Here is a 54,088-nt window from a genome sequence, read left to right on the forward strand (position 1 = left end):
TTCAGGGGCAAGGAACAACCGTTACGAAGGATGAAGAAACAACGGTTGGAGGGAATACACAAGCACACACGGCGATTCAAGCAGAAGGCGAAGCGGTTTCCCAGATTGCGAATGCTTTAACGACGGCAAGTACGGACTTGCAAAGCGTCGCGGAGGCCTTTGCATCGAAAGATGCGGAGATAGGAGCCAGCCTTTCATCAATTGGAGGCCCAACACCATGAAGACGTGGACCGAGTGGCAGCAAGAAGAACGGCGTTTAATGGGGAAAGTGGACGAAAATCAACAAAAAAAGGCGTGCTGTTCAGCAACTTCAAGAGGCTTACGAGAACCATTTTCGACAAGGACTCCGATTTGTGGAAGAGGTGAGTTGGCAGTTTCGGAAAAATGATCGGGCTTTTTTGCGCGAACAAATGCAAGAACGGGTTTTCTCTCTTTCACGATCGACGCAAGAGCATTTTGAAGAGATGGAAGAAGCCTTACAACAAGAAAAAAGAAATTTGGAAGACCAAGCCAATGAAGTCGCCTATAGAAAAAGAAAAGCCAGCCTAGACGAACGGGAGGAGAAAGCATGAGCATTGATATGTATGTGTCAAAGTCGAAAGCCCAAGCGACCAGTACGAGTCAAGTTTGCCAGAAACACATAAAAGGGTACCAAGCGCTTCAAAAAGCAATTAGTCAGTTTACCTTAGAGCCTTTTTTTAAAAGGAAAGGCCTATGATTCGGCTAAAGCCTATTATAGTGCCGTCCTTTATCCTTTAGTTCAAGGAGGCATTTTATTAACAGAAGCGACAGAAGAAGCGGTCAAGAAATTTCCAGAGCGTTATCAAAGTGAAGTCGATAGTGGAGACTTAAAGGAATCTGAGCTGGAAGAACAAATACGGCAAGCAAACGAACTTATTAATCAAGCCAATGCGCTTCAAACAAAAATCACACAATCTCAATTATCCGAAACGAATCAGCGAACGCAACTCAATCTCAATCAAGCTTTGATCAATTCTTATCAAACCAATAAGGAAGAACTGGAAGACAAACTTAGAAAGTTACGGGCTTTCCATGCGAGTTCACCGAGTATTTTTTCAGAAATTGCGAGCTTGAAGCAGGCCATTGATCAAGGGATTGCGCAAACGAAGACAGCTTGGAACCCAACAACAGGGACATTTATGGTACCCAGTCAGGAAAAACTAGCGTGGGTAACTACGATTCGAAATTTTCAAAAGAAAAAAGAGGAACAAGAAGAGCCAGATACAACGGGACGAACCCATACACGAATAGATTTAGGAGATGGGACGTATGTTTGGGCGTGGTCAAAAGATGGCCGTACGCTTACACAGGAAGATATTCAATTCACCTTAAAGCATGATAAGTGGGCAGGAAAAGATGGTGGATTAGGGAAAATATTAGAGAAAGCGGAATCAATGAAAGAGAAAGCTAAAGATTTTGATCCTGTGAAAATGTTTAAAGAAATTGCCGATCTCTTTACACCAATTGGAGACGGTGCTAGAGTTGTTACTGGGAAAGACCCGATAACTGGAGGAAAGCTATCAGGTGGTGATCGACTACTTTCTTTATTATTTATCATTCCACTTGCTAAAGTAGGAAAGTATGGGGGCAAAGGGTTTAAATTTGTTTCTGAAGGCATGGAAGACCTCAATAAGATCAATAAAAAAGCAGACAAAGTGAAAGATGCAGAAAAGAGTGTCGAAAAAAACTAGTAAAGCTATATATTCAAAAAAAAATTAGTGACTTACCTAAAAATGTGGAAGATTCATATCGTAAATACGATAAAAATGGGTGGAAAGGAAATGTAGAAGGGCAAACTGCAGGAACGAAAGCGGGAAAAACCTATAGGAATGGTGACGAAAAGCTACCTAGCATAGATAAGAACGGAGAAAAAATAAAGTATAAAGAATTTGATGTTAATGATAAATTACCTGATAGTAACAGGGATTCAGAACGATTTGTCAAAGGTAGTGATGGTTCGATATATTACACAGATGATCACTATAAAAATTTTGTAAAAGTTAAGTAAGGAGGAAAAATAAAATGTTAAAGAACAAAATTTTCCATATAAGTAAATCTGGACTTTTAAAAAATAAAAGAAGAAAGAAAAAAAAAGCGCATGCTTTAATGTTACTATTGAGGGTGAAGATATTAAGACCAAAGAGGAATTTTTCTCAATTATGGCTGATAAATTTAAATTACCAGATAGTAACGGATGGGATTCATTCATAGATTGGATGACTGATTTGAGCTGGATCAATGAACAATGTATTTGCTTTATAATTGAAGATTATTCACAATTCTTAAAGGAAGATCCCCAATCAAAAGAGATGGTGACTGAAATTTTTGAAGAAGACATTTTGCCCTTTTGGGAAAACGAGGTAACTGAAGTTGTAGTGGATGGCAAACCTCGGAAATTTAATGTGTATTTAATTGATTAAAATAAAGCGTATCTTAATTTGGATGTAGGATAGAAGTTGAGACAGATTTTGAGAGAGGGGATAATTACTTGGAAGACTATATAGACGAAAGTACATTAAATAAAATAATTGAATCCATTAAAATTGATTATTTGTCTAAACCTAATCTACCAAAGTTAATCATAGGTTCAGGGTCATCAATAACATTTGACTATCCAAGTATGGATGATCTCGCAAACGAATTAAATAAAGAATTACGAAATGATGAAACATTTAAAAAAATATATCCTGAAATCAAAGAAAAAGGATTGGAACGTGGGCTAAGTTCATTAAAGAAAGAAGATATAATTTTAAAAGATATAAGAAAAAACATAGCTGGTACTATCCTAAGGCATGAAATAAAAAATGAACAAAAAAATTTATACTTCAAACTGCGGGCTTAAAAAATTAATTAGTTATTTGAGTAATTCTGTAGATGTTAACCGTCCTATTGTAGATATAATGACGCCTAATTATGATCGGGTAATAGAAATTCTGTGTGATTCACTAGAAATACAAGTCATAAATGGTTACTTGGGTGGAGCTGTTGGAGCCTTTAAGTCTGACTTATTAAAAAATCCTAGAGCATACTATAGGATGAAAAGACCGCCAAATAGATATATACGCCTATTCAAACCACATGGATCTATAAATTGGATACGGAGTAACGAACAAATTTTTCAGATTCATGACAATAAAAGGTTGCTAGAAGACATAGAGAACATAGAAATAATAGCTCCAGGTGGTGCTAAATATGAAGAGGGATTCAGTAATATTCAATATGTCAATCACAGAGATGGATTTACACAATCTTTAGAAGAGGAGCTAGATGCTTCATTATTATTCTTTGGATATGGATTTAATGATCCACATTTTGATGTTGTGACAAGTGATTATTTCGATAAAAAAAAACATTTTTAATTATCTCTAAGTCTGTAAAAGATGAGAAAATTCAACAGGCGCTTGATAATAGGAATATAACAGTGTTGTGTAGTGATGAAAATGGGAATAATATCATTATACATAATAGGGAAAGATATATTACGTATGAAAAATTGTGGAGCATTGAAACGTTTGCAGAAATTTTTTTTATAAAGGAGTTTTTTATGGATACTAAAAAAAAGTAACATCAATGAGTATATAAAGGTTAGTATCGGTACAGTTTATAACGTAGATACACGAAAAGTACTAGTACATATAGAAGACGAAAGCCAAATAAATAAATTAAAGATACATGATTTGGTTATTTTCGAAGGAGTAAATTTCAATCAAAAATTAATAGGAATGATAACAAAAATATCAAAAAAAGTCATTGAATTAGATGATGAAAGTGAAATGGATGAATTATCTAGCGAAAACATTGCATCAATAGTATTGGTCGGAACTTATAAAGTGGGAGTTGGAAAGAGTCAAAAAAAACAGCTTCACACGTTCTGTGGATACTTATCCAGAGATAAATAGCAGCGTTTATCTTGCTGAAAATGAAGCACTGTCTATTATAATGAATTCTCTCTCTGATTCCAAATCTAATGACAAGCCATTTAAAATAGGTTCATTTGCTAATAAGATGGATGTTGACGCAATATTGGACGGAAACAAATTTTTTTCAACGGCATGCAGCTATTGTGGGAAGTACTGGAAGTGGGAAGTCCTATACAACTGCTAGGATCCTAGAAAAAATAAATGAATTAAATTATTCAAATGTAATCGTTTTTGATTTGCATGGAGAATACAACGAATTGAGTTATGCAAAGCAAATTAAAATTGGTGGTGGCTGTAACCAGTTAAAAATGCCATTATGGTTTTTTAAATATGAAGAAATACATTCACTGTTTATTGAATCAGCATCTGGTACAAGTAGTAATCAAAGGGCGGTAGTAGTTGAACATATTTTAGAGAAGAAAAAAGAATATATAAAGGAAAACCTTGCAAATTTATTTAATAAGAATGTTGTAACTGCAGATACTCCTATTCCTTTTAGTGCTATAAATTTATTGAATTACTTGAAGGGAAAGGATGTTGAAATGATTGAAGGTGAGACAGCAAAAGGAAGACCAACAAGTAAGCAAGGGCATCATTATGGAAAACTAACAAACCTTATTAGTCGATTACAAACGAAAGTTGATGATAAAAAATATCATTTTGTTTTTAATGAAGAGGATACCTTAGATTTTAAGTATTTAAATAAATTTATTAGTACAATACTCAATTTTAAGGATGAAAGAATTAAAATTATTGATGTTTCTGAAGTTCCAGCTGATATACTACCTATAATTATAGGAGTGATTACTCGTATTATCTATGACATACAGTTTTGGACGACTCCTGATAAAGAAGAAAATCGGCATCCTGTATTATTTGTTTGTGATGAAGCACATATTTACATGCCTCATAATACAATAAATCTTCCTAGTGTTACGATTAAATCTTTAAATGTTTTTGAACGTATCGCAAAAGAAGGGAGAAAATATGGTGTAGGTTTATTGATGGTTTCTCAGCGCCCTTCTGAGCTTAATACGACTATAGTTTCTCAATGTAATAACCTTATAAGTCTTCGTATTTCAAATGATAGAGATAAAACAGCAGTTGCATCTTTATTAACCGATTCAATGGTGGGTTTAATAGAAAATCTTCCTAACTTAGAAATTGGACAATGTATGGTTATCGGAGATGCTATAATGTTACCGTCTAAAATTATCTTAGATGAGCCTTGGGAAAAACCAAAAAGTGCTACTATTCCTTTTTGGGATAAATGGAGCACTAAGGAAAATTCTAAGTTTGATATTGATGAGGCTTTGAACAATATGATCAAACAATACAGGAGTTCAAGAGATAACATAGATCAGGGAGTCTAGAATTTATAAATTCTAGACTTTTTAATAGTATTGAAAGAATTGAAATTTCAAGTGTCTTTTGAGATAGCTCACACAATTTATAATTATGGAATACCTCATTGACAAAAGAAACAAGAGAAAATTAAATTTAAGTCAATCGAACGGAAAACCTTGAGATGGGTTTTGCTGGTTTTCTTGCCTTTTTTATCCATATTTCTTTTTCTTCAAGAATCTCTTTAGCTTTTACGCTAAAATACTCTTCGTGCTATTTGAGATTCAAGTTTTCGTTTTTATTATCACTATTACTACTAGATGAAAAATCCAATAAACTTAAAAACTGAAATTGCAACAATTATAGCACTTTGTTTCATTTGTATGTGCTACGCTGTGGTGAAGCTCAATTAGCTTTATGCATGGAGAAGTATAAAAGAAAGCAACCGATTTTAAAACATAATAACCATGGGGAAGATGGTTAATTAGTATTTTGATCATACAAAATTAATAAAGAAAGAAGTCGTTTCTGATTGTGAACAAAGGATGCATTATAGATCTTTTTGCGAATAAAAGTACTAATTGTTCACAAAATGTCTACATACTTTGAGTAATAAGCATGCTAATATACAATTATATCAACTCAAAAAGGAGAGAATTTATGAAAAAGTGGACAGGTTGGTTAGTTGTGTTGGGAGTTTTGTTACTTGTAGGTTGTGGTCAAAACGATTCTGGAGGAACCAAGACTAATAAAGCTAAAAGTTCAAATGCTTCAGCTGAACTCAAAGTGAAAAAAGGGGAATATGCGGTTTTACCAAAAGTGTCAGAAGAAGGTCAAGATACTTTAGTGCTAAATGTTCAAGTGAAAAATAAAGGAAAGAAAAAAAATATATACCACGAGTGAAAATTTTTTCATTATATGAAAAAGGAAAGGACGAAAAAAATTAAGGCAGAAAATGTCTATAGTTCAGAACTAGATTTAAGTCCTTTTGATTATGGAACACTTAGCGCGGGCAAAAGTATGTCTGGAGATGTTATCTTTAATATTGATCCTAAGAAAGAGTATGAATTATCGTTTTCTACTATGACCTCTGATGGAGAAGATCAAGACGTACAAGTAGCTATTGATAAGGATAAGTTTAAAAAAGTCAAAAAGCGCTCTTAATGATGCTGAAAAAGCAGGACAGGCTTTTATCGATGTTCTATTTTTAGGAAAAGATAATGTGAATTATGATAAGTTTGTGGCTAATCAAAAGGGACAAACACAAGAAGAAATCAGTAAAATATACAAAGATGTAAATGAAGATGGCTTGTTTTATAACACTGATCTGAATGATGAAGGTTATAAAACAGCTTTGGATCTGTTTATTAAGGCACAAGGGAAACGTAGCAAGATTACTATCGAAACAGAAGAACAGGTTGGAGATAATGCGGAATTAGCAGTAGATATTGATGAGGGGCTAAAGAATGATGAACTTAGTGAACTGTTCAGGGAGTATTCTAAAGCATATTTAGAAAGTACAGATGATTATGATTCGGAAAAAGCTAATCAATATGCATTTTCTAAATTCAAAGACATCCTTAACCAAGTAGATTTGAAAAGTAGTCGAGCAGAGTTGAAGCTTAAATTAGTGAAAGAAGACGGAAAATGGAAAATAGATCCGAAAGAAGAGGAGAATGAGCAAACGATCAAAGCATTGCTTGGGAATTTTTACTAAGAAAGTATTTTGAGTTACAAAAAGAAGAAAAGGGTGCTAGCGCACTCTTTTCTTTTAAGGAGGCAATCTTTTGAAGAAAAAAGGGTATGTTATAGGAGGATTTTTATTAATTCTTTTTGTCGCACTTTTTTTTTATTATTGGTGGAGTGACTCATTCAAAAACAAATTTTTATAAAAAACTTGAAAACGCTTTGAATGAGAAAAATGCAACAAAATTACAGCCATTACTACTGGCAAAGGAAAGTACTCTTAAAATTGATAAACAAGGTACAAAAGCATTTATTACGTATATGAATCATAATCAGGCAGATAAAAAACAGTTCTTAGAACAAGTGAAAAAAAAGTAGTGAAAATGAGCAAAATGAAGATGCTGACTATCAGATAACAGAAAAAGGGAAATCATTTTTATTTTTCCCAAAATATGTTTTAACAGTAAAACCCATGTATTTTACAGTGACAACAGATGCCAAACAAGTCAGCCTAACTACTTTTGGCGAGACCATTTCATATAATAAAAAGAAAGACCTTTATGGCCCTTTAATGCCAGGAACTTATAATATCAAGGCTTCTGTTTCAGATACGATAGATGTTCCTATTGTGTCTTTGAATGAACAATCTATTTATCATGAGAATAAGAATTTAAATCTTAATGTAGATGATATAATGTCAAAAGATAAAAAGTTTCAAAAAGAGATTTCACAATTAGCTGATCAAAGCATGATAGAATATCAACAATTTTGGGGAACGGGAATGGACAGGAACAAACTGGTTCACTTTACGGATTCGTATAAGGGTAGTGATTCAGAAAGCATAAAAGAGTATATTTCTAAAATAAGAATACTCTATAAAGGAATTCAAGTGAATAAGGATAGTCTAGAGATAGATAAAAAGCTAGACGATTGGATTCTAACACTTGATGCCGATATTCAAATGGATGGGCAAATGGATACTATTGTTGAGGGGTATTCGCCTAAGTTACAATTTAATGGCGTTTGTAAAATAACGTTTAAGTATGACCAACAAAAGAAATCTTGGTTGATAAATGGTATTGAAAATTCATTTAGCGATGCAGGAGATTGGGATAATATCGAAAAAATTGAGCATAAAAATGCAAAGGCACTTGAATGGACAAATAAAAAGAGTGCTGAAAGTGAGCTGTAAGATAGGAGAAATTAAAATAAGTTTAGAAAAACTTTTATTGATTAAAAAGGAACTATAGTTTCTTTGTTATAAAAAGCGAGACTTATTTATCAACTAATGATTTCCCTGCACTGCGAAACAAATGAATATTAAGGTAAACACGAAGCCTTATCTACAGAGAAGGTAGAAGAAAAAATAAAAAAAGACCAAAAAGGACTTATTGCTTTTTGGTCTTTTTTATGGATTAGAAACTTAAGCTATCATCATTTGACATGTGCTGATACGATAGCAGGAACTTATTATATTCCCTAATTCCCATTCTAGTAATTGGAACAGTAACAGGATCAATAAGATACGATTTAGTTAATGGGATTTCGAGCGCACTTTACAAGTGGCTTGATCGTGGATAATGAATCTTAAAATAATTGTTGATTATTACAGTGTTTATTTTTTCGAGTAATAGTAGAATTATCAGTGCAAGTGAGATGTGGAATTAAATAGAAAAGTTGAAATTGGAGTGCTAGGAAAAGCCTTTTATATGACTTGTTTGTGAACTTTTGACATTTACTCAAAAGAATAAAAGTAAGCAAATTTAAAGGAAGGATTACAAAATCTAGAAAAAGGGGAAAGGCTCTATATGCGAGGGAATAAAAGGCCTTTCGCCACTAAAAAGCTTTTGCGCTAAACAAGGAAATAATTTTTCAAAAAAGATTACTCATCTTTTAGGCATAACTTGTTGACAAATAACGTCTACAGTTGTAGACTTTAATTATAGTTTACAAATGTAGACGATAGAGACGGACTCAATGACAATTACGCCAATTAAGGTTAGTGCTTCATAATGGGAAGTTATGCGTGTGATTTGATCGCAAGAAATGACAACTGTACAAGAGATAATAGATACTCTTGAACAAACGATATGGATGTAGTCGTCACCATAAATAAAACACAGGTTATTTTGTAGATTAGCGAAAAAAGCGAGTTTTGATGAATGATAAGTTGGCGGGTCAATCGTATCTCGGTAGATAGTAATCTTTTTACTAGTCTACTCTGAGCAAGAAAAAAACTTCTGAAACACTTATTGGACTGGGCACGACGGATTTTATAGTACAGCAATTTTTATTACATTCATTCAGTTTGGATCAGCAAAAAATGTAGGAGGAGTTTGTAATGAAACAAGAAATAGAAAAGGAAGAAACCATGGAAATGGATCATTCAGGGTACGATCAACACAAGATGAACCATTCTGGAAAGGGACATGGCGGCGATCAGCACGATATGGATAGTGGGGGAATGGATCATTCGATGCATATGGGGAATTTTAAACAAAAATTTTGGATTTCGCTTATTTTAGCTATCCCCATCATTGTTTTTTCACCAATGATGGGGATGCAGTTGCCTTTCCAATTCACTTTCCCGGGTTCTGATTGGGTGGTCTTGATTTTAGCAACGATACTTTTCGTTTATGGAGGGCAATCCTTCTTAAGTGGCGCTAAAATGGAACTGAAAATGAAAAGTCCAGCGATGATGACTTTGATCGCAATGGGGATCTCGGTTGCATATGTTTATAGTTTATACTCATTTATCGCCAACAAAGTAAATCCTAATGATCATGTGATGGACTTTTTCTGGGAGCTTGCAACATTGATTGTAATCATGCTTTTGGGTCACTGGGTAGAAATGAATGCCATTTCTAATGCTGGCAATGCTTTGAAAAAGCTAGCTGAATTATTACCGGATGAGGTTAATAAAATCGAAGCAGATGGTTCTACAAAGAAAGTGAAGTTGCAAGAAGTTCGTCATGGAGATATTTTACTCGTTCGTGCAGGAGATAAAATGCCAACAGATGGAGTAATTACGAATGGTTCGACTATCGTGGATGAATCGGCTGTGACTGGAGAATCGAAAGGCGTTCAGAAAAACGTCGGTGAAACGGTCATCGGGGGTTCTGTTAATGGCGACGGAACCATTCAGTTAAAAGTAACCGGAACGGGTGAAGATGGTTACTTGGCCAAGGTTATGACGATGGTTAAACAAGCTCAACAAGAAAAATCTAAATTAGAGTCGGTTTCTGATAAAGTAGCAAAGTGGCTGTTTTATGTGGCACTAGTCGCGGGTATTTTGGCTTTCGTTATTTGGCTCATTGCGGCGGATCTGCCACAAGCTTTGGACCGAATGGTAACGGTTTTTGTTATTGCTTGTCCTCACGCACTAGGACTGGCTATTCCGCTTGTTATTGCTCGCTCAACTTCCATTGCGGCTAAAAATGGCTTGCTCCTAAAAAGTCGCCAAGCTTTAGAGCAAGGAAATCAACTAGATTATGTTTTTCTTGATAAAACGGGGACTTTAACAGAAGGTAAATTCACAGTGACTGGTATCGAATCTTTGTCTGATATGAATAAAGAAGAAGCACTGAAATATATTGGTGCCTTAGAATCCCAAACCAACCATCCTTTAGCGGTTGGAGTGATGAATTATTTGAAAGCTGAACAAATTGAAGCTTATCAAGCTCAAGATGTTTCTACGCTGAAAGGTATTGGGGTAGAAGGTTTCATAGAAGGACGCCAAGTTATTTTAGCTAATCAAAAAGAAGTTGAACGGCGTCAGTTAAACTTTGACCGAGAAAAATTGAAAGAATACCAAGCACAAGGAAATACGATTTCGTTTCTATTGATTGATGACGAACTCATAGCGTTTTTTGCAATGGGTGACACTTTGAAAGATCAAGCTCAAAACTTTATTAAAAGCTTGCGTGATGTAGGCATCGAACCAGTGATGCTAACAGGAGATAATAAGAGTGCTGCGGAAGCGGTGGCTCATTATCTAGGTATTAAAGAGTTCTATAGTGAATTGTTGCCAGATGATAAGGAAAAAATTGTTAAACGTTATACAGATGAGGGCAAGAAAGTAATGATGGTTGGAGACGGAATCAATGACGCGCCAGCTTTAGCAAGAGCTTCTATCGGCATGGCTATTGGCGCAGGAACAGATATTGCTATTGATTCGGCTGAAGTCGTTTTAACAAATAGCAATTTGCAAGATATTTTGAAATTTGTTCGTTTAGCTAAACGAACACACAGTAAGATGATTCAAAACCTCTGGTGGGGAGCTGGTTATAATATTTTAGCTATTCCACTAGCAGTCGGCATCTTAGCGCCGATTGGCATTCTTTTGAGTCCAGCTGTTGGTGCGATTTTGATGTCGCTAAGTACGATTATCGTGGCAATAAATGCCATGACTTTAGACGCCTGAGTAATCAGGCGTCTTTGGTTTGTGCTAGCTTACTTCTTGGGTGTTTCTTTTTCAAACTTTCAAGATTAGTAAAAACGTGAAATTTTACGGAAAAATGACTATAATGAAAAAGGATTATAAAAACAAGCAAGAAAAACTTAAAAAGAAAAACTGATTGTAAGGAGAAGAGTCATGACAGATCTTACACAAGAAAACGGTCCATTAGATTATCTGAATGTCAAAGACTTTCAAAAACTGTCATAGCAAGAGAATCAGGATAATTGAACACCTCTTTTTATCATCGCATTTCAACAAAAATCAAATGAATGGCATTCACTTTGGCATTCAAAAAATTAGATTCTGTGGGGCATATAGGAAAGGATAGTCTAAACCTAATATTCTGACTGATTTAGAAATGTATGTATCTCTCATATAATTTCTACGCTAATTGTTTCTGAAGTGATATCTAGCATCTTAAATACTGAATAATTACTAAAAAAGCTTCCAATCTCCTTATTTTTGCTTTATCAACCAGTAGTTGTTTGATTAAAATAGATAGAAATAGTACTCTGATAGTGAAAAAAGAAAGGAAGGGATCAAAAATGCTATTACAAGATATTTTAAAAACTTTAAGAAATAGGAATGGTTTTACCCAAGAAAAGATCGCACAGAAACTATTTATTTCCACACAAGCTGTTTCCAAATGGGAAAATGGATCATCTGTTCCATCAATTGATAATTTGTTGGCTCTTTCAGATTTATATGGAATTTCATTAGACGAGCTAGTCCAAGGTAGCCCTTTTTTTCAAAAAAGCCTTACCTCGTTGGAAGTAAATACAATCTAAAAAAAGGATTTTTGTTTATAGTTACATGGCTATTTATTAGCCTTCTATTCACGGGCTTCGGTTATCAACCATTTTGGTTTGTTTTTACTTATTTTTATTATCGGTATACTCGTCGTATTTCCAACAACTTTTAATGATTATTGGATAATAGAAAATGATGGTATACGTATCAAAAATTTTTTCAAAAAAAGGATTTTCCTAAACTTTTACAATTATTAAGCAACAATCGAGCTACCGTAAAAATTGAGTATTCAGATATTATTTCAGCAAAAATTGTTTACAAAACTAAGCAAAGGTTCTCGCCTTTTGATTTTAGTTTTGATATGTTTTATTTACAAATCTGTAGTAAGGATAAAATTTATAATCTTAATTTTGATTCTTCAGTAAAAAATTTTTTTACCTCAGTTTGTAACATTTTTAAAAAGACGCGACATTAATGTAATCGATGATAACAATATAGTCGAATTATTAATTTCTGATAAATCATTATACGAACATTTCAATAAGAGTGAATGATCGTATTTTACACTTTAAAACCGTTTCAATTAATTTTTTATAATTAATTGAGACGGTCTTAAAGTTTTTTAAAAAAGTAACTGGAATAATTTATTATTTATTGTTTTATCGACATTTACTATTTTCTGTCCAAGTAGGGTCTCCACCAAACTGAGTAGTAGCATTACTTATTCCAATTATAGACCAGATAACTGTACTTACTACACTTGTTGATCTTGGTTCTATATTTGTTGCACTGGCATTTTGTTCTTGAGTGATATTTAAATCAAAATCTTTTAATTCTTCCAATTTGATCATCCTTTCACTATTATAATTAGCAAGCCTTTAATTCATACAATATATTCCATTTTATCACGGAACAAAAGCTGATCTTCAGATTGGTGATTATTTAAGTCCAGGATTTCACTCGAATTATCGACCGAGTGTCGTGATGGACCATATTTATTTTACGGCTCTAAAAGATGGAGCAGGTCTTGCTGCTGCTTTAGCACGTGGAGAAGGTGCGGAGCGTGTATACCAAGTTGAGCCAACCGGTGATTTTGAGGATGATCCAAATGTGACGGATAAAAAATTCCCTGGGAACCCAACAAGATCTTATCGTAGTGCATTTCCGCTAAAGATTGTTGCAGAAATCACTGATTACAAGCGACTTACAGATGAAGAGCGAGAAATGTGGAAAAAGAACTTAGAAGCTGGCACAAAGCGTGATGAGGATATTATCAACTAAATTTTAAGTTAGGCGTTTCAAGGCAGAAAGCGAGAGCTTTTTGTCTTGGAGCGCCTTGTTTTGTTAAAAAAAAAGAAAAATTAAGTTGCCAAGAAGGCTTTTGCCCGATAAAATGAAAAGGTATTCAAAGCAGAAAGAAGGGACACGAAGTTGATTATTTTCTATGTAATGGCTGGGGTTCTTGCGGGAATGATGCTCCCCGTACAAACCTCTGTGAACAATCGTTTAAAAGGTTACACGCAGTCGCCGTTTATTGCTTCTTTTATTTCATTTGCAGTTGGAAGTACGGTGCTTTTGCTACTTACACTGCTAACTTTTCACAATTTTGGGATCATTCCTGAAGCGATTGCCGCTAATCCGTGGTGGATTTGGTTTGGTGGCGGGGCACTCGGAATTGTTTTTCTAACCAACAATATTTTACTTTTGCCGCGACTTGGTTCTGCGCTTACTGTGATGGTGACAGTTTGCGGGCAAATGGTAATGGCAATCTTGATCGACCAGTTTGGTTGGTTTAACTTGCCTGTGCACGAATTAAATCTAGAACGGCTGCTTGGAATGGCGCTGATGTTTTTTGGCGTTTTTCTCATGCAGCGCTTTTAAGGGAGGCGAAGCTAAGTGGAGAGACAAGCACCAAAAACGATGCTTCTTTTTATGTTGATGGGTTTTATTGCTGGAATGCTTTCGCCGATACAAACCTCGATTAACGGGAAACTACGGATGGCAGTTGGTTCGCCATTTCTTGCTTCTTTCATCTCATTTTTAGTGGGTACCATTTTGTTATTCCTTATTTGTTTGCTCATCGAAAAGCGCGTCACTTTCAAAGTGCGTGGTGTCGGGAAAATCCCTTTTTGGGTATTCACTGGAGGCATCATGGGTGTCGTTTTTGTTACATCGAATATTTTGCTTTTGCCACTTTTAGGCTCCGCGATGACGGTTGTTTTGGCCATTTGTGGGCAGATGGTGATCGCGCTGATTATTGATCACTTCGGCTTTTTTGGTGTGATTAAACATCCGATTAATCGCTACCGCATTATTGGGGTTTTGGCAATGATTGCGGGTATTCTTTTGATTCAAAACTTCTAAGCAGAAAAATTGTTTCTTTCCGTATTTTAAGTTATAAATGATTATATACTTACTTTAAATAAGTTATAACGGAGGAGAAATGATGAAAATTGAAGTTTGGTCGGATTTTGTATGTCCGTTTTGTTATATTGGCAAGAAAAATTTAGAAAAAGCGATTCAAAAAACAGGACGCGAAGATATTGATGTAGTGTTTCGTAGCTTTGAGCTTGATCCGGATGCTCCTGTTCAAACGGATCGATCCATCCATGAAGCAATTGCTGTTAAATACGGAAAGTCACTTGATGAAGCTAAACAAATGAATATGCAAATTGGAGAAATGGCTAAGGTGGCGGGTTTGAATTATGATTTTGATCAAATGAAACCTACGAATACTTTTCTTGTGCATCGCATTGCTCAATATGCGAGGACGGTTGGGAAAGAAAATGAGTTTGTCGAGCTTGGAATGGATGCTTACTTTACTAAGGGGGCCTTTTTAAATGACGAGGAGACTTTGGTAGAGCTTGCCGGTAAAGCAGGACTTGACGAAACGAAAGTACGGGAAATCATTCATTCGAAAGAACATCTCGCACAAGTCCGCGTCGATGAAACAGAGGCGGTTGAGTACGGTGTCACGGGCGTCCCATTTTTCTTGATTGATGAAAAATATGCAGTTTCTGGTGCGCAACCTGTTGAAAGTTTTGTAAGTGTGCTTGAGCGCGCGGGAGGAACAAAGGCGGAAATTAAAGAAACGCAAGGACCGGGCTGTAATGACGGAAGCTGTTCGATTTAACTATTTAGCTGACTTTTGATGAAGTCAGCTTTTTTTTATGACGTTTTAAGTGGGCTTTTTTTTAGGTATAGAATAATGAACGATAAATATGAACGAGTGGGGGAGATTGATATGGCTAGTTATAAACGAATTTTAGTGGCGATAGACGGATCTGAACAAGCGGAAAAAGCATTTGCTGATGCGCTGAAACTTGCAAAAGATACTGGGGCTTCTCTTGCGATGGCGGCAGTTATTGATACGCGTTCTTTTCCAAGTTTTACGGTAGAGGGAACAACTTGGGAAGAGGAACTTCGTGAGGAAATGGAGACGGTGCTTCGCGGCTTTCAAGAAAAAGCGGAAGCGGAAGGACTTCAATCTGTGGGTACTTTTCTTGAAAGAGGAAATCCAAAGAAAATGCTTGCAGAAGAAATTCCAGAGTTGTTTGGCGCGGACTTGCTCGTTTGTGGGGCAACTGGGCTGAATCGTGTAGAAAAAATGATGATGGGAAGCGTTTCTTCTTATTTGGTACAACATGCGAAATGCAGCGTCTTAATTGCACGCTAAGTGAATGTGGCGAGTCTTTATGGCTCGCCTTTTTGTATGAACGAAATTCACAAAGTTTTTTTTTGTGAAAAGTGGTCGGTTTTGGTGTACATAACATACGATGTCAGTTATAATGTTTTTAGAGAAAGCGCTTACTTCGAGTCTGTTCAACAGATTTTTATGAAGAGGAAGTGATGGCGACAGAAAAAAGATTGTGAGTTTTTTTTGAAGAGGAGGAATTAGGTTCACAATTTTACTTTGGTGACTGAGCGTTAGTCCAAAAGGAAAGAGGAGCGATCAATGTTTTCTGTAAAAGAAGCGGAGAGTCTTAGCCCGTTTGAGTTAGGGCTATTTTTAGAAAAAAAGTGCAAAGAAAGCCGTGAAAAATAGCGTGCCGCTCAATGCGGGAAGGGGAAACCCGAATTGGACAGCGGCCGCACCGCGTGAGGCATTTTTTTTTACTGGGGTTGTTTGCTGTTTCGGAAATGGAGCGGGTCCGACAAGGAGAACTTTCGGGGATGCCTGCTCGAATAGAAATGCTTGGTCGATTTGAGGTGTTTCTTGAGGCGCAAAGTGAAACACCGGGAAAGAATCTACTTACAGGAATTTGGAGAAAAGGGGAACAGATTCTCGGAGTAGATAAGCACGACTGGTTATTTGAATTTGTGGATGCTATTACGGGGGATAATTATCCAAATCCAGATCGGGTCTTAAATTATGTGGAAAAAGCGATTAAAGCGTATTTGAAAAAGGAGATTTTTGAAGGGCTTAAAAAGCCATTCGATATTTTTGCCGTTGAAGGGGGCACGGCAGGAATTTGTTACTTATTTGATTCTCTGGTCAATAATTTCTTGCTTCAACCAGGGGACAAAATTGCACTGATGATTCCAACTTTCACGCCGTATTTAGAAATACCACAGCTATCGCGCTACCGATTTGATGTGGTTCAAATTCGTTCGATGCCTGAACTAATCGATGATAGACTCACGTATCAATTCAGTTCGCGGGAAATTGAAAAATTACGAGACTCTTCGATTAAAGCTGTTTTTATGGTAAATCCAAGCAATCCGAGTTCTTCGGCGCTTAAGGAAGAAACGATTTCCAAGCTTGTGGACATTGTTGAAAACGATAATCCGGAATTGATGATTTTAACAGACGATGTTTACGGGACATTTGTTCCGAAATTTCAATCCGTTTTTAGTGTTTTGCCATTTAATACGGCTTGTATTTATTCATTTTCTAAATATTTTGGGGCGACAGGTTGGCGTCTTGGGACAATTGCATTAGCTGATGAAAACGTTTTTGATGCTAAATTAAGGAATTTGCCGCAAGCGTTTATTAGGGAGCTTGAAATAAGGTATGAAGTGATTACAAAAGAAACGACAAATTTTAAGTTTATCGATCGACTTGTCGCTGATAGCAGAGAAGTTGCGCTTAATCATGCAGCAGGTCTTTCAACGCCACAACAAGTTCAAATGGCTCTGTTTTCCCTTTTTTCTTTGTTGGATGAGGAAGAGTCTTATAAGAAAAAAGCGCAGTCCATTTGCCGTTACAGGCAGAAGTTGTTATATGAAGAACTAGATCTTGTGATGCCATTTGACCATTATGATTCGGCGTATTATTGTGAATTTGATTTACTTGAATGGATGAAAACACATTTTGGCGAGCAGTTTGGTTTAGATTTTCAAAGAGAAACGAGCATTACGAATTTTTTAATGCGTCTTGCATTGGAACATGGCTTAGTGCTACTAAAAGGGAGCGGCTTTGGGGGTAGCGAATGGTCGGTTCGAATCTCACTTGCTAATCTTGAAACAAACGATTATAAAGAAATCGGGCGGCGAATTAAAAAAAATGGTTTCCGATGAGTTTTTAAAATGGCAATTTGAACGTGGACAAGTGAAATAGGGAAAAACGGTTTCCATTTTTGGAAACCGTTTTTTAGCTTAAAAACAAATAACTTAAATATAAGATTTTTGGTGGAACGTTCACAAATTAGTCACAAATACACATAGAAAAATATGCTATATTATAATTGTAAGAAAACAATACATATATAGGAGATGAATTTCATGTCTGGACAAATTAGAATGACTCCCGCAGAGTTGCGCGACCGTGCGAAAACTTACGGAACAAGCGCACGCGACATCGAGCAAATGTTGCAACGCTTATCCCAATTGCAAGAACAACTTCGAAGCGAATGGGAAGGACAAGCCTTCGCACGCTTTGACGATCAGTTCAACCAGTTAAAACCTAAAGTAACAGAGTTTGCGAATTTGATGGATCAAATTGAGCAACAACTTCAAAAAACGGCAACAGCAGTGGAAGAGCAAGACCAACAATTGTCCCAAAACTTCGGATTTTAATTTTAAAAGGGTGCCTCTTATTGTATACTATAAGAGGCATTTCTTATATATAGAAAGAAAAGGGGCGTGGAGATGAAATATAAAAGAGTTGTATTTCTGGCTGTGTGTTTGACTTTATTGTTAGGAGGTTGTTCGACTATGAACGATTCAAAAGAGAAAGATAAGAAAGCTGATGACGGGACTACACCTGTAGCGGAGTATAAGGGACAAGGGTTTATTTTTGTCGATGGTGACAAGTCTAAACCAATAGTCGAAAAAAAAACGAAGCTGAAATTAAGAAACGTGCGATCGCGTACATGAAAAATAAGTATAAAACAGATGTAAAAGTTAATAATGTTGTACCTGCAAGAAGTGCCGCAGTTGTGATGGTAGAAGCAGAAAAGCCGATTCAGTTTCATACGTCTGTTATTGTGGGATTTGATATGCGCAAAAAAGAATTAGACCCGTCGCCCAATGTTTGGTCTGAGGAAGGGAATGTCGAAGGGGCAATCGTTAGCGGATTATATGCAAAAGCTTACAAACAAGAATTTGAAAAATTAAATTCAGTTTCAAAACAGTTAGCAAGTGAATATAGTTTTAATGGAATCAACCAGATTGCAATAGAAAAGACGCACGCCTCTGGTTATGAACAAAAATATTTCTTTGTTTCTGTATCCTCTTTGGATTTTCCTAAAGTTTATCAAGCATATATCGAAAATACAGCCATTGACCCTGCGACGCTTCAAAAACTTTTTACAGAGGTTGAGGATTTTAGAAATAAAATAGATATACCTTTGACTTACTTTAATAATAAAAAAGGACTTCCAGAACAAAACATAGTGGATGATATGGGGGAGGAATTGAAAAAAATTTCTGGTTTACCGAAAGGGACTTACTCAATATCGGTTTACAAAAATTTTATAGTCGACCGAGTAGGGCTTCCGAACGGTGATTCGACCGATTCAGAGGAAATCCAGAAATAAAGAGAAGGGAGATACAGCGATGTCTATTGACACAAAAAGAAGAACTTCGGACTTAGATATAATAGAAATGAGCGGGAAATGGGTGTACACTGACCCACCAGAGAAAAGAAAGCTAGATATAAATGGCACAGTGTATAAGGTTAAAGAAGGAAAATACAACACAAAATCTGGGCTGGATTATATGGTTGTAGAAAATACCAAAACCCACGAAGTGGGCATGATATTCCAAGGAACGCAAGGACAAAAAAATGGCGGTAAAGACATCGTTACAGACGCAACCTTGCCCGGAAATATCCCCGATGCACAATTGAAAGCGGCAGATAAAGCCTATAAAAAAATGAGTAAGAGATATAAAATTAGTTATGTCGGAGGCAACTCTCTAGGCGGAGGACTTGGCAACTATGTAGCATCTAACAATGATGTTCCGAGCGTCACATATAACCCCGCGATTTTGCCAGATTGTGAGTACTCTAATAAGAATCCCGACATAACAAACTACATGAGCGAATATGACCCGTTGACATTAGGGGAACGCAGTGCGGGTTATACGGAACGTTTACCTGGTAAAAATGTGATTCTTAAGAACAACATACCTTTATTTGCCACCATCGCTTCTAATCACACGGGATATGACGACCCTATTAAGATAGACGGCGAGGAAGTTCTAATCGATGCCGATGCCTATTTACCTGTAGGTGTCTGGAGTGGGGCAATCCTTACAGGTGGAAAAGGGCATAAAATAGATGTGAACCCTGAAAACATGAAAATCTTAGCAAATTCGATGGTTTCGCGAATGAAGGGGCAAATTACTACAGCACAATCACATGTTGATCATGCGGTGGACATCGTCGAACGCGAAGGCAACAAGCTAGACGACCGAACAACGAAATTAAAAGATGGTTTTGACGATTTAATAGGGCAGGGAGTCTTCGGAAAGGCGCTTACAACTATGAGTGGTTATGAATTTCTTAGGGATATAATCGAATCAGGCAATCCCGCCATTTCAAAAGCAACAGAAGCCATTAATAGAATAAAAAACTCTTCTGCGTTTTCCGACTTTCTTTTGAGCTTTTTGGGGAATTTTAACGGTATGGTGGGCGTTGGGATAAAGTTGCCAATTCTTATCATTGACACCGTTACACGATTAGATGACATTGTTACCCAAGTGAACGCCCTGAAAAAAGGAGCTATCCCGATGTTATTTCAGGGAATAGACAACGAATTTTTTAAATGATGGGATGGTGGCAGAACTCAAAGCCCATTATAAAATCATTGACGAAAATAAAGATGTTGTGACTAATCAAATTATTACTTTTGGTTCACAAGTCAAATATGTATCCGACGAGCTAGAGAAAGCGGATAAGCTGTTAACTGCTACTGAAAAAATTGAACGTGCATCAGCACCGCCCGCAACTTCTGATTTTTCGTTAAAAGAATCGAAAGCACTAAAAGACGGCATGGGTAAAAAGCAGAAATTACTGGACAACAACTTCAAACGATTCAGAGAAGCGACGCTTTCAAGTCTTGACCCTGTTATCGATAACTTTTCGAGCACGCTAAATCTACTAGACGAAACGGTGGACGACTTTATCCAAGGTCTGAAAAATGCGCGGGGAACTTTTGAACATATTGATATTCCCTTTACCAATTTAGATACCGCAATCCCGATTTTAATAACAGAGGCTATCAATTCGCTAAAACCTTATCAGACGGCCCTAGAATCTGTTAAAACGGCAGTCCGCTCTTTACGTGGTGGCGGATTGAATGACGTTCTAGAAGCATACCGCCCCTATATTGATACCGCATTATTTGAGGGAACGCAATTCCAAAATGTGATCGTGTTAAATAAAGCATCAGTCAATATTTATGAAAGTTCCAAAGCTGTTTTTAAAGATATTCAATATCAGTTGAGCGATAATAAAGCTGCGGCAGTGGAGGCATTGGACAAACAAGCGGACAAAGTTGTGAAGAACTTAGCGGCGCTGATTGGACAACTCAAGCGCGGTAGTATTGACGTGTAAGGGGTGGACACGATACAAAATGAGACAGAACAAAAGATGAAAAACGCCCCCAAAAAATAGTTTAGAATACGAAAAAGTTATACAAAAAATTAAAAAGTGAATCAGCTCGGGCAACATATGACACAAGAAGCGCTTGAGGAGAATAAAAAGATTTTAACCACTCTCGAAGAAGCTAAACAAGACATAGAGCAAGCAAAAATGGACATGTTGACGTTGGACGATGGCGACTCTTTCGAAAACCTGTTTGACTATTTCCATGAAGATGAAAAAATGGCGAGCTATTACTTAGAGGAGTGCATTCAAGACGCACGCGAAACTATAAAGGATTATGAAGAGACTTGGAAAAGGCAGAAGGCGAAAGAAGACGAATTGTTGGATTTGCTGGTTGACATGCTTGTAGAGGAAAAGGGTCACATCCAAAGAAAAAAACTAGAAAAGGCTGTGAACGAGTTTGAAACCATTTCATGCGTTAGCGATAAGTTAGCGCTTTTTTTTGTCTATATCCCTATTGAAGAAACAGAACGTTCATTCTTGTAATAGTTTTATTGCGATTGAAGGGATGATGTTATGGGGCAGATTGGTAGCAAAGCGATTTTTGATTTATGATGTGGTTTATTGTGAAATTGAAACGGCGACACAAGAGGACTTATAAGTAAATAAAAACAGGCTGCTTTTATGTTTATTCAGTATCCTGTGATTTTTATTCTTTCTGTGCCCCGAGGGTTTGCCCTCGCTCTGCCCTTGTTATTTGTTTTTAAATAAATAGTTACATAGTGTTATTATGCTGTAAATATTGATGTAATGTGTTTTTTGGTTTTGAATATTTTTAATAATAAAGCGGCTATTTTTTTATGGAAAAGTCAAATTTTTGAAGCTTTTTTTAGTAAGGCATGCTAAACTTAAAGTAGACAAAATGAAAATTAAAACTTGCCAAGTGAACCTTTGTAGATTTGAAAGCCACATCAAATGAATAGGGATGCTACTGGCATAAAAGAAATTTGTTATGACTGCTTGCCAAGCAAGTTGCATGTATAGTTTTTACGTGGAAAGGGGAAATGGATTAGGCATGGGTATACTTTTTTTTTAGCATCGGACTTCTGTTTGTTAGTTTAATTTCACTTGCAGCGCGTGCTGTTCTCGCGATTTGGATTTATAAGGACGCTGAGCGCCGGGGGATGAATCCCATTTTATGGTGTCTTTTGGTCATTTTTACAAGTGCAATCATTGTGCTACTTGTCTATCTATTTGCGAAAAAGCCGTCACTTGAACCTAAAAAGGGATTAGGGCTTCTTATTACGGGTTGCATTTTAACAGGATTGAGCTTTATTCTTAGCATTTTTATGCTTTTTGGTTTATTTGGATCCTTCCTTTATGAAATTCAACATAATCCAGATGTTTATGATAATAACTACGAACTTTATGATGATGGATTTGACGGTGACGACAGCGGATATGAATTTTAAACGAGTGCCCCTGCCTTAAAAAAGTAGGGGCTTTTGTTTTTTTGCGAAATTGGGTATAGAGTGTAAGAGAGAACTTTTGGGTGAGGAGAATGTCGGATGGATACGATCATTTTAATCACAATTTTAATTGTGATTGTTGGACTCGCGTTTGATTTTATCAATGGCTTTCATGATATTGCTAATGCAGTGGCTACTTGTATTTCAACACGAGCTCTAAAACCACGTGTAGCTATTATGATGGCTGCTGTGATGAACTTTTTAGGGGCCATTTCTTTTACGGGGGTTGCTGAAGGACTGACCAAAAATATTGTAGACCCTTTTTCTTTACATAATGGTGAATTTGTTGTTCTTTGCGGTTTAGTGGCCGCGGTTATCTGGAACTTACTTACTTGGGTCATTGGCATGCCAAGCAGCTCTTCACATGCTTTGATTGGATCCATTGCGGGTGCGGCGATTGCTTCTGCCGGATTTACTTCACTTAATTATGCTGGCTTTGGAACGATCATTATCGCATTGATTATCTCGCCTATTCTTGGATTTACTATCGGTTATCTCATTTACTCAGCCTTTAAATGGATTTTCCGAAATCGCAAGCGCGCTAAAACCAATCGTCATTTTAAGGTGGCGCAAATCTTTACAGCGGCCATTCAAGCTTATGCGCACGGAACAAATGATGCCCAAAAAACGATGGGGATGATCACTCTAGCCCTTGTTGCAAGTGGATTGCTAAAAGAAAGCGCGGGTGTCCCGTTCTGGGTACAATTCCTCTGTGCCGCTTCGATGGCGATCGGGTCTTCTGTTGGTGGATTTCGGATCATTAAGACCGTTGGAACAAAAATCATGCGGATTGAGCCAGTTACAGGAGTTGCGGCAGACGTAAGTTCCCTTTCTGTTATCATGACAGCAACGCTTACGCATCTTCCAGTCAGCACAACGCAAGTTATTGATAGCTCGATCATGGGCGTTGGAACGGCGAATCACAAGAAAGAAGTCAACTGGCGCACTGGGAAAAATATGCTTGTGACATGGATTATCACACTGCCGATTTCTGCAGGTTTAGCAGCTATTGTGTACTGGCTTGCGGCTGCGATCTTTTTGTGAAAATCGGTGGGAGTGGTTTTTCACATTTTGTGGGACTTAAAACTTACAAATGGGCGAGCAAAATTTGAAAAGCGCTCGTAAAACCGATATGATGAGTGTATGGATTAGAAAATGAAATGTTTTTTTGAAATGGAGGACGAAAGATTTGGAATTTCGAGTCAATCAAATTATCGTAGAACAATTTAATTTTGAAACGCTACAAACACAACCTGAAAATGCGGAAAATAGCATCCAAGTTCAACTCAATGAAGTGGAGCCTACAGGGGACGATAAGTCAATTTTAGATGATGGTAAAATCTTCAAGGTAGACATGCCGTTTTTACTTGTGCTAGACAGGTTTAAAGTTAGCGGTCATATCAGCCGAATCGTGCAAGTAGTTGACTTTTTCGGCGAAGCAGAAGAACTGGGTGCGGAGCGTGCAGAGGAAATGTCTAAGCCGCTCATTAGCTATATTAAGCGTTTGACTTATGAGGTGACTGAAATTGCTTTTGATGAGCCCGGCTATGAGCTCGATTTCGAAAGTCATTTATAGGCGGAAAAGTAGTGTTTTTTGTGATTGAATCTTGCTGGGTTTTTCGCTATGATGAGGAAAAGAGGAATGGAGGGACAAGTTATGACAAGAAACGATGAAGAACCGAAAATGTTCGACAAAGAAAAAGTCAAAGAAGTTTCTGAAAAGATAGAAGAAAAAGCAGGTGATGCAGCAGGAAAAGCGGGGGAAGTTCTCGGCGATACTGCGAAGCTTGCCTTCTATGGTTCACTTGAAGCAGCCAAAGTGATCGGAAAAACTGGCGGCGCCTTTTTTAAAGGCTTAAAACGCGGGTTTGATGGAGATCAAGATAAAGAATAAGATTTTGAGACATGCAAATGGAGTTCAAAACGCTCAGAGGGGTTGCTTTTTTTGTTAGAATATTTTTCGAGTTTGAATCCAGTCTTGCTCGCTTTGCTTGCCGGACTATTCACCTGGGGCTGCACAGCTGTAGGGGCAGCGCTTGTTTTCTTTTTTAAAGATTTAAATCAAAAATGGACCAATGTGATGCTCGGGTTTGCTGCAGGGGTTATGATTGCTGCAAGTTTTTGGTCGTTATTAAGTCCAGCAATTGAGCGAAGTGAAGGAATGGGTATCTTTTCATTTGTTCCTGCGCTTGTAGGGTTTACACTTGGCGGCGTATTTTTACGCCTCGTAGACAGGTTAATTCCCCATCTCCATCTCGGGTTTCCTGAAAAAGAAAAAGAAGGTCCAAAAACGAAACTACATAAAAGTATCCTACTGGTTCTTTCGATTACAATCCATAATATTCCAGAAGGAGCAGCTGTTGGGGTTGCATTCGGTGCAGTTCTTGTCGGAGATACGGAAACATTTGTGACGGCAGCTGTGCTTGCGCTTGGAATCGGAATCCAAAATTTTCCAGAAGGAGCCGCAGTATCGATCCCGCTTCGTGGGGAAGGACTTAGCCGGGCGAAAAGCTTTTGGTATGGACAGCTTTCGGCTATTGTTGAGCCGATTTTCGCAGTTATTGGCGCACTACTTGTCGTATTTGTAACGCCGATTTTACCTTATGCGCTGGCTTTTGCAGCAGGAGCAATGATTTTTGTTGTGATTGAGGAACTAATTCCTGAATCACAAGTTGAAGGTTCAACCGACCTCGCGACGGCCGCTACGATGGCTGGTTTTGCGGTCATGATGGTGCTCGATGTGGCACTTGGCTAAAATGCCGAATTTGAGAATAAAGTAAAACGCGAAAAAGACTCTTTTTCGCGTTTTTTTTTTATGGAAATAGGGTACCTGAAATGGCGCTTAATTTTGATTTGGATTCAATATTGTGAATGAATAAAAAGCTACAAATGAAATTCAGGAAAATGGCTGGAATTTTGTTTGAAAGTCTGTATAATATGGTACGGGATTAAGGGGAACCTATTGAGTTAAAGAGGTGTTATTATCCATGAATCATAAAATACTTTGGACTAGTCTTGTGGCGATTGTCGTTGTTATTGCTGCTGTTTTTGGATTTTTTGCTTATCAAAATCATGAACTTGGAAAAGCTCGTGATAAGGTGGCGAAGGATGTTGAACGTGGAATGGATCAAAAAAATGGTCGGGGAAATTTCCACAAAATTGAACAAAAAAACAAACAAAAATTCAGTTATTACGGCGTTTATTCCGGTCTTAAAAGATAAATCAGATAATAAAATTCTGAAACAAAAAAATTCTTGATGCAGCTAAAAAAGAGCAAAATGATCGGGATAATCTAGTATTTTTCACTTTTGATAAACAAAAAAAACGGAAACAGTGTGGAAGGCTATCGCTTGAAGAAAGTTAGATACGACCGAGTTAGGCATCACTATAAGCAAGCTTCAGAGAGGCAATTTGATCAGCAGCTTGTGGATGCGGATACTGGTAATGTGCTAACACTTGGCGAGGTGCTTAACTCGGATCCGGATGCACTTCTTGAGCTTAAGCTTGCCATGCAGAAGGCTGTGATGGCAGAGAAAAAATGGCCGATTGAGAAAATGGCGGCTCTCGGAAAAGCGAAATATCCGGATCGGCTTTCGGAAACGAGTATTAATCTCACGGATAAGACACTTACGGTACCGATTTCGATTCCAAATTATCCGGAAATGAAACATGTGGCTGTACCACTTTCGTATTTAGCTGGGCATATAAAACCGAAATATTTAGCTTCCGAAACGGCGAAGAAAAAACCACTGAGCCTCCAAATCGAGGGAAGAAAATTGCGCTAACGTTTGATGATGGACCAAGCAGGAAAGTCACACCGCGGGTTCTTGCTTTACTCAAAAAATATCATGCAAAAGCCACTTTTTTCGTATTGGGCTCTGAGGTGATGGAAAATCCGGGGCTTGTTAAGCAGGAGCTTTTGGAAGGACACGAGGTGGGCAATCATTCTTGGAGTCATCCGGCGCTTACGAAGCTTTCCAGTGCGGGTGTTTCGGAGCAAATTTTGAAGACGCAATTTGCGGTGTATGAACAAACGGGCTATTTTCCAGAGCTTGTAAGACCTCCTTACGGGGCGGTTCATCATGATACGGCGCTTGCGATCGGTCTTCCGCTTGCGCAGTGGACGGTTGATACGGAAGATTGGAAATATAAAAGCGGGCGACTTGTCACAAATAAAGTGCTGAAAAATGCGAGTGACGGGGGTATTATTTTGATGCACGATATTCATGAAACAACGGCGGATAGTCTTGAGGAAACGCTGAAACAATTGAAAAAGCAAGGTTATCAGTTTGTGACAGTGAGTGAACTTTTGAATCGAAAATTAGAAATTGGTCATGAATATTTTGATGCTACTCAGGAAAAGGCGGTATAAATAATTAGAAGCAGAAACTTTTTGAGGTTTCTGCTTTTTTTTTGCATGCGCTTGTGCTTGATACAATGCGAGATCATGGGAAGATTTTCAAGAAAAATGAAAATTGCTTTGACAGATAGAGTAATACATGTTAAACTTTTTTATGTTATCAACTCTATCTGATAGAGTAATGTGTGGCAGAGTAATTTGGGGAGGTGGTCAAAATCCGCAGCGATATCTTAAGAGGCCACGTGGATTCGATTATTTTGCGGATTCTTTCGGATGGTGATTCCTACGGATATGCGATTTCGAAGGAGATTAGCGATCGAACGAAGGAAAAATTTCAAATTAAAGAAGCGACGCTTTACGCAGTTTTTCAACGCCTTGAGAAAAAGGGATTGATAAAAAGCTACTACGGGGATCGTAGTCATGGCGGTAAACGCAAGTATTATTTACTAACGCGGCGAGGCGAGCTTTATTTGAATGAAATGATTGAGGAATGGCAAGAAATTAAAGAAGTAATTGACGTCTTTTTGGAGGAGAGGGAAAATTGAGAAGAATATATGAATTTGTAGAGAAGTTGTTTGATGATGTGCCAGAAACTGAGCGTTCTGAGCAAGTCAAAGAAGAAATCATGCAAGATATGGAAGAAAAAGTATACGATTTGATGCATGAAGGCAAGTCTCAAGAAGATGCAATCAACAAAGTGATTATCGAATTTGGTGATTTTGATGAAATTAAAGAAGAACTCAAAATTGGTGGTAGCAAAAAACTCGGTTTTGCCAAACTAAATTTAGGTTTTTCAATTTGGGGAGCTATCCTTATTATTGCCTTAATGGTATTCATTAATTTTTACTACACGCCAAAAATCATTTGGTTTGTTTATCCAACTTTTGTAGTGTTGTGGTGGCCGCTTTCCATGTTCTATTACTTACATCGCAAAAAAGAGGAGTTGAAATAAAATGGATAAAAGTACACGCGGGTTTCTTGCTTTCAGTTCGTTTCTGATCGCTCTGTTTTTAATGGCGCTTAATTTTCTTGTGTTTCCAGGTTCAGACTGGTCTTTTTATACGGCAATTTTGTTTTTAGCACCGGTACTTTTCTTTTTGCTAGACGGAAGCCGTCATTTTAAACTATTTTCGGTTGTAGGCAGTATCTTGGTTTTGATCGTACTTGCGGCGGCAAATCTAAGAGAAACACCGGACTATTTATGGGTCTTATTCGCAGTTCCAGCTGTTCTCGCTTGGCCGCTTGTGATTTTAATGGGGCAACGTGCGGCATCCCTTTTTCTATTCCACCCTTGCTAGTTTAGTGCTCGTTTTAAGTTATGTGTTACTGAACATTTACTTTGAGCCAGGCTTTCCTTTTAGTATTTTTACGACTTTTGCGATCATGTGGTGGCCACTTTCAGTGGGGATCGGTTACTTCCCACGCGTTTTTTTCAATCGTTGCTACCGCTTGGCTCATTTTGTTTTTCATTGTTGCGAATGCAGTCACAACAGATGCGATTTGGTGGATCTATCCAGCGTTTGCTAGCCTGTTTTGGCCGCTTTCAGTGTTGCTTGCGAGACATCTGTTGACTTATTCTATTATTTCAACGATTCTTATTAGTATCTTTTTCATTGTAGTTAATGTCATCACTTCGAAAGAAACGATTTGGGCGATTTATCCAATTTTTGCAGTGTTGTGGTGGCCGCTTTCGATTTACTTTTTTGTATATCGGCGCAGACAAACCAAACAAAAATTTATTTAGTTTTTTCATCGATCTTTCATAAACAGATGGTATAATAAAAAAATGAATCTGTTGAAAGTGAGAATTTTTGGATGTTAAAAACGAAGAAATTTTGGATTATAGCAAGCTTTATCTGCGTGTTGGTGATTATGGGGACACTCTTAAAATCTTCTTCACAGACGTATGATGAACAATCACTTGTACCTGTGATGGATAAAATATTAGCGAATAAACCGTTTGAAGGTTTACTTTCCCACGTTTCTTTTGTATATGCAAACGATGAAGTGAGCATCGCGCACTTGGGGTACAGTAAATTTTTAGAGTTTTTTATTCGAAAAGGCGCGCATTTTGTGACCTATTTCTTGATGGGAGCAAGTTTATTTGCAGGAATGTATTTATGGCGAAAGAAAAAGCTTTGGGCTTTTCTTGTGGCACTATTAGTTCCTTTGCTGTTCGCGGCAAGTGACGAGATCCATCAACATTTTACGGGCGGACGAACTCCGCTTGTTCAAGATGTTATTTTGGATTTTTGTGGAGCGACAGTGGGAGCACTTCTATGTTTTTGGATACTGCGACATTTTGAAAAACGTAAAACTAACCAGACAGCTTAGATAGGGATCTAAGCTGTTTTTTGGTGAATAAATTTGCAAGAAACGGGAGGAAGGCAAAATGAAAATTAGTTTACCTAAAAGTTGTGAAAATGCGCCAAGAAAGAAAATAGTAGCAGACTTTACGTTAGACTTACTAAAGCAAGAGCAAAAAAACGATCTCAGAGTATGCGGATTTAAACATAGTACTCCACTTTCTCCATGAAAAAAAAGATTATCAGTGGGTTACCTAACTTGCTTGAGAGTTTAAAAGAAGAAAGAGAAAATCAAATTCGTGAGGTAACGGTGGAGCACGTGATCACGCATGGAAATACAGCTGCAATTAATGGACAGATTTTCTTTGCGGAGGGTGGAAGGCTTGAGTTTTGTGATGTGTACCGATTTGCAAGCACTGTGAAAACGGCGAAAATAAAGGAAATAAAACGTTATTGGATTGAACAGAATTTTTAAAAGAATTCATCTTATTCTTGTTTAAAACCCTTAAAACAGGGAAGTAGAAGGGTGACTAAAAGAAAGAAGGTAATCACATGGAACAACAAGAAAGATTGCAGATTCTAAAGGACATCATAAACATTGATTCAACGAATGGAAACGAAGAAGCAGTGGCCAACTATTTAGGGGAGTTACTTTCAAGACACGGAATCGACTCGAAAAAAGTACAGTACGCGGAAAAGCGTGCGAGCTTAGTCAGTGAAATTGGCGATGGCGGGAGCCGTGTACTAGGACTTTCTGGACACATGGATGTTGTGGATGCGGGGGACCCTTCAAAATGGACTTATCCACCTTTTGAAGCGACGGAAAAAGATGGTAAACTCTATGGTCGGGGCTCAACGGACATGAAATCGGGACTTGCGGCGATGGTGATCGCGATGATCGAACTAAAAGATGAAAAAAAAGAACTTACCAGGAAAGGTAAAACTATTAGCCACTGTCGGAGAAGAAGTTGGAGAGCTAGGAGCAGAACAGCTTACATCGGAAGGTTATGCGGATGATCTGGATGCGCTCGTTATCGGGGAACCAAGCGGTCCACGGATTTGGTATGCCCACAAAGGCTCGATGAATTACACGGTGACTTCTTACGGCAAGAATGCCCATAGTTCAATGCCTGAATTTGGTATCAACGCCATTGACAATTTAGCATTGTTTTACAATGAAGTTGAGAAATTTGTGGCATCCGTTAAAGAAACAAACCCACTCCTTGGGAACTTCACGCACAATGCCACAGTCATTTCTGGCGGGAACCAAGTAAACAGTATCCCGGAATTAGCGAAGATGCAAGGAAATATTCGAACGATACCAGAAGTAGATAATGATGAAATTAAAAATGTATTTGCGAAAATTGTAAACAAGTTAAATGCAGAAAAAGATGTGAAATTGGAACTTGTTTGGGATTACGATAAGCTTCCTGTATTTAGTGATAAAGATTCAGATATTGCGAAAATTGGCCAAGATGCCTATAAAAAACAAACAGGTCAAAGCATTGATTTAGTTACGTCGCCAGGGACAACCGACGCTGCAGAATTCATCAAAGCGAAAAAAGAGTTCCCAGTGATCATCTTTGGTCCTGGCATCATTGAAACTGCTCATCAAATTGATGAACATGTTTCTATCGAAAATTACACGGATATGATTGAAGTTTATAAGGAAATGATTACCCAATTCCTAGCTGAGAAATAAAACGAAAGAAGCGTTCAAACATGAGTTTGAACGCTTCTTTTTTTTAAAAGGTTGCAATCACGTTTTTTAGTCGGTCAATGACAAGGCTGCTTCCACCACGGCCTTTCACATCTTCGACCATGCCAACAAGTAGCGCATCTGGATGGTCGGCATTAAAGGCATATAGAAAGCCATTTTCATCGCCATCTTCTCCTTGTTTTTGCTTCAATTCAGCGGTTCCTGTTTTTGCTGCGAGATTTTTTCCGCTGACAGCAAGACCATGTGCCGTTCCATTTGGATCAGAAACCGTTTTAACGAGCGCTTCTTTCACAATATCCGCTGATTCTTTTTTCACCGCTTGTTCAGGATTTTTGACTTGTTGTGAAACGGTGAGTTTAGGATAGACGGTTTTACCACCATTGGCAATGGCTGAATAGGCAGCGGCTTGTTCAATCGGACTCATCAAGAGCTGTCCCTGGCCGTAAGCCGTATCCGCCAAGAGGATTTCAGATTTAAGCCCATCATTCGAAATTTGGGCAGCCTTCATGTCAACCGGTAAGTGAGTATATTTTTCACCAAAATTGAATTTCTTGAGTTCCGTTTCAAATCGCCGAGCACCAATCTCCAGTCCTTCTTGTGCAAAATAAATGTTATCCGAGTAAACGAGCGCATCAACCATATTTACGCTTGATTTATCATGAACGCGCGTCACGGAATATTTGCCCCATGAAGCATCCTTTTGCCATTTTAAACCATCGATTTTTCGCACTTTATCCGGTTTAGTGACGCCAAGGTCAAGACCGATGGAGGCTGTAATGGTTTTGAAAGTTGATCCTGGTGCGTAGCGTGCTGAATAACGTGCTAAAAATGGCATCCGCTCATCTTCACTATAGGTTTTGTAATCTTCTGCCCGAATCCCTGCAGCCAGTTGATTTGCATCATAAGAAGGAGTGCTCACAAGAGCCAGCAGTTCCCCGTTTTGAGGATTAATCACTGAAGCGGCTCCTGTTTCTTTAGATAAGCCTGTATATATTTTTTGCTGTAAATTAGCGTCAATTGTGAGTTTAACAGTTTGTCCATCTTTGCGGGCCACTTTTTGCAAAGTGGTTTCATGTTTCGTGCGGTCATTTACAATTTTTATGATTCCACCGCTTTCCCCGCGTAAATCCTTATCATAGTAGCGCTCAAGTCCAGCTTTTCCAATCACATCACCCACTTTTAATTGGGGATTTTTTTTGATATCTTCAGCACTCACTTCGCCAATGTAACCGAGCAAATGAGCCGAAGCTTGATTTAACGGATACGTACGTAAAACCTTCTGAGCGTAAGCAATCCCGATTAAGTCAGATTTCACACCATCGAAAACGGTTTTTAGAGGGACAAAGCTATCTTCTTTGACCCATTTTTGCTTTAGAGCCTCGTTGATTTCTTTAGCTGGAATATCGATTTCTTTGCTGATTGCCTCGATGCGCTTGTTTTTTTCAGCACCGCTCGTAAGAAGCTCAGGTACGACCCCAACTTCATAGAAATCGCCCATTGTTGCTAGTTTTTTTCCGTTACGATCAACGATGTCTCCTCGCCTTGCTTCATCTGTTTCAAGGCGAACTTTGTCATCAGCAACCATGCCAGGGAAAATAAGAGCAGGTTTCCAATTGATTTTCCACTCATCATTGTCATTAGAAATCGTGGTTTTATATCGCTGCGTTTTTAGTTTCCCAAGGCTTGTTCGCATGGAAAGTTCGTAGCTGAGATTATAAATACGACTATTGGCACCGGGTTTGACTTTCAAATTTTTGACGGTAATATCTTGAACCCCGACACCGCCATAAACGGCTTGATATTTTTCTTGCAATTGCTTTTGGCTGAACTGAGACTCTTTTAGTGAATCCTTCGTGACATCTTCTGCAAGCTTATCATAGTGCCCTTTCTTTAAGTTTGTCGTAAACGATTCGGCTGTTCGCTCTGCCTTTTTATCTGCAGACTGGTTTAAGAAGATAAAGAAAAGTACAGCTACTACAATCAAAAGAATGATGATGACACCGAAAGCGATTTGCCAGCTTTTTCGTTTGTAAATTGGTTGTTTCACTTGATTTTCCTCCCTTTTTCTAAAAGCTAAATGGTTGGTCTGATTTATTTGGATAGTTCTTTCTTTACATTAATAATATAGCAGAATTCCGCACAGAATGATGTGTTTTTAAATTTCTTTAATAATTCTTATAAGTTTATTGTTCACCTTTTGATTTGTTTTAGTGTAAGATGTAAGGAGAAAATGCAAAGTTTTGTAAAAATGAGTCGAGGTGGAAAGTTATGGCACGTCATGCTGAGCGAAGAAAAGTGAGAAAAGGGCGGATTTTTGGTACGATTTTGGTCTTGCTGCTCCTTCTTGTAGTGGTGTTTGGCGTAATCGGATTTTTTCAATATCAATCTAGCTTGAAGACAGCAGAAAAGGCCAGTCAAATGAAGAGTTTTGAATTTAACGGGGCAAAAACAGAAGGAAATGATATTAATGTGTTATTCATTGGTAGTGACTCACGTGGCGCAGATCAAGGGCGCTCTGATTCACTTATGATTGCGCATTATGATAAAAAAAACGAAAAAGCCGAAACTGGTTTCATTGATGCGAGATACTTACGTGGATATTCCCGGACATGGGAAAAATAAAATTAATGCTGCTTACTCTTATGGTGGTCCAGAACTTGTTCGGCAGACAGTTGAGGAAAACTTTGGTGTGAAATGTAATTACTATGTGGTAACAAATTTTGATAGTTTCGCGAAAATCATTGATGTTCTTGCTCCAGATGGCATTGAAATTGATGCCGAGAAAGATATGTCGGAAAATATTGATGCGAATATCAAAGCCGGGAAGCAAAAAATGGATGGACACACGCTTTTACAATATGCTCGTTTCCGTCATGATGCAGAAGGTGATTTCGGGCGTGTTCGCAGGCAACAACAAGTGCTTAGTGCAGTGAAAGAACAAGCCATCACGGCGACTAGCATTTTTAAAATGCCAAGTGTGCTTGGGACGGTTCAAGGTTATACATCGACGGATCTTCCAACGTCACTTGTTTTAAAAACAGGAACAGATTTTGTATTAGGGCGTACAGATGACCTGAAGACACTCACGGTTCCAGTGAAAGGAACGTGGGAAAATCAACGAATTGCTGGGGCTGGATCGGTTCTGCGCATTAATATCAGTGCAAACCAAAAAGCTATCCAAGATTTTTTTGATGAATAAAAGAAATAAACCGCTTTTCTTGTTAGAGAAAGGCGGTTTATTTATTCCGTTAAAAATTTTTTTCTAAAAAACCTCTTGTTTAATTAAACGTTTAATGCTATTATTTTCTTTGAAGAATGCGCTTTCTTTTTAGTTATTAAATTAAACGTTTAACTGGAGGTAAGAAAATGCGAAGAATACCTTTGATCATTGACACAGATCCTGGAATTGACGATGCAGTTGCGATTTCTTTTGCCATGTTTCACCCTGAAATTGATTTGAGATTGATTACAACTGTTGCAGGAAATGTAAGCGTTGACAAAACGACAGATAATGCGCTGAAATTAGTAGAGTTTTTTGATGTCGATATTCCCGTTGCAAGGGGATGTTCTGAACCGCTTTTAAAACCGCTTGAAGACAGTAGTGAAATTCACGGGGAATCTGGTATGGGTGGTTTTCATTTTGAAAAACCAAGCCGAACGGTTCTTCCAGTTCATGCAGTAGAGGCTTTACGAGAAGAACTAGTTAAAAGTGAGGAGCCTGTCACATTAATGCCAATTGCCGCTTTAACAAATATTGCTTTGCTTTTTAAACTTTATCCAGAAACCAAGGAGAAAGTGAAAGAAATCGTGTTAATGGGTGGGAGCCTAAGTCGCGGGAACACAACAACGGCTGCGGAATTCAATATTTTCACAGACCCAGAAGCAGCTGCAATCATATTCGAGTCAGGTGTGAAACTAACGATGATCGGGCTCGATGTTACAAGTCGAGCAGTCTTGATGCAAAAAGAAGTCAAGCAGATTGAGACAATGAACCGAGCTGGTGAGATGTTTGCTGCACTTTTTTCACATTACCGCGGAGGCAGTATGAAAACTGGACTTAAAATGCACGATGTGTGCGCACTTGCTGCGATTGTGCAACCAGAGCTGTTCGATTTTGCAGATACACATGTTGAAATTGAAACAGGCAAAGGCCCAGCAAATGGCGCCACGGTAGCAGACTTGAAAATGAAATATCACACAGAGACTAATGCGACTGTTGCACTTGATGTGCATGTAGAAAAATTTAGAGAATGGTTTCTTGAAATGCTTGAACAAACAAAATAAAGGGGGCTTCTAGAAAGTGATTGAGATTATTCTTGCAGTCATTGTCATTGCGCTTGTTTTTTATTTGATCGTGAAAAACTATCAGCCGGCACTTGTACTTCTTTCAGCTGGACTCGTTCTATTTTTACTAGCTTTTATCCTTGGTAAACCGATTTTAGGGAGCGGGGACACGACAGGATTTGCCTTTTTAGATATTTTTAAACAGCTTGAGTTAACTTTCATCGACCAACTAAGTGTCGTTGGGATTACAATCATGACGCTGTTTGGATTTGCTTCTTACATGAACTATTTGGGAGCGAATGATGTTGCCGTTAGCATGATAACAAAACCACTTGGAAAAATTAAAGCGAAATACGTACTTGTTCCCATCGTCTTTATTATCGGAAACATCTTAAGTTTGTTTGTCCCAAGTGCTTCAAGTTTAGCCGTCATTTTGATGGCGATTCTTTACCCCGTTTTGAAAAAGGTAGGCTTAAGTGCTCTGACAGCCGGCGGGGTGATTGCAACAGTTGCGACGATCATGCCAACGCCGCTTGGGGCAGATAATGTCATTGCCGCTAAGACGCTTGGCTACAATTTGTTTGACTATGTTTTCTTAAATCATGCGATTATCTCTATTCCGACACTCGTTGTGATGGCAGTAGCCCATTATTTCTGGCAAAAATATATGGATAAACGTCAAGGCGAAAAAGCTTATGTGGATATTGATGAATCAAAAGTGGAGCAGGAAGAAAAAGAACTTCCACCCAAATATTATGCAATCTTGCCAATGTTGCCACTTCTTTTCATTGTCATTATTGAAATTTTCTTCCGTGATATTAAAGCGGATGTTGTCGTACTCACATTTATTTCGTTTTTCATTGCTTTAATTATTGAATTTATACGCAAAAGAAAGCTCAAAGATGTGCTCAATCAATCCTTTGAATTCTTTAAGGGAATGGGGCAAGGTTTCACGCAGGTTGTCGTACTTGTAGTTGGTGGTGTATTATTTGCTAAGGGAATGCAAACGATCGGCGTAATTGATATGCTGACACAATCTGTCCAACACGTGCAAAGTGCGGGAACAATCTTAACATTCATCTTTAGCGGTGCCACTTTCTTACTTGGTCTTGTAAGTGGGGGTGGGCTTGCGATGTTTTATGCAACGATTGAACTCATTCCGCATATTGCTGCAAGTGCGCACATTGATGGGATTTTACTTGCGCTACCAATGCAACTGATTGCGAACTTAGTCCGCTCGATTTCACCAGTAGCTGCAGTGATCATGGTGGTTGCAAGTGTGATGAAAGTCAACCCAATCGAAGTAGTAAAACGGACAAGTGTGCCAGTCATTATCGGCATTATTATGGTTATCGGACTTTCCCTTATTATCTTATAACGAAGGGAATAGAGGCGAATGAACAGAATCAAGCAAGAAAAAGGGTACGAGGATATCGCATATGATTGAGTTGATTTCTACAGTTGTCATTGTTGCGATGGTTTTTTACTTGATTGTGAAGAAATATCAGCCGGCACTTGTGCTACTTTTAGCCGGACTCATTTTGTTTTTCATTGCACTGTTACTTGGAAATCCGATTTTAGAACCAAAAGAAGCAACGGGTTTAGGCTTCTTAGATGTTTTTAAGCAACTTGAATTAACATTTGTTGATCAGCTTAGCGTGGTGGGCATCACGATTATGACTTTGTTTGGCTACGCGTCTTACATGAATCACTTAGGCGCAACCGATGTTGTAGTGGGAATTTTAACTAAGCCGCTTTCAAGAATCCGGGCCAAATATTTATTAATACCGATTGTATTTCTCGTTGGGAATTTGCTTTGCTTGTTTATTCCAAGTTCATCGAGTTTAGCTGTGATTTTGATGGCTGTCCTTTATCCTGTTCTAAGAAAAGTGGGATTAAGTCCGCTTACGATCGGCGGGGTGATTGCAACTGTTGCAACGGTCGTACCAACGCCGCTCGGAGCGGATAATGTGATTGCGTCAAAAACACTTGGAATTTCGCTTTTTGACTATGTTTTCCTTAATCACGCCCTTATTTCAATCCCAACAATCCTTGTGATGGCGGTTGCGCATTATTTCTGGCAACGCTATATGGATAAACGTCAGGCGGGAAAAGCGTTCCTAGTTCAGGAAGAAATACATAATCAGCAGGAAACGAAGAAAATACTTCCCCCTAAATATTATGGAATCTTGCCGTTACTTCCACTCATTTTTATTGTCATTGCTGGCTTGTTTTTCCGTGATATTAAAGTAGAAGTAGTGATTCTGACTTTCCTTTCCTTCTTCATTGTGCTTGTAATTGAAACCCTTCGAAAACGAAATTTAAAACAAGTTTTTGATGGCTCCTTTGAATTTTTCAAGGGAATGGGGCAAGGCTTTACACAAGTTGTGATTATTGTCATCGGGGGTGTCTTTTTCGCCAAAGGCTTGCAAGCACTAGGCGTAATTGAGATGTTGATGCACTCCGTTCAAAATGTTCACAGTGCGGGAACCATCTTAACGCTGTTTTTCAGCGGTATCACATTCCTGTTTGGCCTTGTAAGTGGTGGGGGAACGCCGCTTTTCTATGCTACCATTCCACTTATTCCAGATATCGCAGCAAGTGCACATGTTGATGCGATTCAACTAGCCTTGCCGATGCAACTTGTAGCACATTTGACACGCTCAATGTCGCCAGTTGCAGGAGTCATCATGATTGTAGCAGGCGTTATGCAAGTATCGCCCATTGAAATTGTCAAACGAACGAGCATCCCGATTTTAGCTGGGATAGTGACAGTCATTGTGTTATCATTAGTGATTTTGTAAGTGAGGAGATAAGAATGAATCAAATTTGTGTAGTAGGAAGCCTAAATGTCGATACAACGATGACCTTTAAAGCACTTCCTCAAGTTGGCGAGACAATTGCCGGAAAGACCATCAAACATTCTGCGGGTGGTAAAGGCTTCAATCAAGCAGTCACGGCGAGTCGACTTGGCAGTAAGGTAAGCTTTGTCGGGGCGATTGGACGTGATGAGCGTGGTGAATTTTTACAGGCGATTCTCACCGAAGAAGAAATTGACCAAGAAAAAATCGCTGTTATGGATGATGAAACAGGGCAGGCTTTTGTTGCCGTGGATGAAGCAGGGAAAAATATGATTTTGATGTATGGCGGTGCGAATGAAAAAGTGACGCGAGAACTCATTTACGCGGCGGAAGCGAAAATTGCTGCAAGTGACATTGTGATCTCGCAGTTTGAAATCCCGGAAGAAGCCGTGCTAGAAGCTTTTCGGATCGCGAAAAAAGAAAAGAAAACGACGATTTTAAACCCTGCTCCTGGAAAAACCTGCAGTGAGGACTTGCTCGCTTTAACCGACTACTTGATTCCAAATGAAACAGAGCTCGAACTTGTGACCGGTAAAACACTTCAAAATCAAACAGAACGGATTCAGGCAGCTAGAAAATTGCTTCAACTAGTTCAAAAAGCCGTCATCGTTACGCTTGGCGATGCAGGCTCGCTCTTAGTCTCGGTGGAAAGCGAAACGCTAGTTCCCGCTAAAAAAGTAAAAGCTGTGGATACAACGGCCGCAGGCGATAGCTTTATTGGCACTTTTGCACACTGCATTCAAACGCAGACAGCAGAAGAAGCGATTCAAAAAGCAACGGAAATCGCGGCGATGGTTGTAGCGCGCGAAGGAGCCTACACTTCGATTCCAACAAAGCAGGAGTTAAAAGAGCAATGATTCGCCGCATCGAACATCGAGAATTCCAGCAGGCGGAAAAGCTGCTTGTAGAGGTGAAGGGAAGCTTGAATGCGCACCAGTGGAACCGAGATTATCCTTCCAAGATGGTGCTTCAAAGCGACCTTGAAACTGGCAGTTTGTTCGGATGGTTTGAAGCTGAAAGGTTGTTCGCGATGGTAACGCTCACGAAACAGCAAACGGGTACTGTGAAGCAGTTTAACTGGCAAGAAGCAAAATCCCCCGTTTTCATCCAAAGAGTCATGACTTCGCCGCTAAAACGCGGGCAAGGGCTTGCGCTTAGGTTGCTAAAGTTTGCTGAGGACGAAGCAATGGCGGCTCAATGTGACGCACTTTGTAGTGTGACGGGTGTGAACAACCGGGCGATGCGACATCTGTTTGATAAACGAGGATTTAAAAAAAGTAGCGGCAGGCTCTGTTCCAGAACGCTATCCCTATCATGAATTTTTGGCTTTTCAAAAGGAAATTGGCGGCCCGTGTGGAATTTTGCTAGAATAGAAGAAGATAGGGAATCTACGGGGAGTGGATCGATTTGGCGAGTACGATAAAAGACGTGGCGAAAGAAGCCGGCGTTTCCATTGCGACTGTTTCAATGGTCATTAACAATAAGGCAGATCACATCACAATGAAAACGAAGAAAAAAGTTTTTGATGCGATTGCAAAACTAGATTATAAGCCGAATTTAACGGCAAGAAGTTTAGTTTCGGCAAAAAGTTTTACAGTAGGCTTGTTAGTTCCAGATATCACGAATCCATTTTTTGCAGAACTTGCGAAAGCATTTGAAAAAGAGTTGAGCAAAGAAGGCTATATGACGCTTTTGTGTAGCTCTTTTGAAGAAAGTGAGCGAGAAAAGCAGTACCTGAGCGAGCTCATTTCGCGTGGTGTCGATGGCGTAGTGATTTGCAGCTTGACGAGCATGGAAACACAAATTTTGGATGCGCTCAAACAAGCGAAAATTCCTTATTTGATTCTCGACAATCGTTATTCACTCGAGCAATTTTCCGTTCACGTGGATGATTATAAAGGCGGGGTCCTTGCGGCTAGCGAACTGCTTGCAAATGGTCACCGCACGACGGCCTTTATCGGTAGCAAAACCCCTTACGTCAATATCGCCAACCGTTTGCAAGGTTTTCAAAATGAAATCGAGCGCGCAGGCGGAGCCGTGTTGACGTTTAAAACCGATCTTACAAGAAGCGGCGGGGAAACGATTTCAGAAGAACTATTTTCGTCTGAGGCGACAGCCGTGTTTTGCAGTAACGATCTTATTGCCGTCGGCCTGTATGATGCCGCGAATAAGCGTAGCTTGGCTTTACCAGATGAACTTTCTGTCATTGGTTTTGATGATATTAGCTTCTCGGATATTGTTAAGCCACGCCTCACGACCATTAAACAGCCGGTTCAGTTGCTCGCAGAAAAAGCCGTTCAACATTTACTTTTGATGAAAAAAGATCCAGACTATCATTTTTATAAAGAACTTATTCCCGTTTCACTTGTGAAACGGGAAAGCGTCACAAAGCCAGCTCACGTGTGAACTGGCTTTTAACATGCAAAAGGTATGACAAATCTAAAGAAAAATAGTATGATAAAACATGTTTCGATTTCATGATTTTGAGGAATCTAGCAAAGGAGAGGGAGGATCGAGATGAAAAAATTTGTTCAGGAATTTAAAGAATTTGCTTTAAAAGGCAATGTGATTGATTTAGCCATCGGGGTTGTTATCGGGGCAGCATTTGGGAAAATCGTTTCCTCGCTAGTCGATAATATCATCATGCCGCTTGTTGGTATGGTTCTTGGTGGTCTTGATTTCACAGAGCTTTCCGTGAAAATTGGAGATGCGACACTCAAATACGGATTATTTATCCAATCGATTGTTGATTTCTTGATTGTAGCGCTTGCATTATTTGTTTTCATCAAAGTACTTTTAAGCTTATCACGACGCAGAAATGCCGAAGAGGAAGAAGCTGAGCCAGAAGTTACGCCATCTGAAGAGTACCTAAAAGAAATTCGCGATTTACTACAAGAAAAGAAAGAAAACTAAATTACATAGTTTTGGCTGAACCGTCTGTTTGGACGGTTTTTTTGTAGTAATTTTTACGACTATAGCTGTAGACTCCTCTCTTGCTTCTGATGGATGGAAAGAGCTCTTTTTTTCGTTATAGTAGAAAGACGGGAAACGAGTGAAAGGATGGTCGTTTTTGAATGAAAAAATTAATAGGCTGGATTTTAGGATTTGTTGTGATTGTGGGACTTGCTTTAGGAGGAGCGAAACTCATCACTGCCAATCAATCGGGGGAGATGGCAGGAATTATAGATCGTTTCAATCCAATCGTAAAGGAAGAAGCCGTTTATGTGAAAACTAGCAAACCTGTCAATGTAGATGAACACGGGAATGCAAATTATAAATTGACTGCTGTAAATCAAGAAGGAAAAACAAGAACGATTGAATTTATGGCGATGGGTGAACTCAAGCAGGACCGCTTTTTAAAACTGAGTTCAAAAGGAGCTTACGTGGAAACTTATGAAGAAGTACCGCGTGAAAAATTGCCAGATAAGGCGATGGAAAAGCTTTAATCAAGAAACAACAAAACGCGCAGAGAAAGCCGAGTTAGACGAAGCTTTCCCTGCGCGTTTTATGGGGAAATTGGCTTTTTTCACTTGTCGGCGGTATAATTTATTCAAATAAGTAACCATTATTAAACTAAAAGAAGGAAATCCTATGAAATTAACGGCTTCAGATTTTGATGCGCTTTATTTACCTGAAAAGCAGTTCCGTAAATTGAAAGAAATTTATACGGAAGAAGAAATAGATATTCTAAAAAAAAGAGCGGAAAAGGCTCTGGCAAGAATGGCGAGAACTTGTGCTGGCGATATACAAAGGATTACCGGCAAACTCCGAATTGGCGAAGCCTTATATTGAAAGTTGGACAAATGGCTGGCAAATGAAAGGGCACTTTTTTGCAACATTTCGTTTCATTAATTGGGAGCAAAATGCAACGTGCATCAGTTTGCTATGGAATGCGAAATATTTGAAAGTAGGACTTGAATGGCAAGCGTATAAGGCGAAAAGTTCACTACTTGATGTATCCTTACATAACCATTATTTGCTACCGCTACTTCCAGAAATAAAAAAGGCGAATCATTATAGCGTTTGGACGTCTGCAAAAGAAGAGTTTACACCGTTTTTACTGCTTTCGGATTTTCAGGCAGGTGTTAAAAAAGAAATTTTAAGTGAGCTTGATAACAAGAATGGGCTTGGGGTAGGAGTCATTTTTGAAAAACGCGATTTAATGAATCCAGTAGAAACTTTCTTACCTTTCATTTCTGAATTAGAATTCCTTTATTCAAAAATGAAGCATGCATTTGAGGGGTGATTTTTATGAATAATCAAGTTGCGGATATTAGCATTTTACTTTTAATTCTTTCTTTGGTGGGTGCGCTTTTCTCCCTCTCTTTTTTAAGTCAAACTTGGGGGATTGTTTTGTTGATTGTCGGGATTCTTGTATTTATCGCTTCAATTGTGAGTTTGATTTTCTATCAAAAGCAGGCGAAAAAAGCAGCAGCTAAGCTGACGTCGAAAGTAAATGCCAAGCTAAAGTGGTGGAAAACGGACACTCAAGAAGGGAAGACTCTTTTATTTGTGGTCATTCAGTTAGAGAAGAATGGAAATACGTATGAAAAATACTATACCGCTTCTAGTGGAACGGCTGGATTGGCAGAATTAACACTTTTTTTTGGAAAAACATCCATTTGACTCGGAAATAGAAATTGAGATAAATGATAAAAACTTGTCATCTATTCGGATTCCTGAATTAAATCTTGTCATGAGTGACTCAGGAAAAGAGCTAGTCAAACAGATGTATTCCAAATGGAAAACAAAAGAGAAATTTTAAATATTGGAATACTTTTGTAAATTAGAAAACAGGGCTTGCTAATACCTTATTAATCTATAAGTGAATTTGCTTACTACATATATACATGAAATAGGTTTCAATTGATTAAAGAAATTTTGCAAAACCGAAAATAATTATCTTTTCAAGCTTGGCTAGGATAAATTTGAATTTATTTTTAAGCAAGCGTGCTTTGATTAGGAGGCTAATCGAAACTGCTCTATCAGGGGTAATAAGTTAATGGAGCTTGATAAAATAGAACGTCAGATACTTCATGGGAAGTTAGTGTTTTTTTTGTAGAATAATATACAAATGTTTTGGAGCACTATATCTGTAGTGTTCTTTTTTAGGTTATGTTATAGTAAAATGGTTTCCAATTTATTGATGATAGGTAAGGGGAAATGGGTTTTATTTTTTTTCTTGTGTGGAAATGCAAGAAGCCTTTTATATGGGCTATAAACGGGTGTTTAAATAGAGAAAAATATATACGGGTAGGGCAGTTAAAAAGAACAAGCCGTAGCCATTTAATGAAAAGGGATAAAAGGGACGGGTCTAATAAAAAAATTTTCTAAACAAAGTTTAAGCAACATGTTCAAACTCTCACGGGCATCGGAGGAAAAACAATGATAAAAAAACATAAATGGCTTTTTATTGCCATTCTATTATTGATGATTTATGTGGCACCCTTATTTATATTGGGTGGAAATAGTCATGTGAGGATTCATGATAATCTAGATTCTAATGTTACTTGGTACAAAATGGTTTTAAATAGCGGAGAATACACTGCAAAAGTGGGTACAGCAACTATTGATCAAATAATGGGAGGAAGCGTTTCAAGGGACGTTTTCGATTCGGAATTTGTTGGTATTGATTGGCTCTATTTCTTTTTCAGTACACCCATTGCTTTTGCGATAAGTCAATTGATTACTCGTGTGTTTGCTTTTCTAGGACTATTCTTATGGGCAAGAGATTATTTAATAAAGGATAAAAAATATATTGCCCCTTTATATTTTGTATCCCTTGCTTTTGCACTAACCCCTTACTGGCCATCTGGAATGCTTAGTACATTAGGGATGCCTCTTGCTTTATGGGCATTTTTAAATATTAGAAATCACAAGCGAAGCATTTGGAATGTAGTGATTTTAACCTTACTTCCGTTTTATTCTAGTTTGATCTTAGGTTTTTGTTTCTTCTTAGTGATGGTTGGATTTATTTGGCTTTTTGACCTCTTTAAGAAAAAACAAGTGAATATCCGTTTTCTACTTAGCATCTTGTACATGGGAATCCTTTACATGGGTGTGAATTATCGTTTTATTTATATGCTATTTTTTAATCCTGAACCGGATTCAAGAAGTGACTTTGGACTCAACCATTTAAGTGTAGGCCGTTCGATCAAACTTAGCTTGAAGAACTTTGTGAATGGACATACACATGATCAATCACTTGCTGGTTTTGTTATTTTACCAACTATCCTTTTCGTTTTCATTCTTATTCTTCTTCGTAGAGAATGGAAAAAAGAAAAGCTATTTTTATGGATGTTCATTTTTACATTATTTTTATCTTTTTGGTATGGATTTTGGTGGTTCGACGGATGGAATCCCATTAAAGAGCATGTCCAAATAATCCGAACCTTTAACTTTTCGAGGTTTCACTTTTTACAGCCATTCTTGTTCTATGGCCTTTTTGCTCTAGCTGTTGTTTACTTATTAAAAATGGGTATTTGGTGGAAAAAACTTGCTTATGTTGTAATAGCGTTACAACTCCTTGTTGTTTTTTCTTATAACCCTGAGCTTTACTATCATTACCAAGTGGGTGCACCAAGTATTAATCAGTTTTATGCAACAGAACAATTTGAGGCGATTAAAAAGTACATTGGCAAACCTCAATCTAGTTATCGAGTGGGAAGCATTGGCTTACATCCATCTATTTCCCAAGAAAATGGTTTTTATACGGTTGATGGCTATGTTAATTCTTATCCACTGACCTACAAGCGAGAATTTCGGAAAATCATTGCTGGGGAGCTTGAGAAGAGTCATACGCTTGAAGACTATTATGATAATTGGGGAAATCGGTGTTATTTATTCTCGGCGGAACTTGGGAAAAATTATGCTTTTGGTAAAACCTCTAAAAAGCATATTGAGCACTTGGATTTCAATTTAAAAGCATTTCGATCGCTCGGAGGAGAGTACATATTATCAGCTGTACCTATTGATAATGCATCGGAACAAAACTTGAAATTTGAAAAAGCCTTCAATAATAAACAATCTTATTGGAAAATTTATCTCTACAAAGTAACTTCTTAAATAGTTATCTCAATGCTGATTATATCCATTCTTTCATTTTTAAGTAATCTTGTGGAACATGAAGTAAAAAGAACGAATTAAATTTAGCCTTTGTAATACCAAAAGTCTTTTGATATAATGTGACCTATCAAATACATTTCAAGGGTGTATGACTTACTCAAAATTGTCCAATTTAAAAAGTTATTGGAGCATATCAGTTTTACGGATCTTTGATAAGTCCATTAATTATCTTGCTTCTAGTAGTATCAGGAGTATTTTATGTGAGAATAAATAGAATTTATCAGATAAAAAGAGCATCTCTTATAGATGCTCTTTTTTATTTTATTAAGTAAAACGATTCTCCCGTTCCCCATATAAAAGAGTCCCAGACAAATGTGAGAATAATCGTGCTAATTCTGTGTCATATCCTCCATGGCTAAGTTCAAAAAACTGGAGATCAGACAGCAGAAACAGCTTACTGATTGGATTAGGCACAGCCTTCATTCTGTTAGGTGGGTATGTATTTTGCCGAACAAAAAAAAGAGAAAAAATGTGGAAGGACTAAATAACAAGCAATGTGAGATAGAAAGGGATAATCAGGTACGGAAATCCTTTTCGTATCTACAGATAATGCTTTTTATAAATGTTATACGAAAAATATATAAAACAAATGACGGGAGATTAAAAATGATAATTTCGAACCAAACAATTATTATTACAGGCGGAACTTCAGGCATTGGACTTGCTTTTGCAAAGAAGTTTCTTGAATTGGGAAATAGGGTTATTGTTATCGGTCGTAACCAAAATACAATTGATCAAGTTACTCTGGAGAATAAAGGTTTAATTGGACTCCAAGGAGATGTATCAAGTGCTGACTCCGTGAGGGAAATGGCCACATTTATTCAAAATCATTACCCTGAAGCGAGCATTCTATTTAACTCTGCGGGAATCATGCGGGCTTTTAACGTGCTTGATGAGCAGATGAGTCTTGAACAAGTGACGGCTGAGGTGACAACTAATCTAAATGGAACTATTTGGATGACAAAAGCTTTGTTACCACAACTTGTCAAACAGCAAGAAGCCATGATTGTGACAATTAGTTCTGGTCTTTCTTATATTTCTTCTCCCATCCATCCTGTTTACTCGGGCACAAAAGTAGCAGTGCATAGATATACAGATGCGCTTCGAATTCAACTGAATAGAACAGGGAAGAATATCCATGTTTTAGAGATTGTACCACCACTAGTAAATGAAACAAATCTTGAATCCAATGGGGATGGAGAAAGTGTAAGCACTAGGATACCTAATATGACACTAGATAAACTTGTAAATGAAGGAATTAAAGGGATAAAGAAAAATAAAAAACGTGTAGTTCCAGGATTTTCAAAATTTCTTCGTCTGGCTGGCAAGATATTCCCCGATTTTTTAGCAAATGTAATGGGTAAAAGTGGAGAATAAAGATAAAAATTTTTGATGTAGAAGAGTCTAGAATTTATAAATTCTAGACTCTTTTTGTGGTTACAAAAGAATACAGTTTTTCAAGCCTGAAAAAGCTTATTTTTGGTCTAGAACATAGGATATAAAGAAAAGTCTAAAATATAGACAAACATGGACAAATGAAGATTTGAAAATTAAATAATGTGTTAAATCAAGATGCTAGAGAAAATATTTTGTTGTGGAACAAAGTAAAAAATTTTTTTATGCTATACTTAATGTGAGAAATTTCTGTTCTTTAAACGGGAGGAAGGTTGGATACTTATTAAGTATCTTTAATTGGCAATATGATGAGGTGAAAAATCCTAACTATAAAGGAGACGATTTACTTGGAAGAAAAATTAATCTATAAAGATGGTGAAAATGAAATTAAATATTGTAAAGAGGGGGTGAAAATTAATGGTGTAGTGGTAGATAAAGAAAAAAACATCTAAGAGCGAGAATGCGAAAGATATAGCAGAGCGATATAGAAAATCATTTTTACATAAACATTTAAAAACGTCAGTATGAAAATACCATTATTTTAACAGGTGCAGGCAGTTCTTTTGGAATTGGTAAAGGCAATATTCAAGGAAAATTAATGACTGGGCTCTGGGAAAAAGTGCGCGATAAGCTTTCTTACGAAAAAATTAAACAGATTTGTGGGAAAATAAATTTTAAAGAAATAAAAGAGGCTGATACAAATATCGAAGACCTACTCACCCATGCTCAGTTGTACCAACATATACATGATGATGATGAAGTAAACCATTTTATACTAGAATTCAAGGAAATTGTAAAAGAAAACTGTACATTAGAATTGCCAGATGAAAATTTTCATCAGCTATTTTTGAAAAAATTAGTATCAAAAAAGATGAAATATACTCGGCCAAAAATATTCACATTAAATTATGATACTTTATTCGAACAAGCTGCTGAAAAGAATGGCTATATGGTCATTGATGGCTTTTCTTTTAACTACCCTAGAAAGTTCAAAGGAACAAATTTTGATTTAGATGTGGTAACGAGAATGACAAATCAAAATGTATTAGAGGATAATTTCGTTTACAATGTTGTTCATATTTATAAACCACATGGATCAATTGATTGGAAACAAGAAAATAAAGATGATGTGATTAAGAGTGATACAGGTGAATCCTTAATGATATATCCGAGCTCTAATAAGTATGAGAGCTCGTATCAACAACCTTTTTTTGAGATGATGAGTCGCTTTCAACAAGAAACTAGAGCTAAAAATACTCTTCTAATAATTATTGGCTATAGTTTTGGGGATGAACATATTAATGCAATGATTTTTGAAGCCTTAAATGTCAATTCTAGTATCATGGTAATATTAGTTGCCCCTGATGCATGTGCAGAGAAGAAATATGAAACATTGCATACTAAAGTTACTCAAACTGGAAATGTAATATTAACGGAACAAAAATTTGAGGAATTTGTACATATGTATCCCGATTCTAAAATCTATGCTCAAAATGAAGAGGAGGCTTACAATGGTTACGAAGAAACCATTTGATCATAATTATTTTATAGGTTATGTTAGCCATGTAAGTCCTCAATGTGTAAAAGTTCATTTCCCATCATCCATTTTATTAAATAAAACGATTTTTTCTGGGGAAGAATTTAATGGGGGACTAGTAGGTAATTTTGTTACTATTGAAGCTGAAAATGATGGATTTATTGGTAAAATTTCTGAGATTAACTTGCCTGAGAAAGAGAGGCTAGCTTTATCAGAAAAGTCATTTCAAAATTCGGATTTTCATCCAACAGCAACAATTGAGGTGTTACTGTCATTTGATTATTTTGATGGAATAGCCAAACACACACTGAATGCCTTCCCAAATATAGGAGCAAAAGTATTTGTATGTCCAAGCGGTTTTATTGAAGAGTAGTATGATTAAAAATTTTGGAACAAAAAAATTGATAAATAAAGAAGTTCCCTATGTTGATTTAGGCTGTTTAACCTCAAATTTAGATACGAAAGTATGTGTAAGTCAACAAGCTCTTTTCAATCGACATTGTGCTATTGTTGGGACGACAGGTGGAGGGAAGAGCTATACGGTAGCACGACTCATTGAGAATATGGTGGCTAATCAGTCTAAAGCTATTTTGTTAGATCCTACGGGAGAATACTCAGTTATGGAAAAAGGTGTTCAATCAGTTACCATAGGGGAGGATAGTTATTTTCCATATCAAAAGCTAACAAGAGAGGATTTATTCTTTTTAGTGAAACCGTCTGAAGGTGTTCAGAAACCGAAATTGTTAGAAGCGATCCGTTCTTTAAAAGCTGTTAAAATTTATCAAAAAATGAAAAGCACAAGTGAAAAAAATGGAGTCCAAAATTTGTTAAAAGCGTTTGTAAATGAGGACGAGACTTTAGTTATTAAAGCGGGTAACAATATTGTTGAATATGAGCGATTTAGTACGAAATATTTTAGTGATATCGAATCTGATAATTTGGAGTTAAGTATAAAACATCTAGGGAAACAAGTAATTAATGAATGTATCTCTCCTCCAAAGAATTCGAAAACATTTGGTAGCCGTAATGAAAACGATGTTAATTTCTGTTATGGAATGGTAAATCGAATATATAATTTAATAAATACAAAAGTATATGATGATGCTTTTAATTTTAGGGACAAAAGACTAGATGATCAGAACTTAACGGCAATTATTGATCAATTTATTAAGGAAGATCAACAAGATAACTTTGTTTTGAGAATTGGATTTGAAAGTATAGGGTATGAATTCCAAGCACGTGAAATTTTAGCTAATGCAATTGGGCGATATCTTCTTAAATTAGCACGAGAAAAACAATTTAAAGAAAATCCATTAGTGTTTATATTAGATGAAGCGCATCAATTTCTAAATAAAATAGTTGTAGATGATTTCTTTCAATCCACGGCTCTTAGTTCCTTTGAGCAAATCTCTAAGGAGAGCAGAAAAAATGGTTTGTTTTTGTGCTTATCAACACAGATGCCAAGGGATATTCCCACAGGAACATTATCTCAGATGGGGACATTTATAGTGCATAGACTTATAAATTATAATGATAAAGAAGCAATCCGACAATCTTGTTCTTCTGCCAATTCGGATATATTATCCTATTTGCCTATACTTGGTGAGGGAGAAGCAATTTTAACAGGGGTAGATTTTTCAATGCCTTTGAGTATAAAAGTTTCAAAACCAAATGTTCCTCCAGATTCAAGTACACCTATGTTTAAAGTTCAAAAATAAAAAATGGGAGCAAGCTATTATTTAATAGCTTGCTTTTTAGTGCCAATAGAGTATACGCTATTGCCCCAGTCATCATTAGGCGTGTTCCGCCACTCCTATATGGGGCGTTTAACCTGGGCAAAAAGCAGAAGGGAAATAAGCAGAAAAAACCAGTATGGAAAAAGGGAGTCAACCATACTGGTAAAAAGGGATTGTGGAAAAGCATCCATAAAAAAGGGAGTAAAAATGGATGTTCTTCATTTGTTAAAATCAGTTTACCGTTTGAGATTTTAAAAAAAGTAGGAAATCGATAAAAAAACAATGAGAATTTTTTTTGGTTTTCGTGTCCAGAAAACGATGGGTTCATGAATAGTATTAAGACCACTTTTTGTCATTTTATTTTTAAATGGCACAAATTTTAAGAATTAAATGTCAAAAAAACTTTTCTCCAGAGCTAGTTAAATAAACGCTTCTATTTTCAGTATTTGAAACGATGAAATTTTCCCTCACACATAGGTTGAAGAATGCTTTACCCAAATTTCCTCCTAAATGAAATGTTCTTTCTGTCCAATCTAAACAAGGTTTAATGAAAATTCCAGGTTGTTTTTTAATTTTATTGATGTCAACACCAATAGATTCAAAGTAGATAGTCCCTATATTAGTTAACATCAGATAATCATCATCAAATTTTATATACTCATTTTGAAGCAAATAGTTGAAGAAAGAAACTCCTAGCTTGCCAGCTAAATGTCTATAGCAAGAGCGTCCGATTTTCAGCTTTTGATATTCACTATTTTCATTAAATGATTTGACTTTTTTTTATAGGACTTATATTCATAAGATGCTCTAATAAATTTGCAATTTCTTCCGAACATAACCGGTAGTAAACATTTCTACCCTGTTTATAAGAAGACACCCAATTTAATTCACACATAATTTTTAAATGATAAGTAGCCGTATGGCTTTTTATCTTCGCCTTTTTTGCTAACTCACTTACCGTATGAAATTTCCCGTCCATTAAAGTCGTTAGAATTTCTAATCGAGATTGATCTGCTAAAGCTTTAATTATTGCTTGTAAATCTGGATACCCATTCATATTTTTTTCACTCCTTATATATCGATAATCATCGAGGTGTATTTAAATTATACTATAGTTAGAGGTGAGGAAAATGTTTAAAAGAATAGAAAAGGAAAGTTTTTACTATGGATTTCCTGTAGTACTTATGACGACAAAAGATACCACAAGTGATAAAGATAATATTACTGTCATTAGTTCTACATGGACTTTAGGGAGAACGATTGTCGTAGGCTTAGGGTTAGCAAATAAAGGATTTTTAAATTTAATAGTTGGAAAGGAGGCAACATTTAATATAGCTGATGCAAATATTTGGGAAAAAATTGAGCAGATCGCGAAAACAACTGGAAATGAAAATATTCCTGACTACAAGAAAAAAGCGGGATATACCTACTGCCCAGATAAATTTAAATTAGGTGGACTTACAAAGACTCGTGGAATAGACATATCTTGTGTAAGAATTAAAGAATGTCCCATTCAAATCGAAACTATCATTACAGAAATAACCATTAGAGCAGATTTTGCAATTGTAGAATGTGAAATGAAAGGAATATTTGTAGACGAGAAAATATTACATGATGATTCTCATATAGACGTAAATAAGTGGTTTCCTTTGATTTATAAATTTAGAGAGTATTCATCGACCAACGGATCATTAGGGGTAAATTTTCGATTTCAAGAATACAAAAAATAAACTAAATTCGCGTGTCCAGAAAATGACCATTTACTGGACACGCCCGTTTTTCACTCATTTTTTTCAAAAAGGGGCGTGTTCAGTTTATACATCCATCGATTAATCTGAATTTTCTGGATATACTATCGATCGAGTTCTGAAAGGATATGCCTATATCACTGAATTAGATAGGGGCACAAACTAGTTCAAATAATTTCTTTAAAAGAATTGCATTCTCTTTTGTTAAGCATATTTGATTTTTGACTAAATAATTTGAAATAGCTAAAATTAATTCGTTTAAAGAAATTGCGTTTTTTTTGGTCTAATTCAATTTCGTCGCTCCATGCTATGAGAATTTTTTTTTAATCCAAAGGTATTCTCTTCAACTAAATTTTGAGCAAGTAAAGTGATTATTGGTGTTGCAGCCTTCAATTGTGCTTTTGTGTTATAATATGAAAGATCCATATACATACCTCCAAATAATTTATCTACCATTATTATAGAAAATATGTAGTTATAATTATATGGGTTTGTGAAAAAATAAACAACGGTATATTTTCATCGTGAAAGGATAATTAAATGGATGAACTGGACAAAAAAATCATACAGTTTCTAAGAGAAGACAGTCAACTAACAAATAAAGAAATCGGAAGTAAAATTCATTTAACTGGACAAGCAGTTGGCAAACGAATATTAAATTTAAAAGATGAAAAAGTCATAGAGAGCTACACGATAAAAGTTAATTATGCGAACAAACAATTTATTCGCGTGTTTATGGAAGGAAACTATTTCCAAAATATAGAACAAAAGATTATGGAATACACTGAAATCGATGAATTTTATAAAGTAAGCGGACATGCCTGTTATGTGGTCGTTGCGCATTTTGAGCAGCAACATTTAAATGATTTTATTGAGGCTATTTCAAAGTGGGCACGCTGCAGTGTAGATACCGTTGTAAAGGATAAATTTAAAATGCGATGATGTCAATATGTCCTTTTTGAAATGAGTCCTTGTAAATATAGTATATAAGAAAATCAAAGGAAGTGATGATTTGGAGTATAAAGAAATTTCAGATGAAAATTTAACAGGCTTTATCGAGGTACTGCAAAAAGACTTTGCTTTTTCAGAGCAAGACTTTTACTTACTATTTGATATGGGTACAGAAAGAATGAAAACATTATCTCCGGAAAGTGATGACTATGCTCTCCTGCATCGTAAACTGGCCTCACTCGTATTACCCTTTACAAGTGAAATATCAGCTGATGAGAGATTGGAGACACTGATTGATTATTTACATACTAGTTTGAAGATCCCGTATCCTATTATTGCCAGTTATGCATGTGTCGAAGAAATAGAGTTAAAAAAAATTTGTTAACGGTCAATTTGGAATTTTATTAGATAGTAAAAAGTTTGAGGCTTATACAAAGTTAAACACGCTGTATAACATTTTAATGGATCCTCATAATTTCTTTTTAGTAGGATGTAAATAAACGTAATCGCAGATTCAAAGAGCCACTCAATTTTGATTCGTAGATATAATTGGAGGATCCATGATGTAGTTACCCCATGGATCTTTTTTCATTGCCTATGAATTTCTCTAAAATAGTTGATGGAAAAAACATGCGATTCATTTCTAAGCTAAAATTTCACAAATTGGACACAGACAAAGCTGGAAAGTTGTGCTATATTTAAAATTGATAGAAAACAATACATAAATAGGAGATGAGATTCATGTCAGGACAAATCAGAATGACCCCAGCGGAATTACGCGACCGTGCGAAAACTTATGGCACAAGCGCACGGGATATCGAACAAATGCTACAACGCTTATCTCAAACTCAAGAACAACTTCGGAGCGAATGGGAAGGACAAGCTTTTGCAAAATTTGATGATCAGTTTAATCAATTGAAACCAAAAGTAACCGAATTTGCGAATTTGATGGACCAAATTGAACAACAACTTCAAAAAACAGCCAGTGCTGTGGAAGAACAAGATCAACAACTTTCTCAAAACTTCGGGTTTTAAGCTTAATACCGAATACGCTCCTTATGAGTTTCTCGTAAGAGGCGTTTTTTCTTAAAAAGGTGGGAAGGAGAGGCTAAAAATGAGTACAGTAGCCAGCGATTTAGGGCAAGCTTCCGAAAAAGCGACGGCCCTTCAGCAAGCAGTTTCTATGCTTCAGGGGCAAGGAACAACCGTTACGAAGGATGAAGAAACAACGGTTGGAGGGAATACACAAGCACACACGGCGATTCAAGCAGAAGGCGAAGCGGTTTCCCAGATTGCGAATGCTTTAACGACGGCAAGTACGGACTTGCAAAGCGTCGCGGAGGCCTTTGCATCGAAAGATGCGA

Annotated in this window: 67 protein-coding genes and 4 pseudogenes; 66 read left to right on the forward strand and 5 right to left on the reverse strand. The window is 37.3% G+C overall.

The genetic code is table 11. The features are described from left to right. The 17 genes and pseudogenes from MAQA_RS03310 to MAQA_RS14835 form a co-directional block, all read left to right on the forward strand. A partial coding sequence (locus tag MAQA_RS03310; protein WP_036071401.1) for a TIGR04197 family type VII secretion effector occupies positions 1 to 221 on the forward strand: 221 nt, incomplete at its 5' end. 57 nt (positions 222 to 278) lie between these two features. Next, entirely contained in the window at positions 279 to 572 is a 294-nt protein-coding gene (locus MAQA_RS03315) for a DUF3958 family protein (RefSeq protein ID WP_241463068.1), read from the forward strand. Positions 573 to 758: 186 nt separating this feature from the next. Beyond that, positions 759 to 1,079: pseudogene (locus MAQA_RS15235) on the forward strand (T7SS effector LXG polymorphic toxin); the annotation flags it as partial. A 372-nt stretch (positions 1,080 to 1,451) separates the two neighbouring features. After that, on the forward strand, positions 1,452 to 1,712 hold the full coding sequence (locus tag MAQA_RS15240) for a pre-toxin TG domain-containing protein (RefSeq protein ID WP_241463069.1): 261 nt from the start codon (positions 1,452 to 1,454) through the stop codon (positions 1,710 to 1,712). 23 nt (positions 1,713 to 1,735) lie between these two features. Beyond that, complete coding sequence (locus MAQA_RS03325) at positions 1,736 to 2,029, forward strand: ribonuclease domain-containing protein (RefSeq protein ID WP_420911921.1); 294 nt, start codon at positions 1,736 to 1,738, stop codon at positions 2,027 to 2,029. A gap of 106 nt (positions 2,030 to 2,135) precedes the next feature. Continuing rightward, positions 2,136 to 2,441 (forward strand): barstar family protein, encoded by a 306-nt coding sequence (locus MAQA_RS03330; protein WP_077913542.1) that lies wholly within the window; start codon positions 2,136 to 2,138, stop codon positions 2,439 to 2,441. Positions 2,442 to 2,509: 68 nt separating this feature from the next. Continuing rightward, positions 2,510 to 2,863 (forward strand): hypothetical protein, encoded by a 354-nt coding sequence (locus MAQA_RS03335; protein WP_036071408.1) that lies wholly within the window; start codon positions 2,510 to 2,512, stop codon positions 2,861 to 2,863. Then, positions 2,826 to 3,380, forward strand: coding sequence for an SIR2 family protein (locus tag MAQA_RS03340; RefSeq protein ID WP_036071411.1), 555 nt, complete (start codon positions 2,826 to 2,828; stop codon positions 3,378 to 3,380). Before MAQA_RS03335 ends, MAQA_RS03340 begins: the two co-directional genes overlap by 38 nt. 318 nt (positions 3,381 to 3,698) lie before the next feature. Then, positions 3,699 to 3,920: a hypothetical protein gene (locus tag MAQA_RS14830; protein ID WP_206537516.1), complete on the forward strand. Its 222-nt coding sequence runs from the start codon at positions 3,699 to 3,701 to the stop codon at positions 3,918 to 3,920. Positions 3,921 to 4,030: 110 nt separating this feature from the next. Then, positions 4,031 to 5,314: an ATP-binding protein gene (locus tag MAQA_RS03345; protein ID WP_277619931.1), complete on the forward strand. Its 1,284-nt coding sequence runs from the start codon at positions 4,031 to 4,033 to the stop codon at positions 5,312 to 5,314. A 631-nt stretch (positions 5,315 to 5,945) separates the two neighbouring features. Beyond that, complete coding sequence (locus tag MAQA_RS03350) at positions 5,946 to 6,188, forward strand: hypothetical protein (protein WP_036071413.1); 243 nt, start codon at positions 5,946 to 5,948, stop codon at positions 6,186 to 6,188. A 15-nt stretch (positions 6,189 to 6,203) separates the two neighbouring features. Next, positions 6,204 to 6,449 carry a DUF4352 domain-containing protein gene (locus tag MAQA_RS03355; protein ID WP_036071417.1) on the forward strand — a complete coding sequence of 82 codons (246 nt, stop codon included), beginning with the start codon at positions 6,204 to 6,206 and terminating at the stop codon, positions 6,447 to 6,449. Then, the gene (locus tag MAQA_RS03360) at positions 6,409 to 7,002 is read left to right on the forward strand and encodes a DUF5105 domain-containing protein (RefSeq protein WP_036071419.1); all 594 of its coding nucleotides are present in this window, start codon (positions 6,409 to 6,411) and stop codon (positions 7,000 to 7,002) included. The genes MAQA_RS03355 and MAQA_RS03360 overlap by 41 nt, the downstream gene beginning before the upstream one ends. A gap of 146 nt (positions 7,003 to 7,148) precedes the next feature. Continuing rightward, positions 7,149 to 7,349: a TcaA second domain-containing protein gene (locus tag MAQA_RS03365; RefSeq protein ID WP_149023296.1), complete on the forward strand. Its 201-nt coding sequence runs from the start codon at positions 7,149 to 7,151 to the stop codon at positions 7,347 to 7,349. A gap of 94 nt (positions 7,350 to 7,443) precedes the next feature. Further along, on the forward strand, positions 7,444 to 8,163 hold the full coding sequence (locus tag MAQA_RS03370; protein WP_036071425.1) for a hypothetical protein: 720 nt from the start codon (positions 7,444 to 7,446) through the stop codon (positions 8,161 to 8,163). A 1,185-nt stretch (positions 8,164 to 9,348) separates the two neighbouring features. After that, the gene (locus MAQA_RS03375) at positions 9,349 to 11,394 is read left to right on the forward strand and encodes a heavy metal translocating P-type ATPase (RefSeq protein ID WP_206537520.1); all 2,046 of its coding nucleotides are present in this window, start codon (positions 9,349 to 9,351) and stop codon (positions 11,392 to 11,394) included. Between the two features lie 581 nt (positions 11,395 to 11,975). After that, complete coding sequence (locus MAQA_RS14835; RefSeq protein ID WP_206537518.1) at positions 11,976 to 12,218, forward strand: helix-turn-helix domain-containing protein; 243 nt, start codon at positions 11,976 to 11,978, stop codon at positions 12,216 to 12,218. A gap of 621 nt (positions 12,219 to 12,839) precedes the next feature. Here the strand turns inward: MAQA_RS14835 and MAQA_RS03385 are convergent. Continuing rightward, entirely contained in the window at positions 12,840 to 13,022 is a 183-nt protein-coding gene (locus tag MAQA_RS03385; protein ID WP_036071431.1) for a hypothetical protein, read from the reverse strand. A gap of 52 nt (positions 13,023 to 13,074) precedes the next feature. On the opposite strand from MAQA_RS03385, the gene arr reads away from it, so the two are divergent. The 27 genes and pseudogenes from arr to MAQA_RS03500 all read left to right on the forward strand — a co-directional run bounded on the left by arr (position 13,075) and on the right by MAQA_RS03500 (position 31,069). Further along, on the forward strand, positions 13,075 to 13,461 hold the full coding sequence (gene arr, locus MAQA_RS03390; RefSeq protein ID WP_277619932.1) for an NAD(+)--rifampin ADP-ribosyltransferase: 387 nt from the start codon (positions 13,075 to 13,077) through the stop codon (positions 13,459 to 13,461). A 168-nt stretch (positions 13,462 to 13,629) separates the two neighbouring features. Next, positions 13,630 to 14,061, forward strand: a complete 432-nt coding sequence (locus MAQA_RS03395) for a DMT family transporter (RefSeq protein ID WP_420911922.1) — start codon at positions 13,630 to 13,632, stop codon at positions 14,059 to 14,061. 39 nt (positions 14,062 to 14,100) lie between these two features. Further along, positions 14,101 to 14,544, forward strand: a complete 444-nt coding sequence (locus MAQA_RS03400; RefSeq protein WP_420911923.1) for a DMT family transporter — start codon at positions 14,101 to 14,103, stop codon at positions 14,542 to 14,544. A gap of 82 nt (positions 14,545 to 14,626) precedes the next feature. Then, positions 14,627 to 15,313 (forward strand): DsbA family oxidoreductase, encoded by a 687-nt coding sequence (locus tag MAQA_RS03405; protein ID WP_036071439.1) that lies wholly within the window; start codon positions 14,627 to 14,629, stop codon positions 15,311 to 15,313. A 75-nt stretch (positions 15,314 to 15,388) separates the two neighbouring features. Next, a complete protein-coding gene (locus MAQA_RS03410; RefSeq protein ID WP_241463060.1) occupies positions 15,389 to 15,856 on the forward strand; it encodes a universal stress protein in 468 nt (155 codons plus the stop codon). A 380-nt stretch (positions 15,857 to 16,236) separates the two neighbouring features. Further along, positions 16,237 to 17,700, forward strand: a complete 1,464-nt coding sequence (gene aspD / locus MAQA_RS03415; RefSeq protein ID WP_206537519.1) for an aspartate 4-decarboxylase — start codon at positions 16,237 to 16,239, stop codon at positions 17,698 to 17,700. Between the two features lie 204 nt (positions 17,701 to 17,904). Beyond that, the gene (locus MAQA_RS03420) at positions 17,905 to 18,198 is read left to right on the forward strand and encodes a WXG100 family type VII secretion target (RefSeq protein ID WP_036071444.1); all 294 of its coding nucleotides are present in this window, start codon (positions 17,905 to 17,907) and stop codon (positions 18,196 to 18,198) included. Between the two features lie 138 nt (positions 18,199 to 18,336). Beyond that, positions 18,337 to 18,498: a hypothetical protein gene (locus tag MAQA_RS16345; protein ID WP_338151608.1), complete on the forward strand. Its 162-nt coding sequence runs from the start codon at positions 18,337 to 18,339 to the stop codon at positions 18,496 to 18,498. Beyond that, positions 18,495 to 19,160: a DUF1672 family protein gene (locus MAQA_RS03425; protein WP_338151609.1), complete on the forward strand. Its 666-nt coding sequence runs from the start codon at positions 18,495 to 18,497 to the stop codon at positions 19,158 to 19,160. Before MAQA_RS16345 ends, MAQA_RS03425 begins: the two co-directional genes overlap by 4 nt. Positions 19,161 to 19,179: 19 nt before the next feature. After that, positions 19,180 to 21,181: pseudogene (locus MAQA_RS16550) on the forward strand (SA1320 family protein). 117 nt (positions 21,182 to 21,298) lie between these two features. Further along, positions 21,299 to 21,718 carry a hypothetical protein gene (locus MAQA_RS03435; RefSeq protein WP_149023297.1) on the forward strand — a complete coding sequence of 140 codons (420 nt, stop codon included), beginning with the start codon at positions 21,299 to 21,301 and terminating at the stop codon, positions 21,716 to 21,718. A 638-nt stretch (positions 21,719 to 22,356) separates the two neighbouring features. Beyond that, on the forward strand, positions 22,357 to 22,644 hold the full coding sequence (locus MAQA_RS03440; RefSeq protein WP_241463063.1) for a hypothetical protein: 288 nt from the start codon (positions 22,357 to 22,359) through the stop codon (positions 22,642 to 22,644). Positions 22,645 to 22,740: 96 nt separating this feature from the next. Next, positions 22,741 to 23,745 carry an inorganic phosphate transporter gene (locus tag MAQA_RS03445; protein ID WP_036071452.1) on the forward strand — a complete coding sequence of 335 codons (1,005 nt, stop codon included), beginning with the start codon at positions 22,741 to 22,743 and terminating at the stop codon, positions 23,743 to 23,745. Between the two features lie 145 nt (positions 23,746 to 23,890). Beyond that, positions 23,891 to 24,277 carry a DUF1149 family protein gene (locus MAQA_RS03450; protein ID WP_036071453.1) on the forward strand — a complete coding sequence of 129 codons (387 nt, stop codon included), beginning with the start codon at positions 23,891 to 23,893 and terminating at the stop codon, positions 24,275 to 24,277. A gap of 66 nt (positions 24,278 to 24,343) precedes the next feature. Further along, a complete protein-coding gene (locus MAQA_RS03455; RefSeq protein ID WP_241463064.1) occupies positions 24,344 to 24,595 on the forward strand; it encodes a hypothetical protein in 252 nt (83 codons plus the stop codon). A gap of 51 nt (positions 24,596 to 24,646) precedes the next feature. Beyond that, positions 24,647 to 25,456, forward strand: a complete 810-nt coding sequence (locus MAQA_RS03460) for a ZIP family metal transporter (RefSeq protein ID WP_036071457.1) — start codon at positions 24,647 to 24,649, stop codon at positions 25,454 to 25,456. Positions 25,457 to 25,688: 232 nt separating this feature from the next. After that, positions 25,689 to 25,922 carry a hypothetical protein gene (locus MAQA_RS13495; RefSeq protein ID WP_052008436.1) on the forward strand — a complete coding sequence of 78 codons (234 nt, stop codon included), beginning with the start codon at positions 25,689 to 25,691 and terminating at the stop codon, positions 25,920 to 25,922. A gap of 129 nt (positions 25,923 to 26,051) precedes the next feature. After that, positions 26,052 to 26,486, forward strand: coding sequence for a hypothetical protein (locus MAQA_RS13500; protein ID WP_149023298.1), 435 nt, complete (start codon positions 26,052 to 26,054; stop codon positions 26,484 to 26,486). Then, positions 26,477 to 27,073 carry a polysaccharide deacetylase family protein gene (locus MAQA_RS13505; protein WP_241463072.1) on the forward strand — a complete coding sequence of 199 codons (597 nt, stop codon included), beginning with the start codon at positions 26,477 to 26,479 and terminating at the stop codon, positions 27,071 to 27,073. The genes MAQA_RS13500 and MAQA_RS13505 overlap by 10 nt, the downstream gene beginning before the upstream one ends. A 230-nt stretch (positions 27,074 to 27,303) precedes the next feature. After that, entirely contained in the window at positions 27,304 to 27,606 is a 303-nt protein-coding gene (locus MAQA_RS03470) for a PadR family transcriptional regulator (protein WP_241463065.1), read from the forward strand. Further along, entirely contained in the window at positions 27,603 to 28,013 is a 411-nt protein-coding gene (locus MAQA_RS03475) for a permease prefix domain 1-containing protein (protein ID WP_036071459.1), read from the forward strand. The genes MAQA_RS03470 and MAQA_RS03475 overlap by 4 nt, the downstream gene beginning before the upstream one ends. Position 28,014: 1 nt before the next feature. Then, positions 28,015 to 28,359 carry a hypothetical protein gene (locus MAQA_RS15255; protein ID WP_052008439.1) on the forward strand — a complete coding sequence of 115 codons (345 nt, stop codon included), beginning with the start codon at positions 28,015 to 28,017 and terminating at the stop codon, positions 28,357 to 28,359. 161 nt (positions 28,360 to 28,520) lie between these two features. Beyond that, complete coding sequence (locus MAQA_RS15260; protein WP_052008440.1) at positions 28,521 to 28,805, forward strand: hypothetical protein; 285 nt, start codon at positions 28,521 to 28,523, stop codon at positions 28,803 to 28,805. 71 nt (positions 28,806 to 28,876) lie between these two features. Beyond that, entirely contained in the window at positions 28,877 to 29,395 is a 519-nt protein-coding gene (locus MAQA_RS03490) for a VanZ family protein (protein WP_052008441.1), read from the forward strand. A gap of 58 nt (positions 29,396 to 29,453) precedes the next feature. Further along, complete coding sequence (locus MAQA_RS14530) at positions 29,454 to 29,597, forward strand: hypothetical protein (RefSeq protein ID WP_159099954.1); 144 nt, start codon at positions 29,454 to 29,456, stop codon at positions 29,595 to 29,597. Continuing rightward, positions 29,594 to 29,842: a hypothetical protein gene (locus tag MAQA_RS03495; RefSeq protein ID WP_036071462.1), complete on the forward strand. Its 249-nt coding sequence runs from the start codon at positions 29,594 to 29,596 to the stop codon at positions 29,840 to 29,842. The genes MAQA_RS14530 and MAQA_RS03495 overlap by 4 nt, the downstream gene beginning before the upstream one ends. A gap of 77 nt (positions 29,843 to 29,919) precedes the next feature. After that, a pseudogene (locus MAQA_RS03500) lies at positions 29,920 to 31,069 on the forward strand (ArgE/DapE family deacylase). A gap of 43 nt (positions 31,070 to 31,112) precedes the next feature. Here the strand turns inward: MAQA_RS03500 and pbp4 are convergent. Beyond that, a complete protein-coding gene (gene pbp4 / locus MAQA_RS03505) occupies positions 31,113 to 33,134 on the reverse strand; it encodes a penicillin-binding protein PBP4(5) (protein WP_241463066.1) in 2,022 nt (673 codons plus the stop codon). Positions 33,135 to 33,355: 221 nt separating this feature from the next. Between pbp4 and MAQA_RS03510 the strand changes: the two are divergent. The 17 genes and pseudogenes from MAQA_RS03510 (at position 33,356) to MAQA_RS03585 (ending at position 50,007) form a co-directional block, all read left to right on the forward strand. After that, a pseudogene (locus tag MAQA_RS03510) lies at positions 33,356 to 34,286 on the forward strand (LCP family protein). 167 nt (positions 34,287 to 34,453) lie between these two features. Continuing rightward, entirely contained in the window at positions 34,454 to 35,371 is a 918-nt protein-coding gene (gene rihC / locus MAQA_RS03515; protein ID WP_036071465.1) for a ribonucleoside hydrolase RihC, read from the forward strand. 16 nt (positions 35,372 to 35,387) lie between these two features. Continuing rightward, complete coding sequence (gene dcuC, locus MAQA_RS03520; RefSeq protein ID WP_036071468.1) at positions 35,388 to 36,749, forward strand: C4-dicarboxylate transporter DcuC; 1,362 nt, start codon at positions 35,388 to 35,390, stop codon at positions 36,747 to 36,749. 61 nt (positions 36,750 to 36,810) lie between these two features. Next, complete coding sequence (gene dcuC / locus MAQA_RS03525) at positions 36,811 to 38,175, forward strand: C4-dicarboxylate transporter DcuC (RefSeq protein ID WP_036071470.1); 1,365 nt, start codon at positions 36,811 to 36,813, stop codon at positions 38,173 to 38,175. 14 nt (positions 38,176 to 38,189) lie between these two features. Beyond that, positions 38,190 to 39,089, forward strand: coding sequence for a ribokinase (gene rbsK, locus MAQA_RS03530; RefSeq protein WP_036071472.1), 900 nt, complete (start codon positions 38,190 to 38,192; stop codon positions 39,087 to 39,089). Beyond that, positions 39,086 to 39,550, forward strand: a complete 465-nt coding sequence (locus tag MAQA_RS03535; RefSeq protein ID WP_036071474.1) for a GNAT family N-acetyltransferase — start codon at positions 39,086 to 39,088, stop codon at positions 39,548 to 39,550. The genes rbsK and MAQA_RS03535 overlap by 4 nt, the downstream gene beginning before the upstream one ends. 89 nt (positions 39,551 to 39,639) lie before the next feature. Continuing rightward, positions 39,640 to 40,638, forward strand: a complete 999-nt coding sequence (locus MAQA_RS03540; RefSeq protein WP_036071476.1) for a LacI family DNA-binding transcriptional regulator — start codon at positions 39,640 to 39,642, stop codon at positions 40,636 to 40,638. 111 nt (positions 40,639 to 40,749) lie between these two features. After that, positions 40,750 to 41,145, forward strand: a complete 396-nt coding sequence (gene mscL, locus MAQA_RS03545; RefSeq protein WP_036071478.1) for a large conductance mechanosensitive channel protein MscL — start codon at positions 40,750 to 40,752, stop codon at positions 41,143 to 41,145. Positions 41,146 to 41,306: 161 nt separating this feature from the next. Then, complete coding sequence (locus MAQA_RS03550; RefSeq protein ID WP_036071482.1) at positions 41,307 to 41,678, forward strand: YxeA family protein; 372 nt, start codon at positions 41,307 to 41,309, stop codon at positions 41,676 to 41,678. 145 nt (positions 41,679 to 41,823) lie between these two features. Next, a complete protein-coding gene (locus MAQA_RS03555) occupies positions 41,824 to 42,024 on the forward strand; it encodes a hypothetical protein (protein WP_036071484.1) in 201 nt (66 codons plus the stop codon). Beyond that, on the forward strand, positions 41,966 to 42,478 hold the full coding sequence (locus MAQA_RS03560; RefSeq protein WP_077913544.1) for an HI_0552 family protein: 513 nt from the start codon (positions 41,966 to 41,968) through the stop codon (positions 42,476 to 42,478). The genes MAQA_RS03555 and MAQA_RS03560 overlap by 59 nt, the downstream gene beginning before the upstream one ends. 5 nt (positions 42,479 to 42,483) lie before the next feature. Further along, positions 42,484 to 42,858 (forward strand): hypothetical protein, encoded by a 375-nt coding sequence (locus MAQA_RS03565; RefSeq protein WP_036071489.1) that lies wholly within the window; start codon positions 42,484 to 42,486, stop codon positions 42,856 to 42,858. A gap of 759 nt (positions 42,859 to 43,617) precedes the next feature. Next, complete coding sequence (locus tag MAQA_RS03570) at positions 43,618 to 45,297, forward strand: DUF6044 family protein (protein WP_036071493.1); 1,680 nt, start codon at positions 43,618 to 43,620, stop codon at positions 45,295 to 45,297. A gap of 666 nt (positions 45,298 to 45,963) precedes the next feature. Beyond that, on the forward strand, positions 45,964 to 46,734 hold the full coding sequence (locus MAQA_RS03575; RefSeq protein ID WP_036071514.1) for an SDR family oxidoreductase: 771 nt from the start codon (positions 45,964 to 45,966) through the stop codon (positions 46,732 to 46,734). A gap of 616 nt (positions 46,735 to 47,350) precedes the next feature. Next, positions 47,351 to 48,286 carry an SIR2 family protein gene (locus MAQA_RS03580; protein ID WP_052008442.1) on the forward strand — a complete coding sequence of 312 codons (936 nt, stop codon included), beginning with the start codon at positions 47,351 to 47,353 and terminating at the stop codon, positions 48,284 to 48,286. Next, the gene (locus tag MAQA_RS14840) at positions 48,264 to 48,662 is read left to right on the forward strand and encodes a hypothetical protein (protein ID WP_052008443.1); all 399 of its coding nucleotides are present in this window, start codon (positions 48,264 to 48,266) and stop codon (positions 48,660 to 48,662) included. Before MAQA_RS03580 ends, MAQA_RS14840 begins: the two co-directional genes overlap by 23 nt. After that, complete coding sequence (locus MAQA_RS03585; RefSeq protein WP_052008444.1) at positions 48,631 to 50,007, forward strand: ATP-binding protein; 1,377 nt, start codon at positions 48,631 to 48,633, stop codon at positions 50,005 to 50,007. Before MAQA_RS14840 ends, MAQA_RS03585 begins: the two co-directional genes overlap by 32 nt. Before the next feature lie 411 nt (positions 50,008 to 50,418). Here MAQA_RS03585 and MAQA_RS15265 read toward each other — a convergent pair whose 3' ends face one another. Continuing rightward, on the reverse strand, positions 50,419 to 50,655 hold the full coding sequence (locus MAQA_RS15265) for a hypothetical protein (protein WP_036071519.1): 237 nt from the start codon (positions 50,653 to 50,655) through the stop codon (positions 50,419 to 50,421). 130 nt (positions 50,656 to 50,785) lie between these two features. Beyond that, complete coding sequence (locus MAQA_RS15270) at positions 50,786 to 51,082, reverse strand: ArsR/SmtB family transcription factor (RefSeq protein ID WP_241463067.1); 297 nt, start codon at positions 51,080 to 51,082, stop codon at positions 50,786 to 50,788. Positions 51,083 to 51,155: 73 nt separating this feature from the next. Between MAQA_RS15270 and MAQA_RS03605 the strand changes: the two genes are divergently transcribed. After that, on the forward strand, positions 51,156 to 51,755 hold the full coding sequence (locus MAQA_RS03605) for a flavin reductase (RefSeq protein ID WP_036071497.1): 600 nt from the start codon (positions 51,156 to 51,158) through the stop codon (positions 51,753 to 51,755). 306 nt (positions 51,756 to 52,061) lie between these two features. On the opposite strand, the gene MAQA_RS14535 is transcribed toward MAQA_RS03605, so the two are convergent. Next, positions 52,062 to 52,199 carry a hypothetical protein gene (locus MAQA_RS14535; protein WP_159099955.1) on the reverse strand — a complete coding sequence of 46 codons (138 nt, stop codon included), beginning with the start codon at positions 52,197 to 52,199 and terminating at the stop codon, positions 52,062 to 52,064. A 114-nt stretch (positions 52,200 to 52,313) separates the two neighbouring features. Here MAQA_RS14535 and MAQA_RS03610 point away from each other — a divergent pair, with 114 nt between their 5' ends. The 4 genes from MAQA_RS03610 to MAQA_RS03625 all read left to right on the forward strand — a co-directional run. Next, a complete protein-coding gene (locus tag MAQA_RS03610; RefSeq protein WP_036071499.1) occupies positions 52,314 to 52,715 on the forward strand; it encodes an Lrp/AsnC family transcriptional regulator in 402 nt (133 codons plus the stop codon). Between the two features lie 70 nt (positions 52,716 to 52,785). Continuing rightward, positions 52,786 to 53,109 (forward strand): HTH domain-containing protein, encoded by a 324-nt coding sequence (locus tag MAQA_RS03615; protein ID WP_036071500.1) that lies wholly within the window; start codon positions 52,786 to 52,788, stop codon positions 53,107 to 53,109. A gap of 356 nt (positions 53,110 to 53,465) precedes the next feature. After that, positions 53,466 to 53,759 carry a WXG100 family type VII secretion target gene (locus tag MAQA_RS03620; protein WP_036071501.1) on the forward strand — a complete coding sequence of 98 codons (294 nt, stop codon included), beginning with the start codon at positions 53,466 to 53,468 and terminating at the stop codon, positions 53,757 to 53,759. Positions 53,760 to 53,838: 79 nt separating this feature from the next. Then, positions 53,839 to 54,088 (forward strand): TIGR04197 family type VII secretion effector (locus MAQA_RS03625; protein WP_036071502.1); only part of this gene is annotated, 250 nt, incomplete at its 3' end.

Origin of the sequence: Listeria aquatica FSL S10-1188, from assembly GCF_000525795.1 — a bacterium.
GTDB lineage: Bacteria > Bacillota > Bacilli > Lactobacillales > Listeriaceae > Listeria > Listeria aquatica.

What these genes read in the sequence shown, in the direction of transcription:
- rbsK (WP_036071472.1), top strand. Translation starts at nt 38,190, where the DNA reads ATGAATCAAATTTGTGTAGTAGGAAGCCTAAATGTCGATACAACGATG.
- MAQA_RS03370 (WP_036071425.1), top strand. Translation starts at nt 7,444, where the DNA reads ATGTATTTTACAGTGACAACAGATGCCAAACAAGTCAGCCTAACTACT.
- MAQA_RS03555 (WP_036071484.1), top strand. Translation starts at nt 41,824, where the DNA reads ATGAAATTAACGGCTTCAGATTTTGATGCGCTTTATTTACCTGAAAAG.
- MAQA_RS13495 (WP_052008436.1), top strand. Translation starts at nt 25,689, where the DNA reads ATGAATCATAAAATACTTTGGACTAGTCTTGTGGCGATTGTCGTTGTT.
- MAQA_RS03495 (WP_036071462.1), top strand. Translation starts at nt 29,594, where the DNA reads ATGAAAAAAAAGATTATCAGTGGGTTACCTAACTTGCTTGAGAGTTTA.
- dcuC (WP_036071470.1), top strand. Translation starts at nt 36,811, where the DNA reads ATGATTGAGTTGATTTCTACAGTTGTCATTGTTGCGATGGTTTTTTAC.
- MAQA_RS03565 (WP_036071489.1), top strand. Translation starts at nt 42,484, where the DNA reads ATGAATAATCAAGTTGCGGATATTAGCATTTTACTTTTAATTCTTTCT.
- MAQA_RS03395 (WP_420911922.1), top strand. Translation starts at nt 13,630, where the DNA reads ATGGCTGGGGTTCTTGCGGGAATGATGCTCCCCGTACAAACCTCTGTG.
- MAQA_RS03405 (WP_036071439.1), top strand. Translation starts at nt 14,627, where the DNA reads ATGAAAATTGAAGTTTGGTCGGATTTTGTATGTCCGTTTTGTTATATT.
- MAQA_RS03345 (WP_277619931.1), top strand. Translation starts at nt 4,031, where the DNA reads ATGTTGACGCAATATTGGACGGAAACAAATTTTTTTCAACGGCATGCA.
- MAQA_RS15255 (WP_052008439.1), top strand. Translation starts at nt 28,015, where the DNA reads ATGGATAAAAGTACACGCGGGTTTCTTGCTTTCAGTTCGTTTCTGATC.
- MAQA_RS03435 (WP_149023297.1), top strand. Translation starts at nt 21,299, where the DNA reads ATGACACAAGAAGCGCTTGAGGAGAATAAAAAGATTTTAACCACTCTC.
- MAQA_RS03570 (WP_036071493.1), top strand. Translation starts at nt 43,618, where the DNA reads ATGATAAAAAAACATAAATGGCTTTTTATTGCCATTCTATTATTGATG.
- MAQA_RS03620 (WP_036071501.1), top strand. Translation starts at nt 53,466, where the DNA reads ATGTCAGGACAAATCAGAATGACCCCAGCGGAATTACGCGACCGTGCG.
- MAQA_RS14840 (WP_052008443.1), top strand. Translation starts at nt 48,264, where the DNA reads ATGGTTACGAAGAAACCATTTGATCATAATTATTTTATAGGTTATGTT.
- MAQA_RS03605 (WP_036071497.1), top strand. Translation starts at nt 51,156, where the DNA reads ATGTTTAAAAGAATAGAAAAGGAAAGTTTTTACTATGGATTTCCTGTA.
- MAQA_RS03350 (WP_036071413.1), top strand. Translation starts at nt 5,946, where the DNA reads ATGAAAAAGTGGACAGGTTGGTTAGTTGTGTTGGGAGTTTTGTTACTT.
- MAQA_RS03410 (WP_241463060.1), top strand. Translation starts at nt 15,389, where the DNA reads ATGAACGATAAATATGAACGAGTGGGGGAGATTGATATGGCTAGTTAT.
- MAQA_RS14530 (WP_159099954.1), top strand. Translation starts at nt 29,454, where the DNA reads ATGAAAATTAGTTTACCTAAAAGTTGTGAAAATGCGCCAAGAAAGAAA.
- MAQA_RS03490 (WP_052008441.1), top strand. Translation starts at nt 28,877, where the DNA reads ATGTTAAAAACGAAGAAATTTTGGATTATAGCAAGCTTTATCTGCGTG.
- MAQA_RS03580 (WP_052008442.1), top strand. Translation starts at nt 47,351, where the DNA reads ATGACTGGGCTCTGGGAAAAAGTGCGCGATAAGCTTTCTTACGAAAAA.
- MAQA_RS03610 (WP_036071499.1), top strand. Translation starts at nt 52,314, where the DNA reads ATGGATGAACTGGACAAAAAAATCATACAGTTTCTAAGAGAAGACAGT.
- MAQA_RS03455 (WP_241463064.1), top strand. Translation starts at nt 24,344, where the DNA reads ATGGAGGGACAAGTTATGACAAGAAACGATGAAGAACCGAAAATGTTC.
- MAQA_RS14835 (WP_206537518.1), top strand. Translation starts at nt 11,976, where the DNA reads ATGCTATTACAAGATATTTTAAAAACTTTAAGAAATAGGAATGGTTTT.
- MAQA_RS15270 (WP_241463067.1), bottom strand. Translation starts at nt 51,082, where the DNA reads ATGAATGGGTATCCAGATTTACAAGCAATAATTAAAGCTTTAGCAGAT.
- MAQA_RS03400 (WP_420911923.1), top strand. Translation starts at nt 14,101, where the DNA reads ATGCTTCTTTTTATGTTGATGGGTTTTATTGCTGGAATGCTTTCGCCG.
- MAQA_RS03420 (WP_036071444.1), top strand. Translation starts at nt 17,905, where the DNA reads ATGTCTGGACAAATTAGAATGACTCCCGCAGAGTTGCGCGACCGTGCG.
- MAQA_RS16345 (WP_338151608.1), top strand. Translation starts at nt 18,337, where the DNA reads ATGAACGATTCAAAAGAGAAAGATAAGAAAGCTGATGACGGGACTACA.
- MAQA_RS03535 (WP_036071474.1), top strand. Translation starts at nt 39,086, where the DNA reads ATGATTCGCCGCATCGAACATCGAGAATTCCAGCAGGCGGAAAAGCTG.
- MAQA_RS03440 (WP_241463063.1), top strand. Translation starts at nt 22,357, where the DNA reads ATGAATCCCATTTTATGGTGTCTTTTGGTCATTTTTACAAGTGCAATC.
- MAQA_RS15265 (WP_036071519.1), bottom strand. Translation starts at nt 50,655, where the DNA reads ATGTTAACTAATATAGGGACTATCTACTTTGAATCTATTGGTGTTGAC.
- MAQA_RS03425 (WP_338151609.1), top strand. Translation starts at nt 18,495, where the DNA reads ATGAAAAATAAGTATAAAACAGATGTAAAAGTTAATAATGTTGTACCT.
- rihC (WP_036071465.1), top strand. Translation starts at nt 34,454, where the DNA reads ATGCGAAGAATACCTTTGATCATTGACACAGATCCTGGAATTGACGAT.
- MAQA_RS14535 (WP_159099955.1), bottom strand. Translation starts at nt 52,199, where the DNA reads ATGGATCTTTCATATTATAACACAAAAGCACAATTGAAGGCTGCAACA.
- MAQA_RS03375 (WP_206537520.1), top strand. Translation starts at nt 9,349, where the DNA reads ATGGATCATTCAGGGTACGATCAACACAAGATGAACCATTCTGGAAAG.
- mscL (WP_036071478.1), top strand. Translation starts at nt 40,750, where the DNA reads ATGAAAAAATTTGTTCAGGAATTTAAAGAATTTGCTTTAAAAGGCAAT.
- MAQA_RS03550 (WP_036071482.1), top strand. Translation starts at nt 41,307, where the DNA reads ATGAAAAAATTAATAGGCTGGATTTTAGGATTTGTTGTGATTGTGGGA.
- MAQA_RS03355 (WP_036071417.1), top strand. Translation starts at nt 6,204, where the DNA reads ATGAAAAAGGAAAGGACGAAAAAAATTAAGGCAGAAAATGTCTATAGT.
- aspD (WP_206537519.1), top strand. Translation starts at nt 16,237, where the DNA reads ATGCGGGAAGGGGAAACCCGAATTGGACAGCGGCCGCACCGCGTGAGG.
- MAQA_RS15240 (WP_241463069.1), top strand. Translation starts at nt 1,452, where the DNA reads ATGTTTAAAGAAATTGCCGATCTCTTTACACCAATTGGAGACGGTGCT.
- MAQA_RS03575 (WP_036071514.1), top strand. Translation starts at nt 45,964, where the DNA reads ATGATAATTTCGAACCAAACAATTATTATTACAGGCGGAACTTCAGGC.
- MAQA_RS03340 (WP_036071411.1), top strand. Translation starts at nt 2,826, where the DNA reads ATGAACAAAAAAATTTATACTTCAAACTGCGGGCTTAAAAAATTAATT.
- MAQA_RS03445 (WP_036071452.1), top strand. Translation starts at nt 22,741, where the DNA reads ATGGATACGATCATTTTAATCACAATTTTAATTGTGATTGTTGGACTC.